We start from the raw sequence: 48551 nt of genomic DNA on the forward strand, positions 1-48551 counted from the left end.
GGCAACACAATATATTTTGAACAGCATTCAGGAATCAAAATATTCCGGTTTTATAGAGAAAAATATGTTTGAAAGAGTGTTTCCGCAATATCAGCTAGGTGTTTTTCTGTTTCTTCATGATAAGCCCAGACAGGAAATCTTTCTTACGGAATTGGAAGAAAGCTGCGGAAGTATCATGCTGACGAAGATTCGGTTTGTAGAATTGAAACCAGATATGTGGATATTGCTTGTAAGACCGGAGGGAGATATGCTGTTTTTCTGGAGACGTATCAGAAAACTGCTGGAGAAAGAGGATTCCCAGGTTAAGATAGGAATCAGTAATGTGTATGGTGCAAATGCTTCTGTTTTGGATGCTTTTAGAGAAGCAGTTACTGCGATAAAGAGCAGAATTTATAAAAGGGAATCTCTGATTTTTGCGAAGGAAATAAAACAGGAAGATTTTTCAGAATATTACCTTGAAAAAGAAATAGAAAGAGAACTGGAACAATATCTAAAGGAAGGGAATGAAAGCAAAACAGGGACAACGCTGGATAAACTTTTTAAAGATATTGAGAAAGTTCTCCCAATTCGAATAGAATGTATGGAACTTCTGTATTCGCAGATTATCCTTATATACCGAAGGACGATTCGAATGGAAAATCATGATAAAGAATTAGATAATCTGTCAGAAAGTTTTCTGAAGTTTGATTCTGTTTTGGAGATTGAAAGCTATCTCAGGAGGATTGCGGAAAATATTTGTCATATGCAGCCGCAGAGACAATCAGATGAGTTGACAAATACGGGAATGGACATTGTGGAGAAGATGAGCGAATATGCAGTCAATAACTATAATATGGACATTACAATCCGGAATCTTGCGGAAAATGTATTTTTCATGAATCAGAGTTATATCAGCCACTTATTTGCTGAGAAGAAAGGAATTAGTTTTTCTGCATTTCTGCGAATGATTCGGATTTGTCATGCTAAGGAATTTCTGGCAGATGCGAGATGGTCCGTAACAGATGTTGCATTGATGTCGGGTTATAACGATACCTCACAATTTATACGTATTTTCCGACAGGAAACAGGAATGACACCAAAGAAATACCGAATATTTCTGAAAAATGGAGGAAGTGAAAATGAATCCAGGGAAAGTTGAATGGAATGAAGAAAATAAGCCACAGCCGGATATGGAATTATTAGAACAATGGATCTCCAGACAGGAAGATCAGATGCGAGAAGATATTGCAGCATTGATCAGAATCCCGAGTATTGCTGATCAGCAGGAAGCAATTCCGGGGGCACCATATGGAAAAAAATGCAGGGAAGCACTGGAACAGATGCGAGCATTTGGATTGAGAGAACAGATGGAGACAGAAGATATAGACGGATACTGTCTGACTATTGCTACAGGCAAAGGGAATGTTGAGATTGGAATATGGAATCATCTGGACGTAGTTCCGGAAGGAAAAGGATGGATATATCCGCCCTATACGTGTACAGAAAAGGATGGCTATTTAATTGGGCGTGGAGTACAGGATAATAAAGGTCCCGCAGTTGCTGTTTTATATGCAATGAAATATTGCAGGGAAAAAGAAATTCTGAATAATATTAAAGTAAGGCAGATTCTTGGATGTCAGGAAGAAAGCGGTATGACAGATGTAGAATATTATCTGAAATACAAAAAAGCACCGGAATATTCTTTTGTTGCTGATTGTGGATTTCCCGTATGTTGCGGAGAAAAAGGACATTGTATTGTGTTGATGGAAACTGTTAGTGCAGTAGAGGGGATTCTGGAATTTGACGGAGGGACTGCGCCTAACAGCGTGCCGTCTTTTGCTCATGCGGTTGCGGAGAACAAAATAGGACAAAAGAGCGAAGAAACAGCAGTGGGAATCAGTGGACATGCAGCTTTTCCGGATGGAACTCAAAATGCAATAGGTATACTTTGTGGAAAGTTGAAAATGCAAAATTTTCCTAAACAGACAAAAAGAGCATTAGAATTTGTGGAGAGACTTTCAGAAGGCGGTTATGGGGAAAAAACAGAAATTTGTTGTTCTGATGAATGTTCTGGTAGACTAACATGCAATATAGGTCAGGCATTTCTGCACGAAGGACATTTGAGAATAGTGATTGACATCCGTTATCCAGTTACTAAAAAAACAGAAGATTTTCTTCCGAAGCTGCAAACAGAAGCTGCTAAATCAGGAATTCGCATCATTGGTATTGAAGACAGCAGACCATATTATATGAATCCGGAACAGCCTTTCATACAGACTCTGATGGAAGCATGGAGGGAGGTTACAGGTCTTGAAGGCAGACCATTTGTTATGGGAGGAGGAACTTATGCGAGGAAAATTCCCAATGCAGTGGCATTTGGCCCTGGACAGGAGCGAAATCTAGACAGGCTCGGACTTCCAAAAGGACATGGAAACTGTCATTGTGCGGATGAAGCGGAATTGTTTGAAAATCTGAAGAATGCAGTGAAAATATATGTTTTTGCACTTAAAAAACTGGACAAAAGAATAAAAGAAATACGTTAACTAAAGAGAAATACATAAACTAAGTATAATACAGGAGGATATAAAATGAAAATGTTTCAGATTAGTGACAAAATAGACAATGTATCAAGAATTGGAATTGGATGCATGAGAATTACAGGTTTATCTGATGCAAAAGCGGTAAGAAGTCTGACTGAAGGAGCACTGGAATGTGGAATTAATTTTTTTGATCATGCAGATATTTATGCAGGCGGAGAAGCCGAAACAGTATTTGGAAATGCGCTGACACCTCAGTTGCGTGAAAAGATGGTGATTCAGACAAAATGTGCCATACGTCCGGGTATCTGTTATGATTTTTCAAAAGAATATATTCTGAATTCTGTAGATGGAAGTCTGAAACGTTTAAAAACAGATTATGTAGATATATTACTTCTTCATCGTCCGGATGCGTTGATGGAGCCGGAAGAGGTAGCAGAAGCATTTGAAATTCTGGAAAAAAGCGGAAAAGTAAAAGTATTTGGTGTAAGCAATCACAATCCGATGCAGATTGAATTATTAAATCAATACTGTGGTGGAAAAATCTGTATTGATCAGATACAGTTTTCAGCGGTTCACTGTCCAACGATTGATGCAGGACTAAATGTAAACATCCATAATGATGCAGGATGTGATCGTGATGGTGGTATTATCGAGTATGCAAGACTGAAGAAAATGACATTGCAGGCATGGTCTCCGTTCCAGTATGGAATGTTTGAGGGAATATTTATTGGAAACGAGAAATTTCCGGAACTGAATAAAGTGTTAGATCGTCTGGCAGAGAAATATGGGGTAACACAGAATGCAATCGCAGTTGCATGGATTATGCGTCATCCCGCAGGAATCCAGACGATTGTAGGAAGTACAAATCTGAAAAGAATTCAGGATATAAGTAAAGCATCCGATATTGTTCTGAGCCGTGAAGAATGGTATGAAATTTATCTTGCAGCAGGAAAAATGCTGCCGTAAGAAAAAACATATCATCTGAATCAGATGGTAAAGAACTTTGCTTGACAGTTAGGAGAAGAGAGCGCACATTCATGGAAAAAAAAGTGTATGAGAGTTATCTGGAGATTCTCAGAGAAGAACTTGTTCCTGCTCTGGGATGTACGGAACCTATTGCAATTGCATATGCAACTGCAACAGCAGCTTCTGTGCTGGAAAAAGTGATAAAAACAGATGATGATGGAAATAAAAAATATGATGGATATTTAAATCTTTATTGCAGTGGAAATATAATAAAAAATGTAAAAAGTGTTACAGTACCAAATTCAGGAGGAATGAGGGGCATTGAAGCTGCTGCAGTTCTTGGAATGGTTGGTGGTCAGGCAGAACGGAAACTGGAAGTACTGGAGGGAATTACAGAAGCTGAACGCATTCAGACAGCAAAACTTCTGGAAGCACAATTCTGCACATGTTATCTTGAAGAAGGAGTAGAGAATCTTTATATCCGTGCAGAACTTACGCAAAATGGACATAGAGCAGTTGTAGTTATAGAAAATAAACATACGAATATTGTCCTGATCAAAAAAGACGATGAGGTACTGTTGGAAAAGAAGGGCTTTCAGCAGAAAAAAACAGAGAAAAACCAGGATAAAAGAGATTTGCTGAATGTAGCAGATATTCTGGAGTTTGCAAAAATTGTGAATATAAAAGAGATAGAGGAAGTCATAGGACGCCAGATTGCCATGAATACAGCAATTTCCGAAGAAGGCCTGCGTAATCATTACGGAGCAGAAGTCGGACGTACCCTGCTTCGAGCATATGGTGATGATGTCAAAGTACGTGCCAGAGCGAAGGCGGCAGCTGGATCTGATGCAAGAATGAATGGATGCTCTATGCCGGTAGTTATTAATTCCGGGAGCGGAAATCAGGGAATGACCTGTTCTTTGCCAGTCATTGAATATGCCAGAGAACTTAACGTTCCTAAAGAGAAAATGTATCGTGCACTGGTTGTAAGCAACTTAGTAGCGATTCATCAGAAAAATTATATTGGAAGTCTGTCAGCTTACTGTGGAGCGGTAAGTGCCGCATGTGGAGCAGGAGCTGCCATATCCTGGTTAAACGGTGGTGATTACAATGCAATATCTAAAACAATCACAAATGCTCTTGCAAATACAAGTGGCATTGTATGTGATGGAGCTAAGTCTTCATGTGCTGCCAAAATCGCTTCAGCAGTAGATGCAGCAATTATGGCATACGCTCTGGAGGATGCAGATCATTGTTTTCAGGCAGGAGAAGGATTGGTACGTGATAATGTTGAGGATACAATCCGAAATATGGGATACGTAGGAAGAGTTGGAATGAAAGATACAGATGTTACAATCCTGAATTTGATGATCAATCAGAAAAAAGTATAAAAATAAAAACAAAGAACCTGTCAGGTTTTTGGCAGGTTCTTTGTCATGGGAATTTTCATCATAAAATTTTAAGGAGTATTTTTGAGTAAATATTTATTGCCATATATCTCATGGGATAACAATCATCTGTTGCCGAAGATGAGTGATATCAGACAACTATAGGCAAGAATAACATCTGATATCACATCATTCATCAACAGATCACAGGCTGCTGTGAATGATATCCAGTACCTGTTTTAATTCATGCACACCGACCTGTCCCGGAGCAGAAGCTTTGGAAGCAGCACCGAAAGTGAGAGCGGAGCCAAATGTCTCACCTGTCAGGCGGCTTACAACGCCTGTTCCTGCCATGGACATGGTAATGATCGGGCGGTCTGCATATTTCTCAGACATTTCCAGAGTAGCAGACAGCAGTGTGATGACATCCTGCTTACAGGTCGGCATAACAGCCATTTTCGGAATATCAGCGCCGAAATCCTGCATCATACGAAGACGTCTGATGATCTCCTCCTTCTCAGGAGTCTTAAAGAAATCATGGTTGGAAGCAATTACCTTTACACCTGCCTTATGAGCAGCGTCAATGATCGTTTTTACAACATCATCGCCTGTAAATGCTTCTACATCAATTAAATCTACATAACCGCTCTGAGCAGCAGCAATATTTAAAGCAGCATAATCACTTACAGAGATCTCTTTTTCCCCGCCTTCTTTGGAAGTACGGAATGTAAGGAGAACAGGGATATCTTTTAAGACTTCCTGAAGCTCTTTTGCGGTTTCTAATACTTTTTCAGTAGCAAAGACATCATCGAACCAGTCAACACGCCACTCAACCACATCAACCGGAAGAGAAGTGATCTTTTTGGCTTCTTCGAGAATGTCTGTTTTTGTTTTTCCAACGATCGGAACGCAGATCTTAGGTCTGCCTTCACCGATCACAGTGTTTTTTACCTGAACTGTGTTCATTTTCTTATCCTCATATTTCTTATCATATTAAGAATAACCGGGGTATCAGTCATCATAGGAGATGTGAAGAATCTCTTTCATATGTTCGATAGGCATTGGTTCGCCTGTCCATAACTCAAATGCAGCGGAACCCTGGAATAACATCATTCCCAGACCATTCATTGTCTTACATCCAACTTCCTTGGCCATGGAACGCATTTTTGTTTCCAGAGGAGAGTAAGGAACATCAATAACGATCAGCTCAGGACGGAAGTAAGACTTGTCCGGAACAACGGACTGGCCTTCCAGTGGTTTCATTCCCACACCTGTAGCATTGACGAAAATGTAGCTGTCATCCATTTCAGCTTTCAGTTTATCAAGATCTGCCAGATCATAAAGAACTGCATGGCAGGATGTCTTTGTGTTGATCTTCTCTACTGTGGATACTGCACGATCCCAGAATTCATCCTTACGGTTAAAGATTGTGATCTCGGCAACGCCGTCCAAAGCAGCCTGGATCTCGATAGCAGTGGCAGCACCGCCTGCACCGACGATAGTCATTTTCTTTCCGATCACATCAATATCATTATCTTTCAGGGCAGACATAAATCCAATACCGTCAGTGATATGACCTGTAAGATGACCGTTGTCGTTTACGATTGTATTAACAGCACCGCATAATTCTGCTGCAGGAGAAAGCTCGTCCAGGTATTTTCCAACCAGAGTTTTGTTTGGCATGGAAACATTGGATCCTCTCATTTTCAGAGTACGGATTGCTTTTACTGCATCCTCAATCTCATCTGCGCCAACCTCGAAAGCAAGGTAAGCGTAGTCATACCCGAGTTTTGCAAAAGCCTCATTCTGCATTGCAGGAGAGCTGGAGTGACGGATCGGGTAAGCCATCAGACCGATTAATTCAGTATGTCCGGTAATTCTTTCAGCCATTATAATATCCCCTTTCGTATTTTGTTGTAAAGGTTTTTATTGAAGGTATCCCATCTGAGTCAGTGTATTAAGGATATTTCTTCCTTCCAGAGTTCCGTCGATGATTCTTCTTGCACGTTTGCTGTCTCCGATGTTCAGAATCTCAACATCATCAGAAACAAAAGCATCGGAAAGCTCTGCGAAAAGCTGTCCCTGAGCTCTCATACCAAGACATACGAATCCGTAGTCAAATGGAAGCTCACGTTCACCTTCTGCATCTTTTACAAGGAAAGAGCTGTCTTTTACTTCCTGAAGAGCTGTCTTTGTAAGCTGGGCCACATGATGTTTCTTCATCTGGTCCTTCATGTCATTCTTTGTAACAGGATCCAGGTCACGTCCGATCTGATCCATCATCTCCACAATAGAAATCTCAGCATTTCTTGCTGCAAAGAATTCCACAACATCAAGACCAACAGCACCGCCGCCCACAACAACAACCTTCTTGCCTGTCATATCTTCCGGATAGTCATTGATGTGATTGATCATTCCCAGGATAGAAGCAACCTTGCTGCCTTCTTTGTCAATGCGGTCGTGAAGTCCCCTGATCGGAGGAAGCAGTGGTGCGGAACCTGTGGAGCTTACGATCAGGTTCGGATGGAACTTGCGGATATTTTCCGGTGTTCCTTCTGTGTTTGTGAAGATATAAAGATTCTCAAGCTGCTCTGCTCTGTGGATCAGATAGTTCGGGAAATCAGCCAGACGCTTCTTTGCAGGGATCTTAGAGATCACAGAAGCAAGACCACCAAGAGTTTCACCCTTTTCCAGAAGGAAGGTATTACAGCCTACTTCTGCGGCTGTACAGGCAGCTTCCAGTCCGGCAGTACCGCCTCCGATTACTACAACGTTACAGTTTTTGTTCACTTTCTGATTCTTATAAACATCACCTTCCAGAACAGCCGGGTTTACAGTACAGCGGATCGGACGGTTAAAGCCGATTCTGTTTCCTGCACATCCGATGTTACAGGAGATACATTTGCGAAGATCACATTCTCTGCCTGTAGCTACTTTGTTTACCCATGCAGGTTCTGCGATAAGACCACGTCCCATACCGATCAGGTCTGCGCCGCCGTCAGCGAGGATCTGCTCGGCAACCTTCGGGTTACGGATATTTCCCATGGAGATACATGGTTTGCCGAATTTCTCTCTGACAGCTTTAGGCATATAGGAACGCCATCCGTCTTTCATGTAGTTGGCATCGATCTGATACTGGATAGAACCGTTTAAACCGCAGGAAACATCGAAGATATCAACTTCATCCTGAATATATTCCAGATATTCAAGAGTATCCTCAAGAGTGTTGCCGCCTTCCATCAGCTCATCTGCGCTGAGACGGAGCATGATCGGGAAGAAAGGTCCGACCTGTTTTCTTACTTCTTCAATGACCATACGGCAGAAATGTGTTCTGTTTTCCACAGATCCGCCGAACTCATCTGTACGTTTGTTTGTAAGAGGAGAGAGGAACTGGCTGATCAGATAGGAATGTCCCGCATGGATTTCTACTGCGTCAAAACCTGCAGCCTGGGCTCTCTTTGCAGCCTCGCCGTATTTCTTTACAATGTGATGGATTTCTTCCACTGATAACGGACGCGGGATTTCTCCGCCTTCTTTGGACGGAACATCAGATGCGGAAACCGGCTGCATATTTGTACGTGCGGAAACAGCGGAAGCACCTGCGTGGTTGATCTGGATCGCAATACAGGTACCATATTTGTGGATCTCTTCACAGAATTTGTACAGACGCGGCAGATAGTTGTCGTGGTCAATACGAAGTTGAGTAGTTCCGTTGGAACCCTGCGGAGAATCTACGCTTGCATTCTCTACGATGATCAGACCTGTGCCGCCTTTGGCACGCTCTTTATAATAATTAATGTGAAGAAAACTCATTTCGCCGTTCTGTTCCCCGTAATTGGTTCCCATAGGCATCATAACGATACGGTTTTTGATAGTCATATTTTTTACTGTGAGTGGTGTGAAAATATGCTGGTAATTGCTTTTCATTACGTCTTTCCTCCTGAAATTTTCTGTTGGATCTATAATTGTTCAGTGCTTAAGCTGTGGCCTGAATTTCTTTGATGTGTTAATTATATAACGGGATAATCCATAAATCTAATTGATAATTCGTGCTATATAATAAAAAACATCTATGGTTTTCCGTGCACTGTCCGCGTACTGAATGAAAGCATTCGCAACTGCATCCACATCATGGGAAAATCCTGTTGAACCCGTATGGCTATAGTATTTTTTCACCGAGCTGCGCTGAGACTTTTATACCTGTGCAGTCGGATTCGCAGACAAGTGAGTGGTATAGTTACCTCAAACACGCTCTGGTGTGCCGACAAGTTGATTCTTGAAACAGTCTTGCAGGATAGAAATAAAAAATTCAGACGGCTTGTTCGAGAAATTAATTTGTCGACACACTGGCTTACAGGAGAGGGTGAAATACAGGACAATACAAAATAACCGTAATACCCTCTATTAAATAGGAAGAAATGCTTAAAAAAACAAAATTTGGAGAAACCTGACAAATTTTTCTGCTATATTTTTAACGAAAATGACAAATAAATGTTGAAATTTTCTGCCGGAAAAGGTAAAATTAAAATCGGCTAAATTTTTGGGTTAACTTTTAAATATTCTCATAAAGATGGAGGGCAAACAAGAATGAGTAATGCAACACAAAGCTTAGCAGGCACAAGAATTACTTCTTTGCTTGACGCAAACAGTTTTGTCGAAATCGGACAGGGTGTAACAGCCAGATCCACAGATTTCAACATGACTGCAAACAAGGCACCATCTGACGGTGTTATCACCGGATATGGTGTGATCGATGACAAACTGGTTTATGTATACAGCCAGGATGCATCTGTATTAAACGGTACTGTTGGTGAAATGCATGCAAAGAAGATCACAAGACTTTATGATCTTGCCATGAAAACAGGCGCTCCGGTTATCGGACTTGTTGACTGTGCAGGTATCCGTCTTCAGGAAGCAACAGACGCGCTGGAAGCTTTCGGACAGATCTATCTGAAACAGACACTGGCATCCGGTGTGATCCCGCAGATCACAGCAATCTTCGGAACATGCGGCGGTGGTATGGCAGTTATCCCGTCCCTGACAGATTTCACATTCATGGAATCCAAAAAAGGAAAAATGTTCGTCAACACACCAAACGCACTGGAAGGAAACAACACAGACAAATGCGACACAGCAGCAGCTGATTTCCAGAGCAAAGAGACAGGTGTGATCGATGGCGTTGGTACAGAGGATGAGATTCTTGGCCAGATCCGTTCTTTAGTATCACTTCTTCCTTCTAATAATGAAGACACAGACAATTACACAGAGTGTACAGACGATCTTAACCGCGTATGCGCAGATCTTGCAAACTGTGCAGGTGACACAGCAATCGCACTTTCCCAGATCGCTGACAACGGTGAATTCTTCGAGACAAAAGCAGACTATGCAAAAGATATGGTTACAGGCTTTATCCGTTTAAATGGCGCTACAGTAGGTGCTGTTGCAAACAGAAGCGAAGTATATGACGCAGAAGGTAAGAAAGTAGAAACATTTGACGGAAGCATTTCTGCAAGAGGCGCAAGAAAAGCAGCAGATTTCGTGAAATTCTGCGACGCTTTTGATATTCCGGTACTTACACTTACAAACGCAACAGGCTTCATGGCAACCTTATGCAGCGAGAAGATGATGGCGAAATCCGTAGGTGAACTGGTAGCTGCATTCGCAGATGCAACTGTTCCGAAGGTAAATGTGATCATCGGCAAAGCTTACGGTACAGCTTACGTGGCAATGAACAGCAAATCTATCGGTGCAGACCTTGTATATGCATGGGATAACGCAGAGATCGGTATGATGGATGCTTCCCTGGCAGCCAAGATCATGTATGCAGATGCAGATGCTGCTGAACTGAATGAAAAAGCTGCTCAGTACAGAGAGCTTCAGAATGGTGTTGCTTCCGCAGCAGCAAGAGGCTATGTTGACACTGTGATCAGCCCGGCTGACACAAGAAAATATGTAATCGGTGCATTTGAGATGCTGTTCACAAAGAGAGAAGATCGTCCGTCTAAGAAACATGGAACGGTCTAAGCGGGGTGACGCATATGAAAATGATCAAAAAAATAACTTCTGTATTCATGACATTTCTCGTAATGGCTGCGCTGGTGATTGGCAGCACCTCTGTGGTATTTGCCGCAGATAAGGTTGATGATACTGTTAAGTCCACACTGGTAACTACAGCAGAGGGACTGACAGATGCCATTGTCCAGCTTAAAGATGAAGAAATCGAGAATTACATGAGTTCAGGAGATGACTTTACAACAAGTGCCATGCAGTCCTGGCAGACATCCAAGGATGAACTTGGCGCAAAGAAGGACAGCAATGGTGAAACTACTGTAACTTTCAAAGATGATCAGTACACAGTTACTGTTCCTCTTAAATTTGAGAAAGCAGAAGCAAACTTTGTATATGTCTTTGACTCACAGGGAACACCGACTTCCATGTCTGTAGATGTACAGTATGGTATGGGCAAGACTCTTCAGAGAGCAGGTCTTAATACTCTGATGGGTATTGGAACTGTATTCGTAATGCTGATTTTATTAAGCCTTCTGATCTCTCTGTTCAGATTCATTCCGAATCCGGAAGCAAAGAAAGCAGCAGAAGCAAAAGCAGCCAAAGCTGCAAAAGAGGCAGAGGCAGCAGCCATCGCACAGGCAGCACCTGCACAGGCAGAAGAGAACCTTGCAGATGACGGAGAGCTGGTAGCTGTTATCGCAGCAGCCATCGCAGCAGCAGAAGGAACTACAACAGACGGCTTCGTAGTTCGTTCCATCCGTAAAGTAAAAAGAAATAGAAGATAATTGTCATTTATTTAGGAGGATTTTAAAATGAAAAGCTATACAATTACAGTAAATGGTACAGCATATGAAGTAACTGTTGAAGAAACAGGAAGCGTATCCGCTCCTGCAGCAGCTCCAAAAGCAGCACCTAAGGCTGCACCTGCAGCAGCTCCGAAAGCAGCAGCTCCTGCAGCAGGCGCCGGCGCAGTGAAAGTAACTGCTTCCGTACCTGGTAAAGTTGTCAAAGTAGCAGCAAGCGTTGGACAGGCAGTAAAAGCCGGAGACAGCGTAATTATTCTTGAATCCATGAAAATGGAAATCCCTGTAGTAGCTCCTCAGGACGGTACTATCGCAAGCATTGATGTTGCAGAAGGTGCCTCTGTAGAAAACGGAGATACTTTAGCAACAATGAACTAAGACGGGAGGTAGTCAAATGTCTTATGTAACAGAAACATTGTCCAACCTGATTCACCAGACAGCATTCTTCAATCTGACATGGGGCAATTACCTGATGATCGCAGTAGCCTGCGTATTCCTTTACCTTGCTATCAAGAAGGGATTCGAGCCGCTTCTGCTTGTTCCTATCGCATTCGGTATGCTGCTTGTAAATATCTATCCGGACATTATGGCAAATCCGGAAGATATGTCCAATGGTGTAGGTGGACTTCTTCATTATTTCTACATCCTTGATGAGTGGAGTATCTTACCATCCCTGATCTTCATGGGTGTAGGTGCCATGACAGACTTCGGTCCGCTGATCGCAAACCCGATCAGCTTCCTGATGGGTGCTGCAGCACAGCTTGGTATCTATGCAGCTTACTTCCTTGCAATCTTCCTTGGATTCAACGGAAAAGCAGCGGCAGCTATCTCCATCATTGGTGGTGCTGACGGCCCGACTTCCATTTTCCTTGCAGGTAAACTTGGACAGTCTGCACTGATGGGACCGATTGCAGTGGCAGCATATTCCTATATGTCACTGGTTCCGATCATCCAGCCGCCTATCATGAAACTCTGCACAACAGAGAAAGAACGTAAGATCAAAATGGATCAGCTTCGCCCGGTTTCCAAACTGGAGAAGATCCTGTTCCCGATCGTTATCACAATCGTTGTCTGCCTGATCCTGCCTACAACAGCTCCGCTGGTTGGTATGCTCATGCTTGGTAACCTGTTCAGAGAGTGCGGTGTTGTAAAACAGCTGACAGAAACAGCTTCCAATGCCCTGATGTATATCGTAGTTATCCTTCTGGGTACATCCGTAGGTGCTTCCACAAGTGCAGAAGCATTCTTAAACGCAGATACTCTGAAGATCGTAGTTTTAGGTCTTGTTGCATTCGCAATCGGTACATTCGGCGGATGTATGCTTGGTAAACTGCTCTGCAAACTGACTCACGGACGTATCAACCCGCTGATCGGTTCCGCAGGTGTATCCGCAGTACCTATGGCAGCCCGTGTATCCCAGAAAGTGGGTGCAGAGGCAGATCCTACAAACTTCCTTCTGATGCACGCAATGGGCCCGAACGTTGCCGGTGTTATCGGTACAGCCGTAGCAGCCGGAACATTCATGGCTATTTTCGGTGTATAATTGAATTTATAAAGGAGATTTAATAATGGCAGAATTAGAGAAAAAACCTGTTAAAATTGTGGAAACCATTCTCCGTGATGCTCATCAGTCCCAGATTGCAACACGTATGACCACAGAACAGATGCTTCCGATCGTAGATAAACTTGACAAAGTCGGCTATCACGCAGTAGAGTGCTGGGGTGGTGCAACATTCGATGCATCCCTTCGTTTCCTTCACGAAGATCCATGGGAAAGACTTCGTAAATTACGTGACGGCTTCAAAAACACAAAACTTCAGATGCTTTTCCGTGGACAGAACATCCTTGGATACCGTCCATATGCAGATGACGTTGTAGAATACTTCGTACAGAAATCTGCTGCAAACGGAATAGACATCATCCGTATTTTTGACTGCCTCAATGACCTTCGTAACCTGCAGACAGCAGTAAGCGCTGCAAACAAAGAGAAGGCTCATGCACAGGTAGCTCTTTCCTACACATTAGGAGATGCTTACACACTGGAATACTGGACAGACATTGCAAAACGTATCGAAGATATGGGCGCTGATTCCATCTGTATCAAAGATATGGCAGGTCTTCTCCTTCCAAACAAAGCTACAGAGCTTGTTACAGCATTAAAAGAAACAGTTAAGATCCCGATCGACCTTCATACACATTACACCTCAGGTGTAGCTTCCATGACTTACTTAAAAGCAGTAGAAGCAGGTGTGGATATCATCGATACAGCAATGTCTCCATTTGCACTGGGAACATCCCAGCCTGCAACAGAGGTTATGGTTGAGACATTCAAGGATACACCATACGACACAGGATTTGATCAGAAGCTTCTCTCCGAGATCGCTGACTACTTCCGTCCGATCCGTGACGAAGCTCTTGACAGCGGACTGCTCAATCCGAAGAACCTTGGTGTTAACATCAAAACTTTACTGTACCAGGTACCGGGCGGTATGCTCTCCAACCTGACTTCTCAGTTAAAAGAACAGCACGCAGAAGACAAATTCTACGATGTTCTCGAGGAAGTTCCGCGTGTACGTAAAGACCTTGGTGAACCGCCACTTGTTACTCCGTCTTCCCAGATCGTTGGTACACAGGCTGTATTCAACGTACTCATGGGCGAGAGATACAAAATGGTTACAAAAGAAACAAAAGATATCCTGTTAGGAAAATACGGCGCAACTGTAAAACCGTTTAATCCGGAAGTACAGAAGAAGTGCATCGGCGATGAGAAACCAATCACATGCCGTCCTGCAGACCTTCTTGACAACGAGCTTGAGAAACTTGAGAGCGAAATGGCTCAGTACAAGGAACAGGATGAAGACGTATTAACATACGCACTGTTCCCACAGGTAGCTATGGACTTCTTCAAATACCGTCAGGCTCAGAAAACAAAAGTTGACGAGAAAGCAGCTGACAAAAAGAACGGAGCATATCCTGTATAATTGATCAGTAATTAAATATGTCCAAACGAAAAAAGGAGCTTGCGCAAGCAGGCTCCTTTGCGTTATTATGAAAGAATATGATACCCGGGAATATAATGTGCCAATGGGTATATGATGCCAGAGGTACATATCTATATTGATCGTAGTGAAGCGGAGACGTGGAACCATGATGAAATAGACAATCTGCAGGGTAAAATAAATACAGGAGAATATTCCATGAGCAAAGTTATAATAATCGGCGGCGGAGCCGCCGGAATGATGGCAGGGGTTTTTGCAGCCCGTAACCATCATGAAGTTCATATATTAGAGAAGAACGAGAAACTGGGAAAGAAAGTCTTCATCACAGGAAAAGGCAGATGCAATGTGACAAATGCCTGCGACACAGAAGAACTCTTTCCTGCAATGATGAGCAATCCCAAGTTCCTCTACAGCAGTTTCTATTCATTTACCCCTCAGGATGTAATGGAGTTCTTTGAGAAAGCAGGTGTCCCTCTGAAGGTAGAGCGTGGAAACCGCGTATTTCCACAGTCTGACCATTCCTCAGACATCATCCGCGCATTGGAACGTGAACTGAAGAAAGCAGGAGCAAAGATTCATCTTCACACTGCTGTACGGGAAATTGTAAAGAAACCTGTAACAGATTCGGCAAATACCCTGGAATCAGAAGCCGCATTAACAGAATCAGGATCTGATGCAGGAAAAGGCAGAAAAGGAAAAAAATCACCTGACATACCGCAGGAGAAGATCGCAGGAGTCATCCTTACAGACGGAACCTTCATGGAAGGCGATGCAGTCATCGTGGCAACCGGCGGATTCTCTTATCAGAGTACAGGCTCCACAGGTGACGGATACCGCTTCGCAAGAGAACTGGGACTGAAAGTCACGGACATTGCTCCCTCCCTTGTGCCATTAAAGACAAAAGAAGACTATGTCCCTAAGCTTCAGGGACTTTCCCTTAAGAATACAGGACTTACCATAAAGAATGGAAAGAAAGTACTCTATGAGGATTTCGGAGAGATGATGTTCACCCATTTCGGAGTCACAGGCCCCATGATCCTTTCAGCCAGTGCCCACATCGGTGCAAAACTGGCAAAAGCACCAAACGGCGAACTGTCCGCATATCTGGATCTGAAGCCTGCACTCACAAAGGAGCAGCTGGATGCCAGAATTCTGCGTGAATTCGAGGCAGGACCTAACAAACAGTTCAAGAACGTGATCGGAGTACTTTTCCCATCATCTCTGACACCTGTAATGATAGAGCTGGGGGGTATTCCTGCAGAGAAAAAGATCCACGATATCTCCAGGGAAGAACGTCAGCACTTCATAGATCTTATCAAAGCCTTCCCATTCACGATCACAGGAATGGGCGAATTCAAGGAAGCCATTATCACCAGAGGCGGCGTCTCTGTCAAGGAGATCAACCCCGGAACAATGGAATCAAAGAAAATTTCAGGCCTCTACTTCGCAGGTGAAGTGCTGGATCTGGATGCAGTGACAGGCGGATACAATCTGCAGATAGCATGGTCAACCGCATATCTGGCAGCACAGGCTATACAGTAAGCTGTTTATTATAGAAACAAACAAATGATGAGCACCTTGTAAGTGGATTATATCTATGATATGATTCGACTATACATTATCTAACGATTAATAAACATCAATCAATAATAAAACAGAGAAAATCTGTTTGAATAATAGAAACAGGAGGAACCGCGAAAATGGGATGTAACATAGCCATCGACGGACCTGCAGGAGCAGGTAAGAGCACCATCGCAAAAAAAGTAGCAAAAGAATTATCATTTATTTACGTAGACACAGGAGCTATGTACAGAGCAATGGCTTTATATCTTCTGAACCATGGCGTAAACGGAGAAAATCAGGAAGAGATCGAAGCCGTATGTTCCGGCGCTGACATCTCCATCGAATACAAAAACGGAGAACAGATTGTTATCCTCAACGGAGAGAACGTAAATGCTATGATCCGCACTGAACAGGTAGGAAACATGGCATCCAAAAGCTCCGCAAACCCGAAAGTCAGAGCCCACCTTCTGAAACTTCAGAGAACTCTGGCAGAGAAAAACGACGTAGTCATGGATGGCAGAGATATCGGCACAACTATCCTTCCAAACGCAGAAGTAAAAATCTACCTCACAGCAAGCGCAGACACCAGAGCAAAAAGAAGAGCACTGGAATATGAACAGAAGGGAGAATCCTTCGACCTGGACCAGATCCGAAAAGACATCATCGAGCGCGACGAACGCGACATGAACCGCGAAATCTCCCCTCTGAAACAGGCAGACGACGCAGTGCTCGTAGATTCCTCGGAAATGGGAATTGATCAGGTTGTAGATGCTATTCTTGATGTGTATAATAAGAAGATACAGAAATAACGGTCAGGCGGACAGATTATCTGTTTCAGACTACGCTATCTGCCCGTCAACTACCTATCACCTAAAGTGGTGCTGCATCATAGGGTGGTTGACAGCACCCTTTACAGACAAGATATACTCATCTGTAACTGTAAACTTCCCATGCTATACAGCAAACATTCTTTTACGGGTAAGGAAAGGATTTATTTATGAAAGTTAAAGTAGCAGAGACAGCAGGCTTCTGCTTCGGCGTCAAACGTGCAGTAGACAAAGTCTACGAACTGATCGGCACAGAACAGAAACCAATCTACACTCTGGGTCCGATCATCCACAATGAAGGCGTAGTAGCGGATCTGGAAGCCCGTGGCGTCCACGTTATCACAGAAGCAGACCTGGATTCCCCGGATGACACCCTGCAGAACGGAACAGTAGTCATCCGCTCTCACGGCGTAGGTAAACCCATCTACGATAAGCTGAAAGAAAAAAACATCTCCTACGTAGATGTGACCTGCCCCTTCGTCCTGAAAATCCACAGGATCGTGGAAAAAGAAAGCCTTGCAGGAAACCACATCATCATCATCGGCGACAAAGACCACCCCGAAGTACAGGGCATCTGCGGCTGGTGTCAGGGACCGTACACGGTGATCAGAAACAAAGAAGAAGCCGAAGCATTTGTACCCCCAAAAGGCAAAAAAATAAGTATTGTGTCCCAGACGACATTTAATTACAACAAATTTAAAGATTTAGTTGAAATTCTTTGCAAAAAGAGGTATGATAATAATGTTTTAAATATTCTCAATATTTTAAACACTATTTGTAATGCTACCGAAGAACGGCAGAGAGAAGCAAAAAACATAGCCGGAGAGGTAGACACTATGCTGGTCGTAGGTGGCCGGCACAGTTCCAATACTCAAAAGCTGTTTGAAATATGTAAAAAGGAATGTGGAAATACTTACTATATACAAACACCTGTAGACTTGGATTCTGAAATGTTCCAATGCAGTAGTTATGTAGGTATTACAGCAGGGGCTTCCACCCCAAACAAAATTATTGAGGAGGTTCAAGAACATGTCAGAATTAAGTTTTGAACAAATGCTGGAAGATTCCGTAAAGACTATCAGAAATGGAGAGATTGTACAGGGTACTGTCATCGATGTAAAAGAAGATGAGATTATTCTGAATATCGGTTATAAAGCAGACGGTATTATCACAAAGAACGAATACTCTAACGATGCAAGCCTTGTACTCACAGATGCTGTTCACGTTGGAGACACAATGGAAGCAAAAGTTCTCAAAGTAAACGATGGAGAAGGTCAGGTTACTCTTACTTACAAGAGACTGGCAGCAGAGAAAGGCAACAAACGTCTTGAAGAAGCATTTGAGAATCAGGAAGTATTAAAAGCTCCTGTAACTCAGGTACTTGACGGCGGACTCTGTGTAAACGTAGACGAAGCAAGAGTATTCATTCCTGCAAGCCTCGTTTCCGACACATATGAGAAAGACCTTTCCAAATATGCAGATCAGGAGATTGAATTCGTTATCACAGAATTCAACCCGAGAAGACGCCGCATCATCGGTAACCGTAAGCAGCTTCTTCTTGCTGAGAAAGCAGAGAAACAGAAAGAATTAATGGAGAAGATCCATGTTGGCGACACAGTTGAAGGAACAGTTAAGAACGTTACAGATTTCGGTGCATTCATCGATCTTGGCGGAGCAGACGGACTTCTTCACATCTCCGAAATGTCCTGGGGCAGAGTAGAGAACCCGAAGAAAGTATTCACTGTTGGCGATAAAGTCAAAGTTCTTATCAAGGAGATCAACGGAGAGAAGATCGCACTTTCCCTTAAATTCCCGGAAGCAAATCCATGGCTCACAGCAGCTGAGGACTTCGCTGTAGGAAATGTAGTTAAAGGTAAAGTTGCACGTATGACAGACTTCGGTGCATTCGTAGAGCTTGCACCTGGTGTAGATGCACTTCTTCATGTATCCCAGATTTCCAGAGAGCACGTTGCCAAACCTTCAGACGTACTTTCCATCGGACAGGAGATCGAAGCTAAGGTTGTTGACTTCAACGGCGAAGACAAGAAAATCAGCCTGAGCATGAAAGCTCTTGAGGCACCGGCTGAGGAAGCTACAGAAGAATAATTAAGAGAATACTCATAAATATTCAGCAACCGGCTTTGTATGAGGATGATCATACAGAGCCGGTTGATTGTTTTTTTAGATTACGAATGTGGTCAGCAGTTACAGGAGCATCAGAAATGCTGCAGACAGTCAGGAAGGAATTATAGGATGTCCATAAAAGGAATTTATGATATACACTGTCATATTGTACCCGGTGTAGACGATGGAGCCACAGATATAGGAGAAACCGTAAAATTACTCCGGATGGAATATGAACAGGGCGTGCGGACGGTTATTGCAACTCCCCATTTCCGCTTTCGGATGTTTGAAACACCTGCGGAGAAAGTCAGAGAGCAGTTCAGACTGGTGGAGAAAGCGGCATCAGAGATCAGCCCGGATCTCCATGTGTATCTGGGATGTGAGTTTCACGCTAATATGGAGATGCTTCCCATGCTCAGAGAACAGAAAGTAATGACAATGGCCGGTTCGCGGTATGTTCTTACAGAATTTTCCCATAACTCGGAAGAAAGCTATATACGGGAACGTCTCGGTGCATTGCTCTCCGGAGGATATAAGCCGATCATGGCACATATAGAACGTTACGAAGCCACACGCAATAGTCTGGATTTTGTGGAAGAACTGGCAGATATGGGCGTCTATATGCAGATCAATGCAGACAGCATCACAGGAAAAGACGGATTTTTTACTAAACGGTACTGTAATAAAATCATGAAAGACGGACTCCTTCATTTCGTCGGATCAGACTGTCACAACAGTGCAAAGAGGAGCAGCAGGATTGGAGAGGCATATCGTATGGTTTCAGCGAAATTCGGGCAGGACTATGCAGATGAACTGTTTATTCATAATCCTGCAGAAATTCTGAAACAGAAACAAAAACATGAGGCTACAGATTGACTTTTTTTATTGGCTGATATACAATAAAATCGGTTTATGTCAATTTTGCTGTTTACTTTCAGAAATACATAAGACAGAATATTACCTGTGAACAGTAATGTACAAAACTATAAAGAAAAAAGGGAAAAGGAAATTATCAGATGTTAGACAATTTGAACAGTAACTTTGAGAGCAGCAAAGCACAGAGACCCGATGCAAATGATGATGAAGTCGAAATCGACTTACTGGAAATATTTTATGCGCTCAAGAAAAAAATCCTTCTGGTACTGATGGTTGCTCTTGTCGGAGGCTGTATTGCAGCAGCATATACGCAGTTTTTAATGACACCGATCTACAGCTCCACATCCAGTATCCTTGTACTTTCGAAAGAAACCACACTGACATCACTGGCGGATCTGCAGTTAGGTGCCAGCCTGACCAGTGATTATACAGTTCTGATCACAAGTACCCCTGTGATGGAACAGGTGATTTCAGATTTGGATCTGGATATGACTGCAGAACAGCTGAAAGGAAGCGTAAGTATCAATAATCCTACAGATACCCGTATCCTTGAGATTACTGTCAATAATACAGATTCTAAAATGGCAAAGAAGATCGTAGATGAGATTGCGAATGTTTCTTCATCCTATATTGGCGATAAAATGGAAGTTATTCCGCCAAAGATTATTGAAGTTGGTAAGATTGCTACTGTAAGAACTTCTCCAAGCGTAAAGAAGAATGCAGCACTCGGCTTCTTACTCGGTTTCCTTGCATGTGCGGCAATCGTGGTTGTATACGCTGTAATGGATGATACTATTAAGACAGAGGAAGATATTGAGAAATACCTGGGAGTTTCTGTTCTTGCCAAGGTTCCTGACAGAAAAGATTTTATAAATTCGAAGAACAGGAAATCAAAGAACAAGAATAAGAAGCACCATTAAACTGATGGAGGAATCTGAGCAATGAAGAAACTCAATTTAACAGATAAAAGAAATCCGGATTATTTTTACAGTGAGGCGATCAAAACTCTGCGTACCAATATTCAGCTGTCGGGTCAGAGCATAAAGACAATTCTGGTTACAAGCTGTTATCCAAACGAAGGTAAGAGTGATATAGTACTCAGTCTTGCCCAGGAGCTTGGGAGCATTGGCAAGAAGGTTCTCCTTCTGGATGCGGATATCAGGAAGACTGCATATGCCGGACGACTGGGTGTGGAAGAGGAAGTGAAAGGTCTCTCACAGCTTCTGAGCGGTCAGGTGGGACTACAGGAGATTATTTATTCTACAAACTTTCCGAATATGGATATCATATTCGGAGGTCCAAGTGCACCGAATCCGTCAGGACTTCTCAGTGAGAATATCTTTAAGGTATTCTTAAAGGAAATCAGAGAATATTATAATTATATCCTGATCGATACACCGCCTATCGGAACAGTAATTGATGCGGCAGTGATAGGAAGATGCTGCGATGGTGCAGTCTTTCTGATCGAACCGGGAAATGTCAGGTACCGGGACGCACAGAAAGCATTTAAACAGCTGGAAAGAAGCGGATGCCGTATTCTTGGAGCTGTTATGAACAAGATAGATACCAGTGATGACAAATATTATTCTTCTTATTATAAGCATTATGGAGAGTATTATCACAGAAGTGACGAAGAAGCCCAGATTAAATAATACGGGCAGTTATCTGGCAGTAAGACAGAAACCATGATCAATGATAAAGGAGAATTTGGAAAAGTGAGCAAAATAAGGAAGAAAAAAATAAAAAAGACGAATATCTTACTGGGCTTTATCTGCATTCTTCTGGCAGTTCTCCTGGGCTTTATTCTTGTGACCAGTTATAAATCGGAACAGAAGGAATCCAGACACCTGTCAGAAATTGCAGACGACCAGCAGAGTGGGATTGAAGATTACGAAGCAGTAAAAGAACGTGCAAAAGAGCTGGAGGAGATATCTTCCGAAGAAGCAGAAGATACAGAAGACATTAAATCAAAGAACACAGAAGACACAAAAGACACAGAAAAAACGGATACAGCTGACACAGAAGATGCAGATAAGACAGAAGATACAAAAGATAAGACGACAGCTGCTTCAGGTATTGTGTGCTGGGGAGATGATTTGATCAATGGGGAAGAATCCAATACATATTCCTATATGACAGTACTTCAGAAGCTTCTGACCGATAATGGCTATAATATGACAGTGATCAATAAAACGCTTCAGGGAGGCGGCACTCTCTCCATGATGAAGATGGCTGGTGTAAGTGATGAAACTATTCAGAGCTATATTACCAAACATCAGCAGGCTGCAAACGGTGCCCAGCTGAATGTGACAGAGACCGGAATACGTGATCTGACAGAAGAACAGACTACAAGAAATGATATGGATTGTATTCCAGTTATCTTCATGGGATATTATGGCGGATGGAATCATGATCCTGCAGAACTGGCAGACCAGCAGGAACAGATTTTAAATACATTTCAGAATAAAGATCAGTTTATTGTAGTAGGAACACGCCCTATGGACGGAAGTGTAACCTCTGAAGCACTGGATCAGGTGCTCAGCCAGAAATGGGGAGAACACTATATCAGTCTTGCAGATGTGACTGCACAGCCGTCTTCTACCTATGAGGCCCAACAGGCAATGGCAGAGGCAATATTACAGAAACTGCAGGAGCTTGATTATATCAGCAAAAACTGATGAGATAACTGAAATACAGAGATTGAAGGAAGGAAAATGAAAAAAAACACAAGAAAAGCCATCAGACAGCGCAAGGTCTGTATGCTTTTGATTATTATCCTGATTATAGTTCTTTCTATTCTTGGCGGCGGTTATTATCTGTTAAGCCAGAAAAATGTTGCATTGCCAAAAAACGGTGGTCAGAACAGTGACAGCCGGAATCAGACGGATTTGAACCAAAACAGTGATACCGTGGAATATAAAGGTGAGACATACAAATATAACGATCATCTCAGCAATTATTTATTCCTGGGAATTGATACAAGAGAAGCTGTAGATACTTATCGGTCACAGGCAGATGCCGGGCAGGCAGATGCAATTTTTCTGGTGTCCATGGATCGTGCAACAGAGAAGATAAAGGTTCTGTTTATTCCACGAGATTCCATGACCAGAATTGAAACCTTTAATCCATATGGTCAGAGCCTTGGAGAGACAACAGATCATCTGAATATACAGTATGCCTTTGGGGACGGGAAAGAGAAAAGCTGTGAACTGATGAAAACAGCAGTTTCCAATATGCTGGACGGACTTCCAATCCAGGGGTATTGCTCCATGAATATGGATGGCATTTCAGTGATCACAGATTTCGTAGGTGGAATACAGCTCACAATCCCTGATGACAGTCTCGCAGATGTGAATCCGGAATATAAAAAAGGTGCTGTTGTGGATATCACAGGGGAAACTGCAGAACAGTTTGTAAGATATCGTGACATTGACAAAACCCAGAGTGCTCTGGTCCGTCAGGAGAGACAGAAAACCTTTCTTCAGGCACTGGTGCAGAAGGCACAGGAAAAAGCAGGAGAGGACGCCGGATTTGTAACAGGTCTCTATGGCAGTGTTAAAAGCTATACAGTTACAAATATGGGAAATGACATATTTGCCAAATTGCTGGCTGCATCACAGAATGGAATCACTGATACAGAGACAGTACCGGGTGAGGGAACACATGGGGAGAACTTTGATGAGTATCATATCGATGAAGATGCATTGTCGGATTTGATTATTTCCATGTTTTATGAGAAAATTTGATTGTATTAGTCATAGTATGATGAATACAGAATACACTGTACTGTGATAAATAATTATCACTGTTATTATTCAGAGATAGTCCGTGCAGACATTCTGTACGGTTATCTATATAAAAATTAATCCAAAAGGAGAGGTGCATTATGAAAATCGCGAAGAAATTTATGACACTTGCTTTAGTAGCTGCCCTTGGAGTAGGATGTGCTACTGTAGGTGTCGGTGCAGCGCCAAGCAACACGAGTGATTTGGCCGCGGTAGCGCCAAGTAAGACAAGCGAAATTACTGTGGATTCTAAACAGTCTTCAATTTATGAAGTTGTTAAGGAACTTGAGAAAACACAGGGCTTTGCTGATCTGCAGGCAAAATATAAAGATCTGGCAGATGCTTTTAAAAAAATCAATGATGGTACAATGAAGATGGAAGATTTCATAAAAGTATTGAAATCCCTTTCTGTAGATGAAGCAGACAAGGCAGACCTTGAAGATGCCATTGCTAAACTCGAAGGAAAAATGATTGTTACATTTGTCTATGAATTCAACGTACTGAAGCCGGAAGAAGCAAAGCCTAATGATGACGGAACATATGAAGTAAAGCTTAATGTTCCGAGTCTTACAGACACTATGGAAGGTATTCAGCTTTGGGTCTACAGCAAAGACGGCACAAAGAAGTTTGTAGTCATTGATCCGGTTAATATTGACAAAGAGGGCAAAACTCTTACTGTTACCTTAAACGATGGAGATTTCTTCATGGTAATCGCAGACGCAAAATAATCAATAATTCGGAATCAGAACGCAGTCGCCAGAGATGGCGGCTGTTTTTTTGTAGAAATATGTTGCATTTTTTTATTGATGTAGTTATAATAAAATACGGCGTAAATCTTTTGTCTTTAAATCGTCGCTTTGCCGCGTTTGAAGATATGGATAATACATATCTTGAAGTATGAGTCTGCCTTGAAACACAGGCAGAATGGCGAAGCATACCCAGAATACGGAGGTAAGATATCCAGTGTGGTATGTGATGCAAGTGCGCACAGGCACCGAAGAAAACATCCGCTGTCAGTGTCAGCGGTTAATAAGCAGCAATGTCTTAGAACGCTGCTTTATCCCATATTACCAACAGAAGAAACGATTTCAGGGCGAATGGCATATCCAGGAAAGAATCCTCTTTCCCGGGTATGTCTTTTTAATTACCCAAAATCCGGAAAAACTGGTAAATGGACTCAAGAAAGTCATCGGACTGACGAAGCTGATCGGAACCGGCGATGAGATCGTCCCACTGGTTCAGGAAGAAATAGATTTGCTTATGAAAATAGGCACGGACAAACAGCTTGTAGAGATGTCTTCCGGCATTATCGAGAATGACAGAGTGCAGATCCTGGCAGGTCCTCTGATGGGAATGGAAGGAAATATCCGCAGGATAGACCGACATAAAAGAACAGCATATCTGGAAATAGAAATGTTCGGAAGAACAGTAGAAATGAAGGTGGGATTGGAAATTATAAGAAAAGAATAATAAAAAATGATGGCATATTTACAGGAAAACGATTCTGTAAATATGCCTTTTTGAATAAAAAAGAAGGAGAGGTTAGGAAAACGTATGTACAGGAAAAAATCAAGAGGATGGTATAAACACAAAGATTTCATATTAATTGATCTTGCGTGTTTATTTATGGCTTTAATACTGGCGTATCTGATTCGAAACGGTTCTGTCAGGAACCTGTTTACACTGGGAATTTATCGCAATGTGATGATATTTGTCATATTGGTGGATCTGTTCCTGATCATTTTGTTTGAATCTTATAAAGGAGTTCTGAGAAGAGGACGTTATCAGGAGCTGCGTTCTGTTATCCGGCAGATGATCCTGATCGAACTGGCAAGTGGTCTGTACCTGTTTACTGTCAGTGGCGGACGTACATTTTCAAGAATAATCCTTTATCTTATGGGAATTTTCTATGTGCTTTTATCCTATTGTACAAGAATAATATGGAAAAAACGTCTGCTGCATAAAATGGCAGAAGGTGGAGAGCATTCTCTCTACATTGTAACCAATTATGACCTTGCATCAAAAGTAATCCAAAATGTAAAAGAACACAATTATAACCGCTACAACATCAATGGTCTGATACTCATTGATAAAGATATGACAGGGAAAGAAATTGTAGGAGTCCCGGTAGTAGCAGACTTAAATAACGCACCATCCTTTATCTGTCAGCAGTGGGTAGATGAGGTCTTTGTAAATGTAGATGAAACATATCCATACCCTCAGGAACTGATAGAAGAGTTGCTGGAAATGGGAATGCCGGTCCATGTAAACCTGGCAAAAGTCAGAAGTACTCCCGGACAGAAACAATTTGTGGAGGCAATTGGCGGATATACAGTTCTGACAACCACCATGAACTATGCCACAGACAGACAGGCACTTGCCAAAAGAGTATTGGATATTCTTGGGGGACTGGTGGGCTGCTTCCTGACAGGAATCATTTTTATTTTCATAGCACCGGCTATCTACATCAGTTCTCCGGGTCCGATTTTCTTCTCACAGACAAGGATTGGAAAAAACGGAAAGCCATTTAAGATGTACAAATTCCGGAGTATGTATATGGATGCAGAAGAACGGAAAGCAGAATTGATGGCTCAGAACAAAATGAGTGATGGACGTATGTTCAAACTCGATTTCGATCCCCGAGTAATCGGAAATAAGATTTTGCCGGACGGAACCAGAAAAACCGGAATCGGCGAATTTATCAGGAAAACATCCCTTGATGAATTTCCACAGTTCTGGAATGTGCTAAATGGGAGCATGAGCCTTGTAGGGGAGTGGGATATAATAGGGACAACCAGAGAAAACTCCAGTATTTATGCGGCATGTGTGGCGTAAACGTTTTATGATAATTCGATTTTTCATTGCTGCAGCAGGGTCACATTATAGCGGTTCATAGATATTGGATGGCTCTTTGGATGCTCAGTTTGACCCAATCATAGAGCGATAAAAATCGAAAAGGAGAAAACTTGAGCCTGTTAATCTGAAAAGAATGACGGGCTAAGGGACGTTAGATTGCCGATATGAATAATGAAAAACTAAAAAATTAAAATCCCCCAGAGTGTATATGTGTGTGTGTGGGGGGGGGGGGTAAAGCGAGGTATGAAAAATGAAGCAGATGCGGATCGCTGAGTGCAAATGCAATTCCCTAGCCCCTTGTAGTGGGAAAGAAGCAAACGGAAAAATTGAATATGGCAAGAATCTGATGAAACATCGGAAAATCTATCTGGCAGTTTCTATAGGCTGTCTGCTTATGGCTGCTATCTATTATCAAATAGAATCACATTTCTTAATTAATAGAAATCCATTTTTTTATTGTGCTTTGCCTGCCCTGATAATTGGGTTATGTGTCGGGCATAGATTGTTTCTTAGTAGTATTGAATGTAATATACAAAGTTCTGTGAAGGACTTCGTATTTTCTTATAAAAAGTCTTTGTTCGTTGGTAAGTCAGAGGATTGTAGCAGTTAGTTGAAAACGAACGTAATGGAATCTGAAAAATGAGTAAAGGGGAAAGAAAGTATGTATAGAAAAGATTCTACAGGATGGATAAAACATGTGGATTTTATCATCTTGGACTTGATCTGCTTGCAGGTGGCGTTCGTTCTGGCGTATGTGTTAAGCGGATATGGAGCTAATCCATACCAGCTAATTCTTTACAGAAATATGGCTGTCTTTATGGAAGTAGCAGATTTGGTAGTGCTGTTTGCAATGGGAACATTGAAAAACGTTTTGAAAAGAGGGTACTATAAAGATTTTGTTGTAACAGCACAGCATGGAGTAATTCTTGGAGCATGTTTATTGCTTTATTTGTTTATGCTTCAGGAAGGACAGCAATATTCCAGACTGGCATTGATACTGAATATCGTTATCTATATTCTACTTACTTATCTGGTAAGAGAGCTGTGGAAACATTTTCTTAGAAAGAAAATGGAAGATGGTGAAAATCGTTCATTACTTCTTGTTGTTTCAGCAGATGTAGTGAGTGCAGTAGTAGAGAGCATGAAAGAGCATAATTATGCCCGGTATAAGATTGCTGGAATTGCTGTTATAGATAAGGAAATGACAGGAAAGTATATTGATGGTGTGAAAGTAGTAGCAAATATGGAAAATGCTGCCGAATATGTCTGCAAAGAATGGATTGATGAAGTTCTGATTGTGACATCCGGTGTAGTTCCATATCCAAAAGAACTGATCGAGCAGTTTACGGAAACCGGAGTAACAGTACATCTAAATCTTGCAAAGGTACAAAGCGTGCCGGGGAAAAAACAGTTTGTAGAAAAGGTTGGAGATTATACAGTACTGACTACCAGTATTAACTATGCATCTACAAGAGATCTGATGTTGAAACGACTGATGGATATTGCCGGAGGTTTGGTAGGATGCTTGATTACCGGAATCTTGTTTATATTTGTTGCTCCAGCAATTTACATAGCATCACCGGGACCAATTTTCTTTGCACAGGAACGTGTAGGAAAGAATGGAAAGCGATTTAAAATGTACAAGTTCCGAAGCATGTATATGGATGCAGAAGAACGTAAGGCTGAACTGATGAAAGATAACAAACTGGGTGATGAAAAGATGTTCAAATTGGATTTTGACCCACGAGTTATTGGAAATAAGATTCTTCCAGATGGAACACATAAGACTGGTATTGGGGATTTTATCAGAAGAACAAGCATTGACGAATTTCCGCAGTTTTTTAACGTGTTGAAAGGTGATATGTCAATAATTGGAACCAGGCCACCTTTGATTTCGGAAACGAATTTTTATGAACTGCACCATCGTGCAAGACTGGCAATTAAGCCAGGAATAACCGGTATGTGGCAGGTCAGCGGACGTAGCGACATTACTGATTTTGAAGAGGTAGTTCGTCTTGACAAGGAGTATATCACAAATTGGAACATTGGGCTAGATATAAAAATATTGTTTAAAACAGTAATGGTAGTTCTTAGAAAAGATGGATCTATGTGATGAAATGATTGTGGCTTGATTTCTGTAAAAAGAATTTAAGCCACAGAAAGTAATAATAGATAAGTTATAAATATAATAAGAGGAAGTTATGAATAAAAGGAAAAATAATACTTCTCCACTTAAAATTGCAGTTCTTGGACATAAGACAATTCCGAGTCGCCAAGGTGGAATTGAAATTGTCGTTGAAGAATTAACGGTTCGCATGGCAAAACTAGGACATAAGATAACAGTATATAACCGTAATGGACATCATGTAAGTGGTAAAGAATTTGATGAGAAGAAATTAAAAGAATATAAAGGTATCCGAATGAAATATGTACCAACGATAGATAAAAAAGGACTAGCAGCGATGAGTGCTTCATTTTTTGCAGCGGTAGCAGCAGCGTTTGGAAAATATGATGTGGTACATTTTCATGCAGAAGGACCATGTGCAATGTTATGGTTGCCAAAATTATTTGGAAAACGTTGTATCGCTACGGTTCATGGACTTGATCATCAAAGAGCAAAATGGGGCAAGTTAGCCAGCACATATATTATGCTTGGCGAAAAATGTGCTGTTAAATTTGCAGATGAAATTATTGTTCTCAGTGAGGGAGTACAAAATTATTTTAAAGAGACTTATGGACGTGATACAAAGTTTATCCCTAATGGTGTGAATCGTCCAGTTATTAGAAAGGCAGAACTTATTGACAAGAAATTTGGTTTAAAGAAAGATGATTATATTTTATTTTTAGGACGACTTGTTCCGGAAAAAGGAATTACTTATCTGATAGAAAGCTTTAAGAACGTAAAAACAGATAAGAAGTTAGTCATTGCAGGAGGCAGTTCGGATACTGATGAATTTGCTAACCAGTTAAAAGAAATGGCAAAAGACGATGACAGAATTATTTTTACCGGATTTGTTCAGGGACAGTTGTTAGATGAACTATACAGCAATGCTTATATTTATAGTTTACCAAGCGATTTAGAGGGAATGCCATTAAGTCTTTTAGAAGCAATGAGTTATGGAAATTGTTGTTTGGTATCTGACATAGATGAATGTGCTTCTGTAGTGGAAGATAAGGCAATCATATTTAAAAAAAGTAATGTAGCAGATTTGCAGAGTAAGCTTCAAGAAGCATGTGAGGATGCACAACAGGTACAGAAATATAAAGATGAAGCAGCAGGTTATATTTGTGGAAAATATAATTGGGATGATGTTGTGGAGAGAACATTAGAATTGTATAGGAGATAAAATGAGCAAAGAATTTATTGAATTGAAAAACAAGACGATTTTTATTACAGGTGTAGCTGGATTTATTGGATCAAACTTGGCTGAAAGGTTATTAAAAGAAATAGAAGGAATAAAAATAGTTGGACTCGATAATATGAATGATTATTATGATGTTCGTTTAAAAGAATATAGATTAGAAAAACTTTCATCTAGTAAGACATTTTCCTTTGTAAAAGGAAATTTGGCAGATAAGGAACTTATTAATTCGATTTTTGAGAAGTATACTCCTCAAGTGGTTGTGAATTTAGGGGCACAGGCAGGTGTGAGATATTCTATTACAAATCCAGACGCATATATAGAAGGTAATTTGATTGGGTTTTACAACATATTAGAGGGATGTAGACATTATCCAGTAGAACATTTGGTATATGCATCAAGTTCTTCTGTATATGGAAGTAACAAGAAAGTTCCATACAGTACAGAAGATAAAGTAGACAATCCTGTATCGTTATATGCTGCTACGAAAAAAAGTAATGAATTAATGGCTCACGCATATTCAAAGCTTTATAATATTCCATCAACTGGTTTGCGTTTCTTTACTGTTTATGGACCGGCAGGAAGACCCGATATGGCATACTTTGGATTCACAAATAAATTATTAAATGGAGAAACTATTAAAATTTTTAATTATGGAAATTGTAAAAGAGATTTTACTTACGTTGATGATATTGTGGAAGGCGTTGTACGGGTAATACAGGGGGCACCAGAGAAAAAGAACGGAGAAGATGGTTTGCCGATTCCGCCATATGCTGTTTACAATATTGGAAATAATCATCCAGAGAACTTATTAGATTTTGTACAAATTCTTCAGGAAGAATTAATTAGAGCAAAAGTCTTACCAGAAGATTATGCTTTTGAAGCACATAAAGAACTTGTTCCGATGCAGCCGGGAGACGTTCCTGTGACATATGCTGATACGCAAGCATTGGAAAGAGACTATGGTTTTAAACCATCGACAACTTTACGTGAAGGATTACGCAAGTTTGCAGAATGGTACAAAGAGTTTTATATGTAAATATATTTTAAGAATAGGAAGAAGAGAGAAAAAATGAGAGATTTTAATTCATTGAAAATTGCTGTGGCAGGGACAGGATATGTTGGATTATCTATTGCTACTTTATTGAGTCAGCATCATCAAGTGACAGCAGTAGATATTATTCCAGAAAAGGTAGAGTTAATTAACAATAAGAAATCTCCAATTCAGGATGATTATATTGAAAAATATTTAGAAGAAAAAAATTTGAATTTAACTGCTACATTGGATGCAGAAGAAGCTTATAAGGATGCAGATTTTGTTGTTATTGCAGCTCCAACAAACTATGATAGCAAAAAGAATTTTTTTGATACTTCTGCAGTAGAAGCAGTTATAAAATTAGTCATTGAATATAATCCGGAAGCGATTATGGTTATTAAATCGACTATTCCTGTTGGATATACAACAAGTATTAGAGAAAAATTTCATTGTGATAATATTATTTTTAGTCCGGAATTTTTAAGAGAAAGTAAGGCGTTATACGATAATTTGTATCCAAGCCGAATTATTGTTGGAACAGATATTAATAATGCACGTTTAGTAAAAGCTGCACATACGTTTGCACAGCTCTTACAGGAAGGTGCTATTAAAGAAGATATTGATACTTTATTTATGGGCTTTACAGAGGCAGAAGCAGTCAAATTGTTTGCAAATACATATTTGGCATTACGAGTTTCTTATTTCAATGAGTTAGATACTTATGCCGAAATGAAAGGTCTGAATACACAGCAGATTATTAATGGAGTATGTCTCGATCCTCGTATTGGAACACATTATAATAATCCATCTTTTGGATATGGTGGATACTGTTTACCAAAAGATACAAAGCAGCTGCTTGCTAACTACGCAGATGTTCCTGAAAATCTTATTGAAGCAATCGTTGAGTCTAATAGAACGAGAAAAGATTTTATTGCTGATCGAGTCTTGGAAATTGCTGGAGCATATGAAGCAAATGATGACTGGGATGAAAGTAAAGAAAAAGATGTTGTGGTAGGTGTATATCGTCTTACTATGAAGAGTAATAGTGATAATTTCCGTCAGAGTTCTATTCAGGGAGTTATGAAGAGAATTAAGGCAAAAGGCTCTACAGTCATTATTTATGAGCCTACATTGAAAGACGGTGAAACTTTCTTTGGCAGCAAAGTGGTTAATGATTTAGATGAGTTTAAGAGGCAGAGTCAGGCAATTATTGCCAATCGTTACGATAGTTGTTTGGATGATGTAAAAGACAAAGTTTATACAAGGGATATTTTTCAGAGAGATTAATAAACTAAAAATAGAAAACGGTGAAATTAGTGAAAAAATTAGTTATTTTGTTTAAATTATTACTTTTGACAGTTTTAAAGAAAAACCATGCTAAAGCTGAAGTGATTAGAAAATCTAATATCTTTAAAGAATATGGTCGGGGGGGGTATTGGCATCCATGTTGGATTCCTACCCATCCGGATCTAATTAGTATAGGAAATAATGTCACTGTAGCGGCAGATGTTAGAATCTATGAACATGATTTAGTAGCTAGAATGTGGAATAGAGATTGTAATTACACTGGTCCAATGATTGATTATTATACTGGCCCGGTAGTAATAAAAGATAATGCTGTAATTGGAGGAAGGAGTATTATTTTATATAATGTCACTATTGGAAAAAATGCTTTAGTAGCAGCTGGCGGAGTTGTAACTAAAGATGTACCTGATTTTGCGATTGTGGGTGGAAATCCGGCAAAAATAATTGGAGATACAAGAGATCTTTATAAAAAGCGATTATCCATCACAGAGGGGAATAAAAAAGAGTAGGTTTATTGTTTATTAAATATTTGTGTATAAAAAATAGTAAATAATGCTATTTATAAAGATAAGGAGAAAACGTTGAGAATACTTATAGTAAATTATAGATACTTTATTTCTGGGGGCCCAGAAAAGTATATGTTTAATATTAAAAAGATGCTTGAAGATAATGGGCATGAGGTTATACCTTTTTCCATACATTCCAATAAAAATGTTGCAACAGAATATTCAAAATACTTTGTAGAACCAATTGGTGGACGAGATGCAACATATTTTGATGAAGTGAAAAAGACACCTAAATCAATTTGGCAGTTACTTACGCGAAGTATTTATTCTCGTGAAGTAGAAAAAGCAATAAAAAAAGAAATAAAGGATGTAAAGCCAGATTTGGTATATATTATTCATTTTGTTAATAAATTGTCTCCGAGTGTAATTACAGGTGCAAGTAAAATGGGAATCCCGGTTGTGTTAAGATTATCAGATTATTTCTTGTTATGTCCAAGATTTGATTTTATGTATGAAAAGAAAGTCTGTGAAGAATGTTTATCAAAGGGATATAGGAGTTGTATTAAAAAGAGATGTGTGAAAGGATCACTATTTGCATCTGTCGTAAGAGTGTTTTCTATGAAATTTCATAAAATGATAAATGTATATAAAAATGTATATGCATTTATAACACCATCAGAATTTTTGAAGAAAAAATTGGCATTAAATGGCTTTGATGAAAAAAGAATTCATTGTATTCCTACTTTTACAGCAAGTAAAACAACAATAGGGGAACCGCAGATAGGATCGTATGGATTATATTTTGGACGTGTTACTGAAGAAAAGGGAGTTGAAACTGTTATAAAAGCGTATGAAAAATTGCCTGAGTATACAGTTAAAATTATGGGAGACGATACAACAGATGAGGCAAAGCGTCTGAAAAAATATGTAAAGGATCATAAAATGAAGAATGTTGAATTCCTTGGGTTTAAGAGTGGAGAGGAACTAGAGGATATTATAAAAGGAGCTAGATTTACATTGATTCCTTCAATTTGGTATGATAACCTACCTAATACTGCTTTAGAGTCGTTTCAATATTCAAAGCCGGTTATCGCTAGCAATATAGGAAGTCTTCCAGAATTGGTTAGTGATGGGGAAAACGGATATTTATTTGAACCATCAAATGTTGAGGATCTTATTAAAAAAATTAAGATGCTAGATGATGATATTTTGGTTAAAAAGATGGGACAAGCTAGTAGAAAAAGGCTTGAAAACAGATTCGCACCGCAATCACATTATGAAGCTTTGATGAAAATTTTTAATGAGGCTGTCAAAAATAGAAAATAAAGGGGTAATTAATAAAGATGAAAAAGAATACTGAAAAAAAATTAAATGGAACAGTAATTGTTACATATCGTTGTAATGCCAGATGTTCAATGTGCAATCGTTATAAAGCACCATCTAAGCCAGAAGAAGAAATCAGTTTGGACACAATAAAAAAATTGCCAAAGATGTATTTTACAAATATTACTGGTGGTGAACCTTTTATTAGAACTGATTTGAAAGACATTGTACGTGAGTTATATAAGAAATCCGATCGTATTGTTATTTCGACTAATGGATTTTTTACAGATCGTATTGTGGACCTTTGTAAAGAGTTCCCTAATATTGGCATACGTATTTCCATTGAAGGACTTGAGGAGACAAATAACGAAATACGAGGCCTTCAGAATGGTTATCAGCGTGGATATGGTACGTTAAAAAAACTTAGAGAAATGGGAATGAAAGATGTTGGATTTGGTATGACTGTACAGGATAAAAACGCACCAGACCTTGTACCATTATACCAAATTAGTAATGAAATGGGGATGGAATTTGCAACGGCTTCTTTACATAATAGTTTCTATTTTGTAGAAGCAAAAAATATTATTCATGATCGTCCGATGGTTGCAAAGAATTTTGAAAAGTTAGTTAATGAGTTATTACGTAGTAATAGTCCTAAAAAATGGTTCAGAGCATATTTTAATCATGGATTAATTAATTATATTTATGGGCAAAAGAGGCTTCTTCCATGTGACATGAGTTTTGATACATTTTTCATTGATCCATATGGTGATGTTATGCCTTGCAATGGAACTAAGGATAAAGAAGTTATGGGAAATTTGAATAATCAATCTTGGGATGAACTGTGGAATAGTTCTCAGGCAGAAGAGGTGCGAAAAAAAGTTCGTTGTTGTGATCGAGATTGCTGGATGATAGGCTCTGTTTCTCCGGCTATGCATAAATATATTTGGAAACCAGCAACATGGGTTTTAGTGCATAAATTTAAAGCTTTATTTACTAAACAACCATACAGTATGTATGAAAACAAAATTTGCTGTGATTATCGTGATGGAAAAGTTACGAAAGAAGAACTTGATAAATGTAGTACATGTGACATAAATTGTGTAATTGATAATGGCTTAAGTGAGGCTTCAAAAGAGCAGTTAAAACATAAATCTGGAGAGGAAATTGTGGACGAGGATATTGCAAATCAGCTTGGAAATAAATAAAAAACATGATTAATATAGCATAAAAATCTCGGAGGTTATCTAAAAGTGCTGAAAATAAATTTAAAAAAATTTTTTATGGGAATAGCATATAATTGTTTGTTTTTTTCCATCATACTTAAAATGCTATATCAAACAAACCAAAATGGCACTATAAGACTTTTGGGGTTTGGTATGCAGGCAATTGTTTTGTTATGCTATTTTTTTGAGGAATTGATAACGCTAAAGAGGAAATCAATAAACAGTATTACTTTGATTTTAGGAATTTTAATTGTATATCAATGTGTAATTACTATATTAAATAATTCAATTTACTTACCCTATACGCCAATTGATATATTTATTTGGCCGTTAAGTGTTATTGTGTATTATGACTTTACTTGTCATAATGAAATGAACAAAAATATTGAAAAAAAGACATTTATATATTACTTAATAATGTGTCTTATCTCAGTATCACTTATAAGAATACATTTAGCTGGAAATGGAAACATAGGGCAGGTAGTATTTTTAACATATTATTGCTTAACTGCATTACCGTTAATTATCATTTTTCTTAAAGAAAAGAATTTGCGAAATTTATGTATGTTATTATGTATTGCTATATCTGTTGCATCAACGAAAAGAACTGGAACGATAGCATTAATTTTAGGAATATTGGTGATGTTAGTATTAGATGCACATATACAAGGTTCATTAAGAGAAAAATGGAAAAAATATATGTATCTTTTTATTGCTATTTGTATAGGTAGTGGAGCAGTATTGTATCTCGAGAATAGATCGGGACTTGAGATTTTTGACCGTTTTTCAAAATTAAGTACAGATGGAGGAAGCGGTCGAGATATTATTTGGGCGATTACTCTTCAAGCGTTCAAGACGTCAAATATAAGGGAAAAAATTTTTGGACATGGTTTCCAAAGTGTTTATTATCGCCTTAAACCAGGTGGATTTTCTCGCTTTTCACATAATAGTTATATAGAGTACCTATATGATTATGGGATAATAGGATTATCATTATTAGTATTATTTGTTTTATCTTTAATTATAATAGAAATAAAATTTATACGAGAAAAAAATAAATATGCTCCAGTTATGGGGATGTTATTGATTATTACTATTTTCCTAAGTGCGTTTAGTTATTTTTTTGAAGAATCAAATATTATACAGCCAATAGCTGTTGCATATGGAATTATTTTAGGACAAGCTCATAAGGAAAGGAAGAGGTATGAAAATTAGTATAATTGTACCTGTATATAATGCGGAAAGGTATTTAGATAAATTAGTACAATCTGTTTTGAGTCAAACATATGAGGATTATGAATTAATATTAGTCGACGATAGTTCAAAAGATAATAGTTATTCATTGATGAAAAAATATCAAGAAATGGATAGTAGAATCAAAGCGTATACGAAAGAAAATACTGGACCTGGTTTAACAAGAAAATTTGGATTTGAAAAATCATCGGGAGATTTGTTTTTCTTTGTAGATAGTGATGATTGGATTACGACTTCTGATGTACTTAGAGAAATCAATGATCTGTTTGAAAAAAATGAAAAAATAGATGTTCTCTTTTTTGATAGGGAGGATATTATTGGTGATACGAAAGATATTATTTCTGGGTTCAATGAAACTAGGGAAGGATTGCACAATATTGATGAATTAAATGAAGTTGTCAGACCTGGTTTAGGTGCAAAGATTTTTAGAAAAAGTATATTAACAGAAGATATGTTTTATGAGTCAACTATATTTGAAGATTTATATACTACATATATCTATCTGGATAAATGCAGTAATTTTTTCTATTCAGCTAAATGTTATTATACTATATATCATGATATTGATTCATCGTCATTGTCCTCAAAACCTACTGCAGAATCTTTTGCAAAATCATTAGAGATGATTTTGATGGTACATGAAAAATTGGAGAAAAGTTCACTAAGATATAGTTTGGAATTATGGATGGCACTTCTCTTTACTACATATTGGAAAGCACGGGTGAAAAATGATACTTCTTATAATTCAAAAATGATAAATGATAGTATTCAAAAAATTGCTGGAATTTTGAAAGAAAATAAAATTGTTATAAAACCAAGTGGGAAAAAACATATTAAGGTATTAATATATAAGATGCTTTTAATGATTAGCAAAAAAAAATGTGAATAATAGTCCCCAAATTATATATTATTACATTTTTGCTATGAGGAACTTATATAGAGGATTAATTATGAAAAATAATAAAAAAACAGCAGCGATTGTTTCACTGTATGGTAATTCAAATTTTGGGAATAAACTACAAAATTATGCGGTGCAAGAGATTCTGAAAAAAGAAGGATTAAATACAGTTAATATTGTAAATATTCCCTGTTTGAATAACAAAAAGGTGAATCATATTGAAGTATTAAAGTTATACATAAAAGGTTGGTTCCGTTATATTTTGAAAGGCGACAAAATAAAGGACTGTGTTGATCCCAAAGATCCTAAAGAAAGAAAGAAAAACTTTTTGGAATTTAACAAAAAAATTGCAAACTCAAAACATTTTTTTTCTTTCTCAAGATTGCAAGAATTTGATAAATATGATTACTATTTTGTTGGTTCAGATCAGATATGGAATCCGATTTATGGCGGGCTGAGTGATTTGGATTTGCTTACTTTTACTCAGAAAAAAAAGATTGCAATAAGTGCATCATTCGGAATAGAAGAGATACCGTTAGACTATAAAGGAAGAGTGAAACAGTATATTTCAAAATTTGATGCAATATCAGTAAGAGAGGAAGCCGCAAAAAATATAATAGAAAAAATAACAAATCGCCAGGACGTAGAAGTATTGATTGATCCAACAATGATGTTACAAAAAGAAGAATGGGATCGAATTGTAAAAAAACCAAAGGAAATGCTTCCGGATAAATATATTGTTTGCTATTTTTTGGGAACTGAAACAAAGGAATATATAAGTGCTATACATAAAATTGCAGCAGAAAAAGATTGTGAAATTATTGATTTATCTAATTTAGAAAGTGAATTTTATTGTTGTGGACCATCTGAGTTTGTATATCTTATAAAAACAGCTGAATTTGTATGTACAGATTCATTTCATGCGTCGGTTTTCTCAATTTTATATAATAGACCATTTCTTGTATTTGATAGAAATGGAAAACACACAGGAATGGGAAGTAGAATAAACACTTTATTAAAAACATTTCATTTAGAAAAAATGCATTATACTGGAAATTTTCAAGATGTCAAGTTTGAATATGATTTTTCAATAACCAATCAGTCATTAAAAAAGGAAAGGGAAAAGGCATACAGATTTATTCACCATGCATTAGATGAATAATGATAGTACAGAAAGGATAATGCGAGGCTAAATAAATGAGTGAGAATAATTATAAAAAATTAGTATATAATACCGCAATTTTTGCGGTGGGGAATTTTGGAAGCAAAATATTAACCTTTTTGATTGTTCCATTATATACATATGTGTTGACAACAGCAGAATATGGAACAATTGATTTGTTTATAACGTCATTAGGTATGGTAATTCCATTTTCAACTATGATGGTTAATGAAGCACTTATACGTTTTGTTCTTGGAAAAGACTTAACGCCAAAAGAGGCAGCAAGTAATTGTTTTGCAGTTTTTTTATTTGGAACTGTAATATCTATAGCATTTACTCCACTGTATAAAATGATTTTCAAATTTGATGAATATATTTGGCTATTTGTTGTTCTTCTAGTTGTTCGAACATTTAATCAAATATATAGTGAGTATTTTCGAGCAATAAATCAGAATGTAAAATTTACAATTTTTGGCTTGATTACAACAGCTACGACATTGGGATTCAATGTACTTTTTCTTTTAGTTTTTAAGTGGGGAATGGCTGGATATTTATATGCGACGTTGCTGGCAGCAGTTATTGGCACAATATATATTCTTGTATTCAGTGATTTTTTTAAAGTTGTTTCCTTTAAATGTATTGATAAAAAAATATTGAAAATGATTTTGAAGTATAGTATTCCGTTAGTTCCTAACAGTTTAATGTGGTGGATTATGGCGGCTGGTGATAAATATATTATCAATTACTTTTTGGGTGATAGTGCAAATGGAATATATTCACTTGCTTTAAAAATACCTCAGATCATAAATATGGTATATTCTTTGTTTGTTCAGGCTTGGCAAATGTCTGCTATTGAGGTTGAATCAAGTGAAGATAAAAAAGGATTTTATCAAAATGTTTTTAATGTTACGTCATTTGGAATGGTATTTATTACAATTGGAATAGTTATGCTTATTAAGCCGGTCTATGTAGGCGTTATGAGCAAGGAGTTTGCCATAGCATGGGAATATGTACCCTTATTATCAGTGTCAACAATTATTAGTTGCTATGCATCTTTTTTTAGTGTTGTGTATACGGTAGGAGCTAAAACAAATAAAGTTTTTATTACAACTGCATTAGGTGCTGCGACCAATCTTTTATTCAATTTTATTTTAGTCAAGCCGCTTGGAATGCAGGGAATTGCGATTGGAACTTGTTTAGGATATTTTGCTGTGCTTTTGATAAGGGCACGTGATATGAAAATAGAAATGAACATAGGGATAAGTTTCAAGCGTAATATTTTTTCGTTTGTATTGCTAATTATACATTCACTTATTCTTATTTCATTTGGTGAAATACAGGCATTTTTATTTGGAATAGTTTCTTTGATAATAACTTCGTTTATGTATCGTGAGGAAATGAAAGCGATAATTCATAAATTTGCCAAAAGAAAGTAAATGAAAGGAAAAAACATATGAAATTATATAAAAAAGTCTTTGTAAATTTAGCTAAAGTCTTGCCGGATTCAATTTATTTAAGAATGGTTTTTTTTAGTAAATTGAAGAGAAAGCTGAATTTGAGTAATCCAAAATCTTATAATGAAAAACTTAATTGGTTGAAAATAAATGACCGAAAAGAACACTACCAAATGATGGTAGATAAATATGAGGCAAAGAAATATGTTGCAGATAAAATTGGTGAACAATATGTTATACCTACTTATGGTGCGTGGGATCGTTTTGAAGATATAGATTTTTCAAAATTGCCATCTAATTTTGTTTTAAAAACAACACATGATTCTGGTGGAGTAGTACTTATAAATGATAAAAACAATATGGACATAGATAAAACAAAAGATGTATTGGAAAAGAGTTTAAAAAATAATTACTATTATCTATGCCGAGAATGGCCATATAAAAATTTGAGACATCGGATTATAGCAGAAAAAATGATAACGAATACCGTACCAAATGATTATAAATTTTTTATGTTTAATGGAAAAATGGATAGCGTGATGGTATGTACGAATAGGGCATCTGGACATCCAACTTTTCGTTTTTATGATAAAGAGTGGAATCGCTTATTATATCAAAAACCGGAATTAGAACCCGAATCAAATGTGGAAAGACCGGAAAACTATGAAAAAATGATAAGGATTGCCGAACAACTCTCAGAGAATTTGATTCATATGAGAGTAGATTTATATAATATAGATGGGCAAATTTATTTTGGAGAACTAACCTTTTTTGATCAAGGCGGTTTTGATACGGATATTACGCTTGAGACAGATTTGAAATGGGGAGAACTCATGGATTTGGAGAAGATCAAATAAGGCGTATTTGGGAAAATTTACAGTTTGGAGGGAGATTAGAATATGGCGATAAACGAAAAAAAAGCGTATGCGGCATATTATGATAATGACATAAGGATGAAAAGCTCTTCAGGTGCAATTTTTTCTTTATTGGCAAATGAGGTTCTTGAAAAAAAAGGAATTGTTTATGGAGTTGCAATGAATGCATCTTGCACAGAAGCTGAGTATATTGGAGTTACAGAAAAGCAAGATTTAGAGAAACTTCTAGGATCTAAATATTTACAAGCTAAAATTAAAAATATTTTTAAGAATGTTCGTGAAAATCTAGTGTTAAATAAATTGGTTTTATTTACTGGAACAGGATGTCAAATTAATGGATTAAAGAAATTTCTTCAGAAAGATTATAAAAATCTTATTTGTGTTGATATTATTTGCCATGGGGTTCCATCACCTGCATTGTGGAAAGAATATGTAGGTTATATGGAAAATAAAATGCAAGGCAAGATGGAGAAAGTCAACTTTAGATGTAAAGATCAAGGATGGGAAAACTTTGGAATGAAAGAGTATGGTTCATCTAAAGAAGTTTACATCTCTAAAAGCAAAGACCCGTATATGCAAATGTTTTTAAGTGATTTCTGCCTTAGACCATCCTGCTATGAATGCAAAGCTAAGACATTAAGATTATCAGATTTAACGATAGGAGATTTCTGGGGGATTGACACTATTGCTCCAGAAATGAATGATAGTAAAGGAACATCTTTGGTAATTGTTCGAACGAATCAAGGAGAAAAAATATTTAACAGGCTCATATCTAAGTCATCTGTAAAAGTTATGGAAGTAGAATATGACGACGCTACAAAAGAAAATCCAGCAGAGTTCCGTTCTGTTTATAGACCAAAAGAGAGAGAGACTTTTTTTATAGATATGAAGAAAATGGATTTTGAAGAGTTAAGAAAAAGTTATTTATCTTTGCCAATAAAACAAAGAATAAAAAATGCTATTAAGAAAGTATTAAAACCGGTGCTTAAAAGAGCAAGACGGGGGGGTATAAAGTCAAATCTTGATTACGGTATGTTAATGCAGTTCAATATGGGAGAGAAGAATGAATAAAAAAATACAAATAATGCGAGGGTTATCAATTATTGCAGTAATTGTTATCCATACATATAACACTAATACATATGCTTGGGGGGGGGTATGGAGTAATAATTCGACCATTTGTTAATTTTGCAGTAGGTATGTTTATATTTCTTTCCGGTTATTTAACCAAAGAAAACGAAAATGGAGTATATAGAGATATAATATATCGCAGAATTAAAAAAATAATTATTCCTTATATAATTTGGTCATTTATATTTGCGGTCGTGAATCGGAGAATAAATACATTTATACCGGATGTTTTTATGTCAAAATGTAATGGAATATATTATTTTATTCTGGTTTATATACAGATGGCACTATTAATACCAGTTACGTTTAAACTTTTGCGGAGTAGATTTTCTAAATTAGGGTGGTTTGTAACACCCGTTAGCATTTTTCTAATTCGTTATATAAGCTTGTGGTTTAATCTTGAATTAGGCTTTCCATTTCAGGGTGAATTATTTGTTTTTTGGTTTGGATTTTATTACTTAGGGGTAAGTTTAAAAAACGGGTATATTAATTTACAATTATCTAAAAAATGTTTAACTAACTTGTGTCTGTTCTCATTGGTAATTCAAGGTGTTGAAGGATTTATTTGGTATTGGATGGGAAACTTTGATATGGCGACAACACAATTAAAAATGAGTTCCATTATAACAACGGGGCTTTTTTGTATAAGAGCATACATATATATAGAAGCTGGTGATTTAAATTTGAATGAGCAACCAGTTATTTTGAAAAAATTTTTAAAAGTTTTGGGTGATAATTCTTTTGGAATATATCTGTGTCATATGCTGATAATTAGAATCTTAAATAAGTTAGTTCCAATGGCAAATGTATTTCCGATAAATGCAATATTTGTAATCATGATTTCTACAGTGTGCGTTATGATGGCACATAGAATACTAGGAAAATATGCTTATGTAATAGGCGTATAAAGGGAGGAAAAGATGGACAGGAAAATACCTGTACTATTTAAAGAAAAAAAAGAATGTTGTGGGTGTACCGCATGCTATGCAATTTGTTCTCAAATGGCAATTTCAATGATTGAAGATGAAGAAGGATTTGAATATCCTCAAATAGACGAAAAGAAGTGTATTAAATGCTATCAATGTCTGAAGGTATGTCCATTTAAAGAAACATAATAAGATAAGGGAAACAATAAAGTAAAAGCTAAGATAATAATTTTGCTATAAAAGATTTATTATAAGGCAAGATTACAAGTAAAAGGGAGTAAATAATTATGTGTGGAATTGTAGGATTTACAGGTAAAGAACAGGCAGCACCTATTTTATTAGAGGGCTTGTCTAAGTTAGAATATCGTGGTTATGACTCTGCAGGAATTGCAGTTCGTGATGGAGATAGGGATGTTGATATTGTAAAAGCAAAGGGACGACTTAAAATTCTTGCTGAAAAAACCAATGATGGGAAGGCAGTAATTGGTTCATGTGGAATTGGTCACACCAGATGGGCAACGCATGGAGAACCATCGGAAAATAATGCTCATCCTCATAGAAGTGATGATGGAAATATTGTAGCAGTACATAATGGCATTATTGAAAATTATCAGGAATTAAAAGAAAAGCTTGTGAGAAAAGGGTATACATTTTATTCCGATACAGATACAGAAGTTGCAGTCAAACTTATTGATTATTATTATACAAAATATGAAGGAACACCAGTAGATGCAATTAATCATGCTATGGTTCGTATTCGTGGTTCTTATGCTTTGGCAGTAATGTTTAATGAATATCCAGAAGAAATTTATGTTGCAAGAAAAGATAGTCCGATGATTCTTGGAGTAGAAGATGGGGAATCTTATATTGCATCTGATGTACCTGCCATCTTAAAATATACAAGAAATGTGTATTACATTGGTAACATGGAGATGGCTCGTGTAAGAAAAGGCGAAATTACTTTCTATAATCTTGATGGAGATGAAATTGAGAAAGAATTAAAAACTATTGATTGGAATGCAGAGGCAGCAGAAAAAGCAGGATATGAGCATTTTATGATGAAAGAAATCCATGAACAGCCAAAGGTTGTAGGTGATACAATTAATTCTGTTGTGAAAGAGGATTTCATTGATTTATCAAATGTGGGGCTTTCTGAGGAAGATATAAAAGAGATTAGTCAGATTTATATTGTTGCGTGTGGATCAGCCTATCATGTTGGTATTGCAGCACAGTATGTAATTGAAGACTTAGCAAAAATTCCTGTTCGTGTAGAACTTGGTTCTGAGTTCCGTTATAGAAATCCTTTGCTTGATAAGAATGGCTTAGTAGTAGTTATAAGTCAGTCTGGAGAAACAGCAGATAGTTTAGCAGCACTTCGGGAAGCAAAGGAAAAAGGAGTACGAACATTAGGAATTGTAAATGTAGTTGGATCATCTATTGCCAGAGAAGCTGATTCAGTATTTTATACTTTGGCAGGACCTGAAATTGCTGTCGCTACAACAAAGGCTTATAGTACACAGCTTGTTGCAACTTACGCTTTGGCAATCCAATTTGCAAAAGTTCGTGAAGAAATTTCAGAAGAAAGATATGTTGAGCTTATTAAAGAAGTAAAGACTTTACCAGAAAAAATTGCAAAGATTTTAGAAGATAAAGAACGTATCCAATGGTTTGCATCAAAACAGGTAAATGCCCATGATGTATTCTTTGTTGGAAGGGGCATTGATTATGCAATCTGTATGGAAGGTAGCTTAAAGATGAAAGAAATCAGCTATATTCATTCAGAAGCATACGCCGCCGGAGAATTAAAGCATGGAACAATTTCTTTAATTGAAGACGATATTTTAGTAGTCGGTGTATTGACTCAGCCAGAACTGTACGAAAAAACTATTTCTAATATGCTAGAATGTAAGAGTCGAGGAGCGTATTTGATGGGACTGACTACTTTTGGAAAGTATAACATTGAAGATACAGCAGATTTTACAGTCTACATTCCAAAGACAGATCCACTTTTTGCAACATCACTTGCAGTGATTCCATTACAGTTATTGGGATATTACATCAGTGTAGCTAAAGGCTTGGATGTAGATAAACCACGAAATCTGGCGAAAAGTGTAACTGTAGAATAATTATCTTTAAGGGAAAGAACAAATTATGAGAACAACATTAGTTATCATGGCTGCCGGTATCGGTTCCCGATTCGGCGGCGGAATCAAACAACTTGCTCCGGTTGGCTTAAATGGAGAAATCATCATGGATTATTCTATCCATGATGCAATCGAAGCAGGCTTCAACAAAATTGTTTTTATTATCCGTAAAGATATTAAGGATGCATTTAAAGAAGCAATCGGTGACCGCATCGAAAAGATTTGCAACAATCTTGATGTGGAGATTGCCTACGCATATCAGGAATTAAGCGAACTTCCAGAAGGTGTGGAGCTTCCTACAGGACGTACCAAACCTTGGGGAACAGGACATGCTGTTCTTGCCTGTAAAGAAGTTTTGCATGAGCCATTTGCAGTTATCAATGCAGATGACTACTATGGAAAGGAAGCATTTGTTAAGCTTCATGATTTCCTTGTAGGCTATACACCGGAAAAAGCGAATCAGTTCTGTATGGCAGGTTTCATTTTAAAGAATACTTTAAATGAGAATGGTGCCGTTACCAGAGGAATTTGCGAAACAAACGAGGAAGGCTATCTCACAGCAGTACATGAAACCTCCAATATTGTTAAGACTTTAGAGGGTGCAGCAGTAGACAACGATGGACAGCTCATATCAATTAATGCAGAATCCTACGCATCTATGAATATGTGGGGACTTACACCGGAATTTATTCAGATTTTAGAAGATGGATTTAAAGAGTTCTTTGCTAATATGGGAGACAAAGATATTCTGAAAGCAGAATATTTACTGCCAATCTACATAGACGAACTTCTTCAGGCAGGCAGAGTTTCCGTAAAAGTGTTAGATACGAATGACAAATGGTTCGGAGTAACCTATAAAGAGGATAAAGACTATGTAGTGAAATCATTTGCTAAATTGATAGAAGATGGTGTATATCAGAAAGGTTTGTTTGAAGATTTGAAATAAGCAGTGAAGGAGAACAATGGGGAGTAAGATAATCGAAATATTTAATAAAATAGCATATAATGTATTATCAGCACTTTATCAGCCCTTCTGGGCTGCCGTTCTCCTTGCCTTTTTAATAATGTTCTTATATTTATATGGTAAGGAGCATGGATGGAAAAAGAATAATTTTATCCGAAATATGCTTGGAACGTGGTGGAGAGCATTTAAAAGTTCTTCAAATTTTCGTCGGACATTCATATTAGCCTTTTATACAGCAATGATATTACTCCGAACAGTTTTAAATCGTGAGATATGGTTTGATCCGCTTGGAAAGCTTTTTGGAGGATGGGGACTATATGAAGATGGACAGTTTACAACAGAATCTATAGAGAATTTCATGTTATTTGTTCCATTTTCTATTTTACTATTGTGGGCATTTCAAAAAGAATTACTTGATGAATCTGAGAATATTAGATTTGGAAAAATCGTTTGGGAAGCCACAAAAGTTGTAGCAGTATTTTCTTTTCTGATAGAATTTACTCAGCTATTATTCCATCTTGGAACATTTCAAATATCAGATCTGACCTATAATACACTTGGTGGAGCAGTAGGCGGTGTCATCTATTATTTGGGATATTCCAGAAAGCGAAAGAAATAAAATAAGAAACAGAGGACAGCTATCGGAGCATTAGTCCGGAGCAAGGAAGCCTCTGTTTTAGGTGCAAGATGATTGGATTAACATGAAAATAGGAGTTAAAAAATGGCAGGAAGACCAAAAAAGAAACCAGAATATAATCCAGAACTTCAATTTAATAATTTTCTTCAAGAGCTAAGAGATGCCTATGAAGAAGCAGATTCTTTAAGATCGCTGGCAGATGAGTTAAATATTAGTCTGCTTAAACTTCGTAAGCTACTTATTACTGCCGATGTATTCACATCAGATATATGTACAGAAATCAATGATCTGCATCAGTCAGGAAAAAAGATTCCGGAGATTATGAAACTCACAGGTCTTTCCAGAGCATCGGTTCATTCTTATTTGCCCTACACTAAGGGAATTTATAATGCAGCAGAGATAAGTCTAAATGCGGAGCGATGCCGGACATATAAGATTCGACAAGAGCAGGTTCGGCTTCTACAGGAAATACCATCAGAGGATAATCTGTGGCAGGCTGTTATTGCTTTTCAGGATTATCCATTTAAAACGGCAACAGGATTACCATTCCGGTATAAATTAAAGGTTGGTAAAAACGGAGAGTATAACAAAGAGCTGCTGATAGACCGGAGAGAGAAAAGTAAGAGTCTCGCCTGGAGTAGTGTGGTGTTGGCATTTGAAAATAGTAAAAGGATTTCAGAAGAAGTGAAGAAACCGAAGGCACTTGGAGACATTAGAGGAGTTTCATATGTTTATCCGATACTATGGCGATTTGACTTGATCAGAGTTCCGGAAGCAATAGAGAAGAAAATGGGAAAGCAGAGATAAATCCCTGCTTCATTGCTTGCAAGCGATTAGATTAACATGGATATATTAAAGAGTTTCTCGTAAAATAGAAAACGCATCAATGATTCCTTGCTTATAGGCAATACGGACATATTCTATAGATGCAATGTTTTCTGCTGTGATAGCGGCATCAACCGCATCCCATTGCTGGGGAGTTAGATTTAGATCCTGCATTTTTTCATTGGCTTTATTACAGTTTTTCTGAGCTTTTTGATATTTTTTATCTTGTCTGAGTGCGGCAGGTAATCCTGTTTCCATGCGAAAAGAGGCAAGCTGATCCAGAATACTTTCTGATGATGCCAGACTGTTTTTAGCATTATGAATGAAATATTCTGTGAGTGCCTTATAGAGATTCTTTTTTAGTTTCTGTTCTTTTTTGCTCATTAGATAAATTCCTCCTTAAAGTTGTGCAAGTAAATAACGGTATAACGTTAATTTATCATCAGTTTGCAGAGATGTCAACGGCACACCGTTAATAAACAAAAGGAAAATCCTTTATACTGAATATATATTGTGATTTAAGGAGAATTTGCATGACGTATTCAGATGCCATAATAAAGAGATTGACTGATCTGTGTGTTGAGAGAGGGATAACGACAAATAAACTTGCTACATTGTCAGGAATTACGCAATCAACGCTTAATAGTATGATGAGGGGAGAAACAAAGAATCCAAAGCTGAAGACTTTGCGTAAGATTGCTATGGGGTTTAACATGACTGTTTCTGAGTTGCTGGATTTTCCAGAAATGAATGGCTTGAATGAAAAAGTAAATTCTACATTCTAATATACCTTGATTTTATGCGGGAT

The 48551-nt window shown here is 38.2% G+C and carries 45 protein-coding genes (1 of these 45 running past the window's edge); 41 read left to right on the top strand and 4 right to left on the bottom strand.

Going from position 1 to position 48551, the window contains the following annotated elements; all coding sequences use genetic code 11:
- From LJE12_RS01515 to LJE12_RS01530, 4 genes are all read left to right on the top strand, one after another.
- A protein-coding gene (locus LJE12_RS01515) for a response regulator transcription factor (RefSeq protein ID WP_227226323.1) crosses the window boundary here: on the top strand, positions 1–1138 show its 3' portion. It extends 404 nt beyond the left edge of the window; 1138 of the gene's 1542 nt are visible here — the last part of the coding sequence; its start codon lies off the left edge, out of view; its stop codon occupies positions 1136–1138.
- The gene (locus LJE12_RS01520) at positions 1119–2522 is read left to right on the top strand and encodes a M20/M25/M40 family metallo-hydrolase (protein ID WP_227226280.1); all 1404 of its coding nucleotides are present in this window, start codon (positions 1119–1121) and stop codon (positions 2520–2522) included. The genes LJE12_RS01515 and LJE12_RS01520 overlap by 20 nt, the downstream gene beginning before the upstream one ends.
- 45 nt (positions 2523–2567) lie before the next feature.
- On the top strand, positions 2568–3485 hold the full coding sequence (locus LJE12_RS01525) for an aldo/keto reductase (RefSeq protein ID WP_227226282.1): 918 nt from the start codon (positions 2568–2570) through the stop codon (positions 3483–3485).
- Between the two features lie 71 nt (positions 3486–3556).
- The gene (locus tag LJE12_RS01530; RefSeq protein WP_118613287.1) at positions 3557–4876 is read left to right on the top strand and encodes an L-cysteine desulfidase family protein; all 1320 of its coding nucleotides are present in this window, start codon (positions 3557–3559) and stop codon (positions 4874–4876) included.
- A gap of 201 nt (positions 4877–5077) precedes the next feature.
- Here the strand turns inward: LJE12_RS01530 and aroD are convergent, their stop codons facing one another.
- The 3 genes from aroD to LJE12_RS01545 are packed head-to-tail and all read right to left on the bottom strand — an operon-like array spanning position 5078 to position 8800.
- Positions 5078–5839, bottom strand: a complete 762-nt coding sequence (gene aroD, locus LJE12_RS01535; protein WP_118613289.1) for a type I 3-dehydroquinate dehydratase — start codon at positions 5837–5839, stop codon at positions 5078–5080.
- Between the two features lie 45 nt (positions 5840–5884).
- Complete coding sequence (locus LJE12_RS01540) at positions 5885–6763, bottom strand: shikimate dehydrogenase (RefSeq protein WP_055057870.1); 879 nt, start codon at positions 6761–6763, stop codon at positions 5885–5887.
- A 36-nt stretch (positions 6764–6799) separates the two neighbouring features.
- Positions 6800–8800 (bottom strand): oxidoreductase, encoded by a 2001-nt coding sequence (locus LJE12_RS01545; RefSeq protein ID WP_227226284.1) that lies wholly within the window; start codon positions 8798–8800, stop codon positions 6800–6802.
- A 660-nt stretch (positions 8801–9460) separates the two neighbouring features.
- Here LJE12_RS01545 and LJE12_RS01550 point away from each other — a divergent pair.
- From LJE12_RS01550 to LJE12_RS01725, 36 genes are all read left to right on the top strand, one after another.
- Positions 9461–10897 (top strand): acyl-CoA carboxylase subunit beta, encoded by a 1437-nt coding sequence (locus tag LJE12_RS01550; RefSeq protein ID WP_055059404.1) that lies wholly within the window; start codon positions 9461–9463, stop codon positions 10895–10897.
- 14 nt (positions 10898–10911) lie between these two features.
- Positions 10912–11667, top strand: coding sequence for an OadG family transporter subunit (locus tag LJE12_RS01555; RefSeq protein ID WP_182465282.1), 756 nt, complete (start codon positions 10912–10914; stop codon positions 11665–11667).
- Between the two features lie 27 nt (positions 11668–11694).
- The gene (locus LJE12_RS01560) at positions 11695–12063 is read left to right on the top strand and encodes a biotin/lipoyl-containing protein (RefSeq protein WP_022381146.1); all 369 of its coding nucleotides are present in this window, start codon (positions 11695–11697) and stop codon (positions 12061–12063) included.
- Positions 12064–12079: 16 nt separating this feature from the next.
- Positions 12080–13228 (top strand): sodium ion-translocating decarboxylase subunit beta, encoded by a 1149-nt coding sequence (locus tag LJE12_RS01565; protein ID WP_119233584.1) that lies wholly within the window; start codon positions 12080–12082, stop codon positions 13226–13228.
- A gap of 25 nt (positions 13229–13253) precedes the next feature.
- On the top strand, positions 13254–14666 hold the full coding sequence (locus LJE12_RS01570; protein WP_008704465.1) for an oxaloacetate decarboxylase subunit alpha: 1413 nt from the start codon (positions 13254–13256) through the stop codon (positions 14664–14666).
- Positions 14667–14882: 216 nt separating this feature from the next.
- Entirely contained in the window at positions 14883–16226 is a 1344-nt protein-coding gene (locus LJE12_RS01575) for an NAD(P)/FAD-dependent oxidoreductase (RefSeq protein ID WP_227226286.1), read from the top strand.
- A 158-nt stretch (positions 16227–16384) separates the two neighbouring features.
- Positions 16385–17056 carry a (d)CMP kinase gene (gene cmk, locus LJE12_RS01580; protein WP_055152441.1) on the top strand — a complete coding sequence of 224 codons (672 nt, stop codon included), beginning with the start codon at positions 16385–16387 and terminating at the stop codon, positions 17054–17056.
- 188 nt (positions 17057–17244) lie between these two features.
- On the top strand, positions 17245–18123 hold the full coding sequence (ispH, locus tag LJE12_RS01585; protein WP_195566799.1) for a 4-hydroxy-3-methylbut-2-enyl diphosphate reductase: 879 nt from the start codon (positions 17245–17247) through the stop codon (positions 18121–18123).
- Positions 18104–19180, top strand: coding sequence for a 30S ribosomal protein S1 (gene rpsA / locus LJE12_RS01590; RefSeq protein WP_008704462.1), 1077 nt, complete (start codon positions 18104–18106; stop codon positions 19178–19180). The genes ispH and rpsA overlap by 20 nt, the downstream gene beginning before the upstream one ends.
- A gap of 147 nt (positions 19181–19327) precedes the next feature.
- Positions 19328–20074 (top strand): CpsB/CapC family capsule biosynthesis tyrosine phosphatase, encoded by a 747-nt coding sequence (locus tag LJE12_RS01595; RefSeq protein WP_055057883.1) that lies wholly within the window; start codon positions 19328–19330, stop codon positions 20072–20074.
- Positions 20075–20214: 140 nt separating this feature from the next.
- Positions 20215–20994 (top strand): YveK family protein, encoded by a 780-nt coding sequence (locus tag LJE12_RS01600; RefSeq protein ID WP_055059399.1) that lies wholly within the window; start codon positions 20215–20217, stop codon positions 20992–20994.
- A 21-nt stretch (positions 20995–21015) separates the two neighbouring features.
- Positions 21016–21726, top strand: a complete 711-nt coding sequence (locus LJE12_RS01605; protein WP_055059398.1) for a polysaccharide biosynthesis tyrosine autokinase — start codon at positions 21016–21018, stop codon at positions 21724–21726.
- 63 nt (positions 21727–21789) lie between these two features.
- Positions 21790–22752: a hypothetical protein gene (locus tag LJE12_RS01610; RefSeq protein ID WP_227226288.1), complete on the top strand. Its 963-nt coding sequence runs from the start codon at positions 21790–21792 to the stop codon at positions 22750–22752.
- A gap of 36 nt (positions 22753–22788) precedes the next feature.
- Positions 22789–23820 (top strand): LCP family protein, encoded by a 1032-nt coding sequence (locus tag LJE12_RS01615; protein ID WP_227226290.1) that lies wholly within the window; start codon positions 22789–22791, stop codon positions 23818–23820.
- 140 nt (positions 23821–23960) lie between these two features.
- The gene (locus LJE12_RS01620; RefSeq protein WP_055052976.1) at positions 23961–24587 is read left to right on the top strand and encodes a hypothetical protein; all 627 of its coding nucleotides are present in this window, start codon (positions 23961–23963) and stop codon (positions 24585–24587) included.
- 235 nt (positions 24588–24822) lie between these two features.
- Entirely contained in the window at positions 24823–25329 is a 507-nt protein-coding gene (gene loaP / locus LJE12_RS01625) for an antiterminator LoaP (protein WP_227292020.1), read from the top strand.
- Positions 25330–25413: 84 nt separating this feature from the next.
- Entirely contained in the window at positions 25414–26694 is a 1281-nt protein-coding gene (locus LJE12_RS01630) for a sugar transferase (protein WP_227226294.1), read from the top strand.
- Positions 26695–27376: 682 nt separating this feature from the next.
- The gene (locus tag LJE12_RS01635; protein ID WP_227226296.1) at positions 27377–28828 is read left to right on the top strand and encodes a sugar transferase; all 1452 of its coding nucleotides are present in this window, start codon (positions 27377–27379) and stop codon (positions 28826–28828) included.
- A gap of 88 nt (positions 28829–28916) precedes the next feature.
- Entirely contained in the window at positions 28917–30062 is a 1146-nt protein-coding gene (locus LJE12_RS01640) for a glycosyltransferase family 4 protein (protein ID WP_069989254.1), read from the top strand.
- Between the two features lie 22 nt (positions 30063–30084).
- The gene (locus LJE12_RS01645; RefSeq protein ID WP_227226325.1) at positions 30085–31116 is read left to right on the top strand and encodes a GDP-mannose 4,6-dehydratase; all 1032 of its coding nucleotides are present in this window, start codon (positions 30085–30087) and stop codon (positions 31114–31116) included.
- Between the two features lie 33 nt (positions 31117–31149).
- On the top strand, positions 31150–32400 hold the full coding sequence (locus LJE12_RS01650) for a nucleotide sugar dehydrogenase (RefSeq protein ID WP_268873778.1): 1251 nt from the start codon (positions 31150–31152) through the stop codon (positions 32398–32400).
- Between the two features lie 29 nt (positions 32401–32429).
- Positions 32430–32927 carry an acyltransferase gene (locus LJE12_RS20145; RefSeq protein ID WP_069989252.1) on the top strand — a complete coding sequence of 166 codons (498 nt, stop codon included), beginning with the start codon at positions 32430–32432 and terminating at the stop codon, positions 32925–32927.
- 72 nt (positions 32928–32999) lie between these two features.
- Positions 33000–34250 (top strand): glycosyltransferase, encoded by a 1251-nt coding sequence (locus LJE12_RS01660; RefSeq protein ID WP_069989251.1) that lies wholly within the window; start codon positions 33000–33002, stop codon positions 34248–34250.
- A 17-nt stretch (positions 34251–34267) separates the two neighbouring features.
- A complete protein-coding gene (locus LJE12_RS01665) occupies positions 34268–35455 on the top strand; it encodes a radical SAM protein (RefSeq protein WP_069989250.1) in 1188 nt (395 codons plus the stop codon).
- 45 nt (positions 35456–35500) lie between these two features.
- On the top strand, positions 35501–36688 hold the full coding sequence (locus LJE12_RS01670; RefSeq protein ID WP_177391027.1) for an O-antigen ligase family protein: 1188 nt from the start codon (positions 35501–35503) through the stop codon (positions 36686–36688).
- The gene (locus LJE12_RS01675; protein WP_069989248.1) at positions 36678–37616 is read left to right on the top strand and encodes a glycosyltransferase family 2 protein; all 939 of its coding nucleotides are present in this window, start codon (positions 36678–36680) and stop codon (positions 37614–37616) included. The genes LJE12_RS01670 and LJE12_RS01675 overlap by 11 nt, the downstream gene beginning before the upstream one ends.
- Positions 37617–37677: 61 nt before the next feature.
- Positions 37678–38787 carry a polysaccharide pyruvyl transferase family protein gene (locus LJE12_RS01680; RefSeq protein ID WP_227226298.1) on the top strand — a complete coding sequence of 370 codons (1110 nt, stop codon included), beginning with the start codon at positions 37678–37680 and terminating at the stop codon, positions 38785–38787.
- 35 nt (positions 38788–38822) lie between these two features.
- Positions 38823–40223, top strand: coding sequence for a lipopolysaccharide biosynthesis protein (locus LJE12_RS01685; RefSeq protein WP_227226300.1), 1401 nt, complete (start codon positions 38823–38825; stop codon positions 40221–40223).
- A 17-nt stretch (positions 40224–40240) separates the two neighbouring features.
- Positions 40241–41098, top strand: a complete 858-nt coding sequence (locus LJE12_RS01690; RefSeq protein ID WP_227226302.1) for an ATP-grasp fold amidoligase family protein — start codon at positions 40241–40243, stop codon at positions 41096–41098.
- 42 nt (positions 41099–41140) lie between these two features.
- Positions 41141–42187: a Coenzyme F420 hydrogenase/dehydrogenase, beta subunit C-terminal domain gene (locus LJE12_RS01695; RefSeq protein WP_069989244.1), complete on the top strand. Its 1047-nt coding sequence runs from the start codon at positions 41141–41143 to the stop codon at positions 42185–42187.
- A 71-nt stretch (positions 42188–42258) separates the two neighbouring features.
- Positions 42259–43155, top strand: coding sequence for an acyltransferase family protein (locus LJE12_RS01700; RefSeq protein WP_227226304.1), 897 nt, complete (start codon positions 42259–42261; stop codon positions 43153–43155).
- Positions 43156–43167: 12 nt separating this feature from the next.
- Positions 43168–43362 carry a 4Fe-4S dicluster domain-containing protein gene (locus LJE12_RS01705; RefSeq protein WP_055299463.1) on the top strand — a complete coding sequence of 65 codons (195 nt, stop codon included), beginning with the start codon at positions 43168–43170 and terminating at the stop codon, positions 43360–43362.
- A gap of 98 nt (positions 43363–43460) precedes the next feature.
- Complete coding sequence (glmS, locus tag LJE12_RS01710; RefSeq protein WP_069989242.1) at positions 43461–45299, top strand: glutamine--fructose-6-phosphate transaminase (isomerizing); 1839 nt, start codon at positions 43461–43463, stop codon at positions 45297–45299.
- Between the two features lie 25 nt (positions 45300–45324).
- Positions 45325–46263, top strand: a complete 939-nt coding sequence (locus tag LJE12_RS01715) for a nucleotidyltransferase family protein (RefSeq protein WP_227226306.1) — start codon at positions 45325–45327, stop codon at positions 46261–46263.
- A 16-nt stretch (positions 46264–46279) separates the two neighbouring features.
- Positions 46280–46900 carry a VanZ family protein gene (locus LJE12_RS01720; protein ID WP_227226308.1) on the top strand — a complete coding sequence of 207 codons (621 nt, stop codon included), beginning with the start codon at positions 46280–46282 and terminating at the stop codon, positions 46898–46900.
- 102 nt (positions 46901–47002) lie between these two features.
- Entirely contained in the window at positions 47003–47725 is a 723-nt protein-coding gene (locus LJE12_RS01725) for a hypothetical protein (RefSeq protein WP_227226310.1), read from the top strand.
- Between the two features lie 45 nt (positions 47726–47770).
- On the opposite strand, the gene LJE12_RS01730 is transcribed toward LJE12_RS01725, so the two are convergent.
- A complete protein-coding gene (locus LJE12_RS01730; protein ID WP_227226312.1) occupies positions 47771–48127 on the bottom strand; it encodes a hypothetical protein in 357 nt (118 codons plus the stop codon).
- Between the two features lie 149 nt (positions 48128–48276).
- Here LJE12_RS01730 and LJE12_RS01735 point away from each other — a divergent pair, with 149 nt between their 5' ends.
- A complete protein-coding gene (locus LJE12_RS01735; protein WP_227226314.1) occupies positions 48277–48528 on the top strand; it encodes a helix-turn-helix domain-containing protein in 252 nt (83 codons plus the stop codon).
- The last annotated feature ends 23 nt before the right edge of the window (positions 48529–48551 follow it).

Source organism: Blautia sp. DFI.6.71 (assembly GCF_020593585.1).
Lineage (GTDB): Bacteria > Bacillota > Clostridia > Lachnospirales > Lachnospiraceae > Blautia_A > Blautia_A wexlerae.

What these genes read in the sequence shown, in the direction of transcription:
- LJE12_RS01520 (WP_227226280.1), top strand. Translation starts at nt 1,119, where the DNA reads ATGAATCCAGGGAAAGTTGAATGGAATGAAGAAAATAAGCCACAGCCG.
- LJE12_RS01525 (WP_227226282.1), top strand. Translation starts at nt 2,568, where the DNA reads ATGAAAATGTTTCAGATTAGTGACAAAATAGACAATGTATCAAGAATT.
- LJE12_RS01530 (WP_118613287.1), top strand. Translation starts at nt 3,557, where the DNA reads ATGGAAAAAAAAGTGTATGAGAGTTATCTGGAGATTCTCAGAGAAGAA.
- aroD (WP_118613289.1), bottom strand. Translation starts at nt 5,839, where the DNA reads ATGAACACAGTTCAGGTAAAAAACACTGTGATCGGTGAAGGCAGACCT.
- LJE12_RS01540 (WP_055057870.1), bottom strand. Translation starts at nt 6,763, where the DNA reads ATGGCTGAAAGAATTACCGGACATACTGAATTAATCGGTCTGATGGCT.
- LJE12_RS01545 (WP_227226284.1), bottom strand. Translation starts at nt 8,800, where the DNA reads ATGAAAAGCAATTACCAGCATATTTTCACACCACTCACAGTAAAAAAT.
- LJE12_RS01550 (WP_055059404.1), top strand. Translation starts at nt 9,461, where the DNA reads ATGAGTAATGCAACACAAAGCTTAGCAGGCACAAGAATTACTTCTTTG.
- LJE12_RS01555 (WP_182465282.1), top strand. Translation starts at nt 10,912, where the DNA reads ATGAAAATGATCAAAAAAATAACTTCTGTATTCATGACATTTCTCGTA.
- LJE12_RS01560 (WP_022381146.1), top strand. Translation starts at nt 11,695, where the DNA reads ATGAAAAGCTATACAATTACAGTAAATGGTACAGCATATGAAGTAACT.
- LJE12_RS01565 (WP_119233584.1), top strand. Translation starts at nt 12,080, where the DNA reads ATGTCTTATGTAACAGAAACATTGTCCAACCTGATTCACCAGACAGCA.
- LJE12_RS01570 (WP_008704465.1), top strand. Translation starts at nt 13,254, where the DNA reads ATGGCAGAATTAGAGAAAAAACCTGTTAAAATTGTGGAAACCATTCTC.
- LJE12_RS01575 (WP_227226286.1), top strand. Translation starts at nt 14,883, where the DNA reads ATGAGCAAAGTTATAATAATCGGCGGCGGAGCCGCCGGAATGATGGCA.
- cmk (WP_055152441.1), top strand. Translation starts at nt 16,385, where the DNA reads ATGGGATGTAACATAGCCATCGACGGACCTGCAGGAGCAGGTAAGAGC.
- ispH (WP_195566799.1), top strand. Translation starts at nt 17,245, where the DNA reads ATGAAAGTTAAAGTAGCAGAGACAGCAGGCTTCTGCTTCGGCGTCAAA.
- rpsA (WP_008704462.1), top strand. Translation starts at nt 18,104, where the DNA reads ATGTCAGAATTAAGTTTTGAACAAATGCTGGAAGATTCCGTAAAGACT.
- LJE12_RS01595 (WP_055057883.1), top strand. Translation starts at nt 19,328, where the DNA reads ATGTCCATAAAAGGAATTTATGATATACACTGTCATATTGTACCCGGT.
- LJE12_RS01600 (WP_055059399.1), top strand. Translation starts at nt 20,215, where the DNA reads ATGTTAGACAATTTGAACAGTAACTTTGAGAGCAGCAAAGCACAGAGA.
- LJE12_RS01605 (WP_055059398.1), top strand. Translation starts at nt 21,016, where the DNA reads ATGAAGAAACTCAATTTAACAGATAAAAGAAATCCGGATTATTTTTAC.
- LJE12_RS01615 (WP_227226290.1), top strand. Translation starts at nt 22,789, where the DNA reads ATGAAAAAAAACACAAGAAAAGCCATCAGACAGCGCAAGGTCTGTATG.
- LJE12_RS01620 (WP_055052976.1), top strand. Translation starts at nt 23,961, where the DNA reads ATGAAAATCGCGAAGAAATTTATGACACTTGCTTTAGTAGCTGCCCTT.
- LJE12_RS01630 (WP_227226294.1), top strand. Translation starts at nt 25,414, where the DNA reads ATGTACAGGAAAAAATCAAGAGGATGGTATAAACACAAAGATTTCATA.
- LJE12_RS01635 (WP_227226296.1), top strand. Translation starts at nt 27,377, where the DNA reads ATGTATAGAAAAGATTCTACAGGATGGATAAAACATGTGGATTTTATC.
- LJE12_RS01640 (WP_069989254.1), top strand. Translation starts at nt 28,917, where the DNA reads ATGAATAAAAGGAAAAATAATACTTCTCCACTTAAAATTGCAGTTCTT.
- LJE12_RS01650 (WP_268873778.1), top strand. Translation starts at nt 31,150, where the DNA reads ATGAGAGATTTTAATTCATTGAAAATTGCTGTGGCAGGGACAGGATAT.
- LJE12_RS01665 (WP_069989250.1), top strand. Translation starts at nt 34,268, where the DNA reads ATGAAAAAGAATACTGAAAAAAAATTAAATGGAACAGTAATTGTTACA.
- LJE12_RS01675 (WP_069989248.1), top strand. Translation starts at nt 36,678, where the DNA reads ATGAAAATTAGTATAATTGTACCTGTATATAATGCGGAAAGGTATTTA.
- LJE12_RS01680 (WP_227226298.1), top strand. Translation starts at nt 37,678, where the DNA reads ATGAAAAATAATAAAAAAACAGCAGCGATTGTTTCACTGTATGGTAAT.
- LJE12_RS01685 (WP_227226300.1), top strand. Translation starts at nt 38,823, where the DNA reads ATGAGTGAGAATAATTATAAAAAATTAGTATATAATACCGCAATTTTT.
- LJE12_RS01690 (WP_227226302.1), top strand. Translation starts at nt 40,241, where the DNA reads ATGAAATTATATAAAAAAGTCTTTGTAAATTTAGCTAAAGTCTTGCCG.
- LJE12_RS01695 (WP_069989244.1), top strand. Translation starts at nt 41,141, where the DNA reads ATGGCGATAAACGAAAAAAAAGCGTATGCGGCATATTATGATAATGAC.
- LJE12_RS01700 (WP_227226304.1), top strand. Translation starts at nt 42,259, where the DNA reads ATGCTTGGGGGGGGGTATGGAGTAATAATTCGACCATTTGTTAATTTT.
- LJE12_RS01705 (WP_055299463.1), top strand. Translation starts at nt 43,168, where the DNA reads ATGGACAGGAAAATACCTGTACTATTTAAAGAAAAAAAAGAATGTTGT.
- glmS (WP_069989242.1), top strand. Translation starts at nt 43,461, where the DNA reads ATGTGTGGAATTGTAGGATTTACAGGTAAAGAACAGGCAGCACCTATT.
- LJE12_RS01715 (WP_227226306.1), top strand. Translation starts at nt 45,325, where the DNA reads ATGAGAACAACATTAGTTATCATGGCTGCCGGTATCGGTTCCCGATTC.
- LJE12_RS01720 (WP_227226308.1), top strand. Translation starts at nt 46,280, where the DNA reads ATGGGGAGTAAGATAATCGAAATATTTAATAAAATAGCATATAATGTA.
- LJE12_RS01725 (WP_227226310.1), top strand. Translation starts at nt 47,003, where the DNA reads ATGGCAGGAAGACCAAAAAAGAAACCAGAATATAATCCAGAACTTCAA.
- LJE12_RS01730 (WP_227226312.1), bottom strand. Translation starts at nt 48,127, where the DNA reads ATGAGCAAAAAAGAACAGAAACTAAAAAAGAATCTCTATAAGGCACTC.
- LJE12_RS01735 (WP_227226314.1), top strand. Translation starts at nt 48,277, where the DNA reads ATGACGTATTCAGATGCCATAATAAAGAGATTGACTGATCTGTGTGTT.